Genomic DNA, 57,671 nt, shown 5'->3' with positions numbered 1-57,671 from the left:
CAAAAAGGTTAGATGATATAGAAGTAGATGTCTTAAATTACAATTGGTACCCTACACTAGAAAGTGATATGCCAATTATTGATAATCCATTACTTGTTGATAATCAAATTTATTATATAGCGACTGTGGATGCAGATAATTGTGAATCCGAAAGGGTGACTGTTGCTATCAATATACTCAATATGGGTGAGCGATTCTCTAATGGAGATTTATGTTCGTTAGATTTTCAAGATGGAGTTTCTCCAGATGGAAATAACCAAAATGATACTTTTGAGCTATTTATAGAAGACGAGTTTAATATTCCAGTCGCTTTTCCGGATTTTGATTTGAAAATTTATAATAGATATGGAGCCACTGTCTTTGAGGGTAATCGAAATACAGAGGAATTTAGAGGAGAAAGTAATGTTTCAATACGATTAGGAGATGATCTTCCATCTGGTACCTATTTCTATATTTTCACTCCCAATTTTGAAAATAATTTTCCAATTCAAGGAAGCTTTTACCTAAGCAGATAAACAATGAAATCACGATTAATTTTTAGTATAGCTATAGTTTTCTGCTCAGTATTATATGGACAGCAGGATCCACAGTATTCTCAATACATGTATAACATGAGCACAGTTAATCCTGCTTATGTTACGAACCAAAGTGGATTGATTTCCACAGGTTTATTATATAGAAAACAATGGACTGGAATCGATGGTTCGCCAGAAACAGCAAATGTTTTTGGGAATATTCCATTAAGTGAAAAGATTGAGTTAAGTGTTAATTATGTAAATGATAGAATCGGTGAGGCAATTAGTACAAATAACAATTTTTTCAATGTTGATTTTGCGTATATCACTCGTGTCTCTGATCGTTTTAAGTTGTCCTATGGATTAAAAGCCGGAATCAATAGTTTTAAACTGGATGCTTCTGGCTCTGATGTAGCAGATGATCCTGCATTTGCTAGCAATAACTCTAAACTGCAACTTAATATTGGAGCAGGACTATTCTTATTTTCTAATAATTTTTATGCAGGAATATCATCTCCAAATTTATTGCCTAATGATGTAGATATTAGTGGAATTGGAGTTTCACAATCAAAAACACATTTATATGGAGTAACAGGTTTCGTATTTGATCTGGTAGATGAGGTTAAACTGAAGCCATCAATGGTGATAAAACAAGTATTAGATTCGCCGCTAACATTCGATATTTCATTGAATTCTTTGATTTATAATAAATTCGAATTAGGGATTTCTTATCGCTATGAAGATGCTTTTATTGCATTGGCAGGTTTTAATATAACAAAAAACCTAAAAGTTGGATATTCATATGATTTTAGTACAAGCGAACTAAGTGGATATAACAACGGAAGTCACGAAATTATTTTACTATATAATTTCGATTTACTCAACTTTAGTAATAAATATACATCTCCAAGATTTTACTAGGCTATGAAAACTAAAATAATACTCGTATTAATCTTATTGATTACACAGATCACTTTTTCTCAAAAAAAGAGTAGAGCTGATCGTTTTTTCGAAAAAGGAGACTATATAAATGCAGCGTTGGGATATGAAGAAGAATTAAACCAAGAAGGATATGAGAAACATATTCTTAAGAATATTTCTACCTCATATTACAATACATTTCAGTTTAAAGAAGCGTATAGATATCTTAAAATTTTGACTTCCGGAAAGTTTTATGGAAAGGATAAGACTTTTGATAATTCATACAATTTCATGATGTATCAGGTGCTTTCTGCATTGGGTAAATATGAAAAAGCCATTGATTTTCTAGCGTTATATAAAAAGAACGAAGAAACAGTCGAGTTAAATAAATCAAACGCAATAGCTATCATAGAAGCTTTTAAGCTTAAAGATGATGATTATACTATAAAACCTCTTGAGTTTAATTCTAAAGCATCAGAGTTTGGTGCTGTCAAACTTGATAGCACTTTGTATTTTACCTCAGATAGAAGTTCTAGTGGTTTTATGAGTAAGAATTATAAATGGACACACCGGCCTTTTTTGGATATATATGCTGTAAAAGTGAATAAACAAAATGTGGCTGTTTCAGAGATTGAAGCTATTTCTGGAGAAATTAATTCTAAGCTACACGAAGGTAATTTTTGTTTTACTTCTGATGGTAATACTATTTATTTTTCAAAAAGTAATTCAGAGAAAGGAAAAAAGAAGTTTGACAGCTTAAGAAACAATTCAATTCATTTGTATAAAGCTCTAAAAGTTGATGGTTCTTGGCAGACTCCAGAAAAGTTAGCGTTTAATAATACTACCTATTCTATTGAGCATCCTTCTATTTCTGAGGATGATACAATGTTGTATTTTTCTTCTAATATGCCTGGAGGATACGGAGATTTCGATATTTATGTTACAGAAATTAATATAGACGGAACTTATGGAGCACCAGTTAATCTTGGACCTATGGTAAATACCATAAATAGAGAACAATTTCCTTTTATTTCTAAAGAAGGACATCTGTTCTTTTCTTCTAATGGTCATTTGGGATTAGGAATGATGGATGTTTTTGTTTCAGAAGCAAAAGAAGGAACGTTTACCAAACCTATAAATCTGGGAGCACCGATCAATTCTAGTTACGATGATTTTTCTTTGACCTATTATGATGAAAATGATGGTTTTTTTGCTTCTAATAGAAAAAATAAAATAGAAGATGATATCTATTCTTTTTCGCAGATTGGAGAGATATTTTTAAAGGAGTACCCAGCGAGATTTGAGGTAAGAGAATTTGCTACAGATAATTATATTCCTAATGCAAGTGTGACCCTATATGACGCGGATAAGAAGACGGTTTATGAAAAAGAACTAGATTCTATAGCGTCTTTCAATCTAAGTGTTTTTCCAGGAAAGTATGATTTTAAAGCTTCTTCTAGTGGATATGAAACTAAAATCAAGCCTATTTTGATTAAGGAAAAAGATGAGGAGACTTATATTATTTATTTAGAAAAGAAGAAAGAACCTGTTATTGTCGAAAATCCTGAAGAAACTAAAACAGAAGCTGTTAATACTTCTAAAGATAATAAAAGAACAAAGAGAGAAGAGCTTACGGCCGAGGAACTAAGACTGAAGTTACTTTCTGATAAAGAAGGCCCTCAGGTTATCGAAAAGAACGGAAAGCTCTATTTTGATTTACCACCTATCTATTTTGACTATGATAAATGGAATATTAGAGCAGATTCTAAAAAGGTACTAGATGAGTTTGCGCTAAAACTGGATAAATATAAAACTGTTTATATTAAGATTGATTCTCATACAGATAGTAGAGGGACTGATTCGTATAATAAGGTTTTATCAGAAAAAAGAGCAGAATCTACTCGTAATTATCTGGCATTGGTTGGTTATGTGAATGCCAGAAGAATGCAGTTTGAAGGGCTTGGAGAATCGCAACCCTTAATAAGTTGTGAAGATAAAATATGTACAGAAGAAGAACATCAAATCAATAGAAGAAGTGAGTTTGAGATTGTTAAGTATTAAGATGTCTAAAGTTTTATTGTACGGATATCATAAAATAAAAGCTTAGAGAATTATAAATAAATAATTAAAATGAATATGTATAAAAATTTTAGTGTTTTTAAAAGAAATGCATTTCTTTTCTTTTCAATAATAATTTTGTTAATAAGTTGTTCCGATGGAGAGGATGGAATTAATGGAGGAAATGGTTTAAATAGTTTAATTGAGACAACAGGCGAGCCAACAGGTGTTAATTGTGAAAATGGAGGAGTGAAAATAGATTCAGGTTTGGATGCCAATTTAAATGGAACCTTAGAATCAAATGAGATAACTTCTACGGAATATGTTTGTAATGACGAAAAACTATATAGAACATATGCCGCACTTCTAACTCAAAACGATGAAAATAATCCAATAGAGACAATTTTGTTGAATGAATTAAATATATCTATAGATTGGGTGCGATTAGATCAAGGAGAATATCAAGGTACTCTATCTGAACCAATCGATGAGAAAACTACATTAATATTTCAGGTTAAAGATGAAAATATTTTATCTACGAGTGAGTTTTTTGATTCAATGACTATTCTTTTACATAATAGAGTTAGAACAAACCTTTATCAACCTGTAGATGGTTTTGAAAATGCTGTTTTGGAAATTAAAAAATATAATTAGAGTAAATAAAAGGGATTATACATTTTATATAACTTTCTTTGTTTTATAAATATGCAGTAGTTTGCTTTCTAATGAATTAAATTGTATTTTTGCACCCCTTTTTAGCGAGTAAGAGAATAAAAAAGGGGTTAAAACAATTTAATTTAACACTTCTGTATAAGTTTTCGCATTGATTCTCAAATAAGTACAGGATACAAATTTTATCTTCAATGTCTGAAGAAACAAAAAACACAGACGTTCAGGAAGTAGAGGCTCCAAAGGCAGCTCCAGCTGTATCTCCTCAACAAGAAAACCCTGAGCAATTTTTAAAAGATTTTAACTGGCACAACTACGAGGAAGGTATTGACCCAATCGAAGATTCAAAACTTGAAGAGTTTGAAAAGCTAGTTGCAGAAAATTTTGTTGACACCTTAAATGATGAAGTAGTTGATGGAACTGTAATTAATATTACTGATCGTGATGCTATTATTGACATTAATGCAAAGAGTGAAGGTGTTATTTCATTAAATGAATTTCGTTACAACCCAGACCTTAAAGTAGGTGATAAGGTTGAGGTATTAATTGATGTGCGTGAAGATGCTACAGGTCAATTAATTTTATCTCACCGTAAAGCACGTGTGATCAAGGCTTGGGATAGAGTAAATAATGCTCACGATACAGGCGAAATCGTAAACGGTTTTGTGAAGTGTAGAACAAAAGGTGGTATGATTGTGGACGTATTCGGTATCGAAGCGTTCTTGCCAGGTTCTCAGATCGATGTGAAGCCTATTCGTGATTATGATGCTTATGTTGGTAAAACAATGGAATTTAAAGTGGTTAAAATTAACCATGAATTTAAAAACGTTGTTGTGTCTCACAAAGCACTTATCGAAGCGGATATAGAAGAGCAGAAAAAAGAGATTATCGGTCAATTAGAAAAAGGTCAGGTATTAGAAGGTACTGTTAAGAATGTTACTTCTTATGGTGTATTCGTTGATCTTGGAGGAGTTGATGGACTTATCCATATTACAGATCTTTCTTGGTCTAGAATTAACCATCCAAATGAGATCGTTGAGCTTGATCAGAAATTAAACGTAGTAATCTTAGACTTTGATGAGGCTAAGACTCGTATCCAATTAGGTCTTAAGCAGTTGAAACCACATCCGTGGGAAGCTCTTAATAATGAACTTAAAGTAGGAGACAAAGTAAAAGGTAAAGTAGTTGTTATCGCTGATTACGGTGCATTTATCGAAGTTGAAGAAGGAGTAGAAGGATTGATCCACGTTTCAGAAATGTCTTGGTCAACACATTTACGTTCTGCACAAGATTTCGTAAAAGTTGGAGATGAAGTAGAAGCTGTAATCCTTACTCTGGATAGAGAAGAGCGTAAAATGTCTCTTGGTGTTAAACAATTAACTCCAGATCCTTGGACTGATATTACAACTAAATATCCTGTAGGTTCTAAGCACACAGGTATCGTTCGTAACTTCACTAACTTTGGAGTATTCGTAGAGTTAGAAGAAGGTATCGACGGATTGATTTATATCTCTGATCTTTCTTGGACTAAGAAAATTAAGCACCCATCGGACTTTACTAATGTTGGTGATAAGCTTGATGTTGTAGTTCTTGAGTTAGACGTAGAAGGACGTAAATTAAGCCTTGGACATAAACAAACTGAGGATAATCCTTGGGATAAGTATGAAAAAGAGTTTGCTGTTGGAACTAAGCACACGAACACCATTACTGAGATTGTAGACAAAGGTGCTACTATTGATTTTAATGAGGATATTGTTGCTTTTGTACCATCTCGTCATCTAGAAAAAGAAGACGGCAAGAAGCTTACTAAAGGTGATGAAGCAGAATTTCAAATCATTGAGTTCAACAAAGAATTCAAAAGAGTTGTAGCTTCTCATACAGCTTTATTTAAGGAAGAAGAAGCTAAGATCGTTAAACAAGCTGCTAAGAAAGCTGCTGCAAGTTCATCTGAAAAAACCACTCTTGGTGATATCGATGCATTAGCTGATCTTAAAGCTAAAATGGAAAAAGGAGGTAACTAAACTTCTTAATTTCAATATATAATGAAAGACCGTTCGAGAGAACGGTCTTTTTTGTTTGTAGATTTGCCACAGAATTCTTACCAATGTGTATTTAGAATTGTTAAAACTTATGATGATCAACTGATGTTATAACTCTAAAATTTATTAACTTTGTATACCAAATATCTATTTGGAGATTATGAGTCAAAAATTACTACTTAGTGCAAAAGAGATAGATATTATTCTGCACCGTTTGGCTTGTCAATTAATAGAAAACCATACACATTTTGAAGATACAGTTCTGGTAGGGGTTCAACCAAGAGGAATTTTTTTAGCAGATAGGATAAAGAATATTTTAGTTAAAGATTATCAATTAACTGAGCTTAAAATGGGGTATCTTGATATCACCTTTTATCGTGATGATTTCAGAAGAGGAGAAAAACCTTTGGAAGCGAATAAAACACATATTGATTTTACTGTAGAAGATAAGAGAGTTGTTTTTATAGATGATGTCTTATATACAGGGCGAAGTATAAGATCTGCTTTAACAGCGATACAATCTTTTGGAAGACCTAGAGAAATAGAGTTACTTACGTTAATTGACAGACGTTTTAGCAGGCATTTACCAATACAGCCTAATTATCGTGGAAGACAAGTGGATGCGATTAATCAGGAAAAAGTAAAAGTGCATTGGTTGGAAAATGGTGGAGAAGATGCTGTGTATTTAATAAGTAATTAAAGTTAAATAATTTCTGAAATGCTATCAAAAACATTTTGGGAGTATAATAAGAATATAAACGAATGAGCGAATTAAGTGTAAATCACTTACTAGGAATTAAATATCTTAAAAAAGAAGATATAAACCTCATTTTTGAAACTGCTGATCATTTTAAGGAAGTGATTAACAGACCGATAAAAAAAGTTCCTTCGCTTAGAGATATAACGATTGCTAATCTGTTTTTTGAAAATAGCACAAGAACCAGGTTGTCATTTGAACTTGCTGAAAAAAGATTATCTGCCGATGTTATTAATTTTTCTGCGGCGTCATCTTCAGTTAAAAAAGGAGAAACTCTGATTGATACGGTTAATAATATCCTTTCTATGAAAGTGGATATGGTCGTAATGAGACATCCAAATCCTGGAGCAGGTGTTTTTCTTTCTAAGCACGTAAATGCAAGTATTGTAAACGCAGGTGATGGAGCTCACGAGCATCCAACTCAAGCTTTATTAGATTCGTATTCTATACGAGAAAAATTAGGAGAAATACAGGGGAAAAAAGTAGTTATTGTTGGAGATATTTTGCACTCTAGAGTGGCACTATCAAATATCTTCGCACTTAAATTGCAAGGAGCAGAGGTAAAAGTATGTGGTCCGAAAACGTTAATACCGAAGTATATTGAAAAACTTGGGGTTACCGTAGAAACGGATCTTACTAAAGCTTTGCAATGGTGTGATGTTGCTAATATGTTACGGGTTCAAAATGAACGAATGGAAATAAGTTATTTTCCATCTACTCGAGAGTATACCCAGCAATTTGGAGTAAATAAAAGGTTATTAGATAGCCTTGATAAAGAAATTGTAATAATGCATCCGGGACCTATCAATCGTGGCGTAGAAATCACGAGTGATGTTGCTGATTCTAAGCAAGCCATAATATTAGATCAGGTGCAGAACGGAGTAGCAGTGAGGATGGCGGTTATTTATCTTTTAGCTTCAAAAATAAAACAATAGACTTATGATATTTAATAAAGAAGGTGCAACAACAATAATTACACAAGAAAAAGCTACCATAGTAGATTTTGTAAAAGGAATTGAGGATAAATATGAATCCCTGAAAAATGATAACATTGTGGTTAATCTTTTTTCGTTAAAAGAATTATCCGTAAGCGATATTAATGAATTTCTAAGAGTTTCGAAAAAACATAAGACCAATAAACGCTCGTTTGTTATTGTAACTGATAAAGTGTCATATGATGAAACTCCAAAAGAGATTACAATTGTGCCAACTTTAATAGAAGCATTAGATTTGATCGAAATGGAGGAAATAGAAAGAGATCTAGATTTTTAATTTTTTTTCGTTTGGTCTGTAATCTAAAGTGTTTTTTTACGTCTTAATGCCTATGAATAAATTAGCCCCATTTATTCTTGTGTTTGTATTTATATTTTCTGGTATTACTTATGCACAAGATTGGAAATACGACTTTGGTGAAGCAAAAACTTTAGCAAAAGAAAAAGATCAAAATATTGTTTTACTCTTTACAGGATCCGATTGGTGTCCTCCTTGTATAAAATTAGAAAGGAAGATATTCTCTGATCCTGAATTTAATAAATTTGCGAATCAAAATTTCGTTTGGGTAAAAGCAGATTTTCCTAAACGTAAAAAAAATAGGTTACCAGAAATTCAACAACAGAAGAATATAGAACTTGCGGAACGATACAATAGAAAAATGGTCTTTCCGGTTATTTTGGTAATTGATAAGGAAGGCAAAGTTCTTGGTGCAACTGGGTATAGAAAAATGTCTGCAAAACGTTATATAGAATTGCTTACTACTTTTGATTCTTTTGGACACTGAGATTGATTAATATATAAGATTAGAGTATCTTCACACTCTTTTAAATTAAGAAGTAAAGACAATTGAAAGTAACAATTTTAGGCTGCTATTCGGCAACACCCAGAACGTTTACGAACCCAACTTCTCAGGTATTAGAAATAAACAATCACATTTTTCTTATCGATTGTGGAGAAGGTACTCAGGTAGAACTTAGAAGAAATAAGGTAAAGTTCTCCAGGATCAATCATATTTTTATTTCTCATCTTCATGGAGATCATTTTTTTGGTTTAGTAGGATTAGTTTCTACATTTAGAATGCTAAATAGAGAAAACCCACTTCATATATATGGACCAAAAGGAATAAAAGAAGCGATTACATTACAATTAAAACTTTCTAATTCCTGGACGGATTATCCCTTGCATTTCCATGAACTAACTAGTTCAAGTTCTGAACTAGTATACGAGGATGATAGGGTGACTGTTCATACAATACCGCTTCAGCACCGTATCTATTGTAATGGATTTTTATTTCGGGAGAAACCAGGCGACAGAAAACTAGTAATGAATAAGGTGCTTAATTATGATATTGATAAGGCATATTATAAGTCTATTAAGAAAGGTAAGGATGCTGTATTAAATGATGGGAGCGTGATATCGAATGCAGAATTAACTGAGGACCCTATACCTGTTAAAAGTTATGCTTTTTGTAGTGATACTAGATATGATGAGGATAAGATCTCTTTAATTAATGAAGTTACTGCTTTATATCACGAATCTACCTTTTTGGAGAGTCATAAACATTTATGTTATAGAACTGGACATAGTACAGCTATCGAAGCAGCAACTATTGCGAAAAAGGCAAGTGTAAGAAACTTGATTTTAGGTCATTATTCTACAAGGTATGATAATATTGAACAATTTAAAGATGAGGCATTAACGGTTTTTGACCATGTAGAAATTGGAGATGACGGTAAAGTTTTTGAATTCTGAATGGAAGAATTTGATATTTTGGGTTAAACTAAATAAAAACTAATTAAATAACGATGAATAGAGATCTTACAGGTTATAGAAAATCTTATGATAAAAAAGCATTGGAAGAAAGCGAGTTGCCTGAATCCCCTTTTCAGTTGTTTTCCAATTGGTTTAAAGAGGTTGAAGAAGCTGGAGGAGTAGAAGAAGCTAATGCAATGACACTAACTACCTTTGGCTTAGACGGTTTTCCTAAGGCAAGAATCGTTTTATTGAAACATTTAGATAATGATGGATTTGTGTTTTATACCAATTACCAATCCGAAAAAGGAAAAGCTATTGCTAATAATAATAAAGTTTGTATTTCTTTTTTCTGGCCCAATTTAGAACGTCAGGTTATAATTAAAGGAGAGGTTAATAAGATACCTGAAGAAGGAAGTAATAAATATTTTCAATCTCGTCCACGAGGAAGTCAGTTAGGTGCTTGGGCATCTGATCAGAGTAGCATTGTTGAATCACGAGAAGTTTTAGAGGAAAAACTTACATCATTAGAAAAGAAGTACCAGGATAAGGAAATACCAAAACCTGATTTCTGGGGAGGTTTCTGTGTCAAGCCAATCGAATTTGAATTTTGGCAAGGCAGACCAAATAGACTACACGATAGAATTAGATATATTTCTGAAAAAAAGACTTGGAAAAGAGAAAGACTAGCCCCTTGAATAAATATCGTTAGTCCATTATAACAAAGTTAGACCTTCTGTTTTTTCGATATTCATCTTCTTCACAATCCTGGCCATCAAGACAGTTATTTACAGGTCTTGTTTCTCCAAAACCTCGATAAGAAAGTATTCTGTTTTCAGAGATATCTTGATTAACTAGGTATCTGAATATAGACTCCGCTCTTTTTTGCGATAATACTAAATTATAATCAGTATCTCCACGACTATCAGAGTGTGTTTCTATTTTGATAATCATATCAGGATATTCTTCTTTCATTAATGATACGACTTTATCAAGTTCTACGATCGCTCTTTCGGTAATATCCCATTTATCAAATTCAAAATAGATTTCATTTAATTTGATTAGATCATTTAGGGTTTTGCTTAATTCTATATCGGATGTTAAACCGGATTTTGGATCTCGTCCTGTTTTAACTACATCATCATTGTTGATTCCTGTACTTTCTGTATTTTCTGATTTGTTAGATGTGTTTAATTCAACAAGATTTTTATCGAGTTCTTTTGTTCTGTCTACAAAATTAGTATTAGCATTAGGGCAATTTAACCCACTCATGTCAACAGCTAACTTAAGCTGGTAATAATCTGGAAGATTACATTTATTCATATAATTGTAACCTTTAGAATATTTCTTTGTTTCATTAAAAGAGCCATTAAATTCTGCTGTAACTGGCTGATCTACAATAGTAATTTCTCCTGTTTCATTTAATAGATCACAACTAGTATTTACTTTGATTGAATACTTAATATCAAAAGGTTCGCTATCAATTTTCACCATTTTGTTTGGTACCGAAAAACTCAACGTTCTTGAAGGCTCATCGTATGATACTTTAATTCTTTTAGAAGGAAGGACAACCGATTCTTTGGTAAATATTACATGTTCCGGTAAAATATCTTTTATAATAGTATTCTTAGCATCGTCATTACCATCATTATTAATAGTTAGACTGTAAATTATATCCTGATCAGGTGCAACCATATCATTCGGAAAAACAAAACTATTGTCGGTATAACGTGATCTTTTTATAATTTGAATAGCCGGTTCATATATTTCTACACTAAAAGCTACAGCCATAACAGAATATCCATCATTATCTGTAAGCAATCTAAAGCTTGATTTTGTTTGATTGTTACCTATTATACTATTTCTTGGATTTTTGATTTCAAATAGATCCGCATCATACCCCAGTGTGTTCTGACTAGCAGGAACTCTGGACGTAATGTTCTTTCCATTTTCGGTTATATTAGCATTAAAGAAATTGTTCATAGGGTTGGTATTGTCTGTAATACCTTTGTACTTATTAGTTTCATTAGACAATACCTGAAAACGATCTCCTCGTATACCTTTATCACCTTCATAAGAAATAACCCCGATTTTTCCATGTACAGCGCCTTCCGGAATCGTTTGAAAGTTATCGAAAGAAAACTCTACAGGTTTGGCCTTGGAATCAATATTTACAAAACCGTCGTATACATAAAAACGTTTCCTAGGTTTAGAGTTATCTTCATAAATAACAACCATTGTCCAACCACCTGCTAAACCATTTCCAAGAGTAGCATCGTCATTAACCTCTGATGTTGTAGCCGGAATATTAGCTACAGTATATGTTCCTGTTGGATTATCAAGATTCATAACCTGATCAGTAATATCTTTATAACAAGAATATTGCTTAAACAAGGATTTAGAATCATTGTAGTAATCATGGATCACAGTGGCATCGGTAATGGATGTATAAGATTCATTACCTGGATATTTAATTTTTATTGAAGTAATATCGTTTTCCCGGTTTTCGTCTGCATAAGAAGCTGTCCAATATAAACCTACGTGCTTAATAGAGGCACAGCCCGAAGTAATGTCTAAATCTGCACTGCTAGAGTTAAAAGTAGATGGATCATTATCTATATCTATAAAGCCCATTCTAAATTGATTGTTCAACCCACCATTGTTATAGCTCTTATTTGGGTTAAAAACATCAGTTCCATCATCATTACTTACTTTTCCTAAAATAGTATTAGAAACGAACTTAAAATCTCCTTTAATAGTAAACTCAGTTCTTTTTTCAAGAGGAACTTCAACCTGACCATATATATTCAACGAAAAATATAGTATAGCAATGACAAGGCTAAAATTCACCTTTTTAAAATCTATTATTTGTCTACAATTTTTTTCCACTTTTCCTTTTTTAATCCCTATAGGTTAACTTAAATTTTGTTCTTAAATTGTGTTTAATTAATTAGGGTACTTGTCTTCATTTTAAGGGGAAACCGTAGGTAAATTTAAATTTTAACATCTGATTATGTAAGTAAAAATTGTTCTTTTCGATATAAAATACGGTTTTATCGATTAAATGCATTTAATTATTTAACTCATTTTCATTGAATTAGCGATTTTTTTCACAATAATTTATGATATGATAGGTATATCATTAACTTAATCTGAAATATTTTTTGATTAAACATTTTTTATTATCAAAGAACTTTTTTTATGATATTATACTTAGAATTGTAAATGCTTATTCTTAAACTTGCGTATATATAATCTATATTGGTTAAAATAATCCTGAGGTATGAAAACTTTATATATTATTAGACACGCTAAATCTTCTTGGGAATTTGATTTAGAAGATCACCAAAGACCTCTTAATAAAAGAGGATTAAGAGATGCAGATTTAGTTGGTAAAAGGCTGAAAACCCTTGTTAATACTGTGGATAAGGTATTAAGTAGTGATGCTGAAAGAGCGAAAACTACTGCAAAAATTATTTTAGACAATCTTGATATTAATGAAAATGTATTTAGTTTAGAATCAAAACTTTATGACTTTAGTGGTCATCAGGTTATAGAAGTGATTAAAAGTTGTAATGATACTATTGATACTTTAATGATTTTTGGACATAATCATGCATTTACATCTATTGCAAATCTTTATGGGAGTAAAGTAATAGATAACTTGCCTACTGCAGGAGTTGTAGGTATTCAGTTTAATGTCGATAATTGGAGCGATATAGAAGTAGGAAAAACCGTACTAACTCTGTTTCCTAAGGAATTAAGGTAAAGTTAAATGACAGAAAATCAAGTTAATAAGTATATAAATAGAGAGTTAAGCTGGCTGCAATTTAATGCTAGAGTATTACAAGAAGCATCTGATGACAGTGTGCCATTGTTAGAACGGTTACGGTTTATAGGTATATTTTCTAATAATTTAGATGAATTTTTTAAGGTACGATATGCGGCAATTAAACGAATAGATCTTGCCGGTCGTGATGGTAAAAATGTCCTTAAAGGAAAAACGGCAAGTGAATTGCTGGAACAAATCACCAAAATTGTAATTAAGCAACAGTCTGAAAGTTTAAAAACCATTAATACTATTGGAGAAAAACTAAAAGAACACGACATTTTTATTATTGATGAAAATCAAGTAACTACAGAGCAAGATAGTTTTATACGTAGATATTTTGTCGATAAAGTTAGTCCTGCATTAGTAACTTATATATTAAATGACCTTGATAAGTTTCCACACCTTAAAGATAGTGTTGCTTATCTTGCGGTGAAATTGGTACTAAAAGATAGTGTACCTAAAGAAGGAGCGATATCTAAGATCTTACATCAGAAAACTAAGGAAAAAATTTACGCCTTAATTGAGATACCTAAAAATACGGATCGTTTTGTAGTATTGCCAGAAAAAGATGGTAAGAAATACATTATTATACTAGATGACTTGATTAGGTACTGTATGCAAATTAACTTCAGTATTTTTGACTATATCAGTGCTTCTGCACATATGATTAAAATTACCAGAGATGCACAGCTAGATTTTGATAACGATTTTAGTAAAAGTTTTATACAAAAAATTTCGAGCAGTGTAAAATCCAGAAGAGATGGAGAACCTGTAAGATTTGTATACGATAAAACCATAGATAAGGATACGCTTAATTTTTTAATGGAAAAAATGGGGGTAGATAATGCGGATAGCATTATTCCAGGAGGTAGATATCATAATCGTAGGGATTATATGAATTTTCCGGATTTAGATAAAAAAGAATTGGTATATCAACCTTTATTGCCGTTAACCATTCCGGGTTTAAGTTTACAAGGTAGTTTATTAGATAAGATTGCAAAAAAAGATTATTTACAGTACACACCCTATCACACCTTTTCTTATACTGTAAAATTTTTGAGAGAGTCGGCAATTGATCCAAAAGTAAAAACGATTAAAATTACTATATATCGATTAGCCAGTATCTCGCACATTGCAAGTTCTTTAATTAATGCGGCAAAGAATGGAAAGAATGTGACTGTACAGATTGAGCTTCAAGCGCGATTTGATGAAGAGGCAAATATTGGTTATGCAGAACAAATGCAAAGAGAAGGTGTAAACCTTATCTTTGGAGTTTCTGGCTTAAAAGTGCATTGCAAAGCATGTGTAATTGAGAGAGAAGAAAAAGGAAAATTAAAACGATATGGGTTTATAAGCACTGGAAATTTTAACGAATCTACCGCAAAAATATATACTGATTATACATTGTTTACAACAAATGAAGCAATTCTGAAGGAGACAAATAAGGTATTTAAGTTTTTTGAGATTAATTATAAGGTAAGTAGATATAAACATTTGTTAGTTTCTCCGCATTATACTAGAAGTTCTTTGGTAAAATTAATAGATATCGAAATACAGAATAGTAAGGAAGGTAAGCCATCAGGTATTAAACTAAAGTTAAACAGCCTTAGCGATTATTCAATGATCGATAAATTATATGAGGCTAGTAGAGCTGGAGTAAAGATTGATCTAATTATTCGAGGAATATGCTGCTTGATTCCTGGAATTTCTGGAATGAGCGAAAATATTAGGGCGATAAGTGTAATCGATAAGTTTTTGGAACACCCAAGACTCTTGATTTTTAAGAATGGAGGAAATCCTAAAGTATACATATCATCCGCCGATTGGATGAGAAGAAACCTGGATAGACGAGTAGAAATAACGTGTCCTATATATGATGATGATATTAAAGAAGAGCTAATGGATACTTTCGAAATTTGTTGGAGTGATAATGTGAAGGCCCGAAAACTTTCAGAGAATCAAGATAATGGGTATATTCGAAACGATAATACGAAAGTAAGATCCCAGATTGCAACGTATGACTATTATTTAAGAAAACTAGGAAATTAAATATTTTGTTGACTATAGAAAAATATGGAGCCATTGATATAGGTTCTAATGCAGTTAGATTATTAATCAGTAGTGTCCACGAGGAAAATGGAAAAACTACTCGGTTTAAAAAAACCAGTTTAGTTCGTGTTCCAATTCGATTAGGTGCAGATGTATTTTTAACGAATAGAATTTCCGAAGAGAATGTTACTAGAATGATAGATGCCATGCAAGCATACCATCTATTAATGAAAACGCATAAAGTAGTTCGATATAAAGCATGCGCTACATCTGCAATGCGAGAAGCAGAAAATGGTAAAGAAGTAGCCGATCTGATTAAAGAAAAAACAGGAATAAAGATTGATATTATTGATGGTTCTGATGAAGCAGCAATTATCGCAATGACGGATCTTCATGATTTAATTAATTCTGATGCGACTTATCTATATGTAGATGTTGGAGGTGGTAGTACTGAGTTTACTTTATATCATAATGGTAAAACGATAACTTCCAGATCATTTAAATTGGGAACAGTTAGGTTGTTAAACAATGTTGTTTCCGAAAGTACTTGGAAAGAAGTAGAAGAATGGATTGAAAATGTAACTAAAGGATATTCTAGATTATCTTTGATCGGATCTGGTGGAAACATAAATAACATTTTTAAAAACAGTGGAAAAGGTAATGGAAAACCACTTTCATTCTTATATCTAAGTTCCTATTATGACTTATTGAAGTCGCTGTCATATGAAGAGAGGATATGGGAGTTAAACCTGAATCAAGATAGAGCAGATGTGATTTTACCAGCTACTAGGATATATTTGTCCGCTATGAAATGGAGTGGTGCTCAAGAAATTTTTGTTCCTAAAATTGGTCTCTCTGATGGAATTATAAAATCACTATATAGTGAAAAATTAAATGAAATTTAAGAGAAAATTCCCTTAATCGCCTGAAAAGATTGAAAAAACTCATTTTTTTGTTTTAACTTGGACTTCTTAACCAAATGTATAATAAATACTTACGCTATGAATAAAACTTTACTTTTTGTTTTTGCTTTATTAATTGGAACTATTACTATTAATGCGCAAGAATCCAGATACGGAATTAGAATAGGAGCTAATTTAAGTTCGATAAGTTCTGATGACATAACTGGAGATTTAGATAAAAGTAGGATAGGAGTTGTTGTAGGTTTTTTAGCAGACTTTGCTTTAACCGAGAAATTAAGATTACAACCTGAATTTCAATATTCTGGACAAGGGAATAAAGATAAAGATCTACGCGTTAATTATCTTCAAGTGCCAATTTTATTAAAATATAATATTACAGATCTTTTTAATGTTCAATTAGGACCTCAGGCGGGAATTAAGATATGGGAATGGGAAGATAATCAAGCTAATATTGTTGACTTTGGCACGTTCGATTTTGCAGCTGTTGCAGGAATAGGAGTTAATGTTACAGACAATTTCTTTGTCGATTTGCGATATGCTTTTGGGTTATCTAATGTTTTTGATGAAGATGGCTCTTCTATAGATATAGATGGTAATAGTAGAAATATTCAATTATCTGTTGGGTATAGACTATAATTAAACAACTATATATAAATATAATAAAAATGCTCACTAGATGGAGGGCATTTTTATTATCCGTGGATAGATTCTTTTTTACTTAAGGATTTCATAATCTCAGCTTCATAAATGAGTAGATCCTGCCATTTTTTATCAACTTCTTCACGGTCACCATATTGACGAGCAAAGCCAAGAAACATAGTATAATGGTTAGCTTCGCTCACCATTAGATCTTTATAAAATTTTGCAAGTTCTTGATCTTCTAATTCTTCAGAAAGTAGTTTGAAACGCTCACAACTTCTGGCTTCAATCAAAGCTGCATATAATAATCGATGTACTAATTGAGTAGTTCTGCTACCACCTTTAGGGAAAAATGTAACTAATTGTATTACATAATCATCCTTACGATCTCTGCCCAATGTCCATCCTCTTGCAATAATTTTATCGTGTACCATTTTAAAATGGCTAATTTCTTCTTTTACTAATTTTGTCATTTCCTGAACTAACTCAGTATACTCAGGAAAACTAACGATTAAAGATATAGCTGTTGATGTAGCTTTTTGCTCACAATAGGCATGATCCGTTAGGATTTCTTCAATATTCTTTTCTACAATATTTACCCATCTTGGATCCGTTGGAAGTTTTAGGCCTAACATCATCTATTTTTTATCGGTTATAGAGAGCAAAATTAATGTTTTGAAATATCTAATGCTAATGGAGCTATGAAAAATAGATTAGCAATACTTCGTCATTTTTTTAAAACTTAAAGCTCAATGTTGGAGCGATATAAAATATAGATTCTGAATCTCCGGATGCTTTGATAAATTTCCCTGGAATAAAGTAGGTGCTTCTAAGATCAAAAGATATATTCCTATTAAACTCATACATTATCTGTAAACCTATGGCATCGCCAATATGTTTTTCTGTAATCCCATTTGCCTCTCGAATCTGAAAACGTGGAGGAGTATAAAGGCCATCATCGCTAGATGTTCTATAAAATAGAGCGTAATCCATATACACTGAAAACCCTTCTGCCGGATAAACGGTTACGTTAGGATGAAAACTAGTAAGATTAGCAGGAGTATTTACACTTGCCAAACTGTATATTGCAGGATTGACAAATAACGGATTAAACGTCTGTATTTTTCCATCTCCTGCTTCATTGTCACCTTTAGACCAATCGAGTTTTAAACCAATTGTAGTTCTCCATGTAGTGTTAATGAAAACATACTTCCAATCTGTTTCAATATTAAAAGCGCTAATAGTGCTACCATCCAGGTCACCAAATTGATATATAACTTCGGTATTATAGCTCACTTTTTTTCCTATCATTCCAAATCTTCTTAGTCCAACACTATGCCTTACTTCTTCTCCAAAAACATCATTGAATCCTGCTGCTTTTGATCTAAATCCCAGATAATATAATTCATTGGTACCATTTAGATTTTTGATAGGAAACTGTGCTCCAACCGCCCATATTTCGGGATTAGTTGAATTTCCATTAAAAAGCTCAAAATCATTATCAAAGGCTTCAAATTCCGGAGAAACTTCTTTACCATAAAAAGCCTTTGCAGTAGTATTACCATGTTTGTATTTTATGGCACCAAGGTCAAAAGTTCTCCTGATATTTGGTCCTTCTCGATTGCCTACTAATCTACTGGCTCCTAATGTCATTTCCTGACGTCCAAATAAAAATGATAGGTTATTATTTTCTTTAGCTATAAATTTGATTTCTATAAATCCTTGATGCCAATCAATAGCATCAGTTTCAGGGGATTGTTCTTCATTACTGGTATACCCATGATATAACTCGCCAAAAAATCTGACATATTTTCCTAAATTTAGACTAGTGTGTACATTTAATCGCTGTGAGTAAAAAGTCTCGTCTTCAGTGCTCCAATTCTTATTCGTAAAATGTTCCACACGGGGTCTATACTGACCACCTAATGTGAGATAAATCGATTTGCTGTTATTTAGATTTATATGCTTTAAGGCATCCCCAAAGCCTTTTTTATAGGGATTACTATCCTCATCTTTTAGGTATTCGTAGTTTTCGTCGGCTCTATTTGTTTTAAGGGCTGGAGGATCTTCCTTTTCTTGTGCAACTACCTTTGTATGAATACCAATTATAGCTATACAAGCAATGAAAAATTTGACGATTGTGGATATTGACATAAAGTGAATTTTACAGTAAGACTTGCTATTTTCGATGAGAAAAAATTATAAAGTTTTATCCCCTTTGAAGTAAGCATAAAAACTTAAAATAATAGCCGCAGAGGAAACAAATGTCATGATTGTTCCTGGAACAAAATTGACATAACCTCCTAAATCCATAAACAAGAAATACCCTAAATCTGCTAAACCACCTGTTATCGCTGCAAGAAAAATGGCATTTTTATTTCCTTTCCAAATAAATAAGGCAGATATAATTGTTACTAATCCAATCCAAAATAGATTAAACCCATGTTGTCCTATAACAGCACCAGCTGCGTCTGGATATTCCATTTGTAGTATAGCTGGGTCTACTGCGTCAGCAATACCACTAATGGCAGAAGCAATATCTCCAGATAGTATAAAATTCATGGTTAATACTCCGGCAAGCACATGCACAAGACCCCAGATAATCCATAAAATGGTTGAAATTTTGAATAGAATGTTTAAATTTTTCATAATACATTGAAGTTATAATTAGTTGTTTTTTAATTCAAAGACTGCTGAAAAAGTTCAATTTTTTCAGATAACTCTTTATAGAGCTGCTCATTGATTAAACGCCCTTCCTGAAAATTTTTGGGGAATGAGGGAAGAGAAAAGGATGTAATTACTTTACCTCCAAAAAAAGGCATGAGATCATTAATAATTTTAAGAACATTGGCACCACCTCTTCCTCCAGGAGAAACCGCCATTAGGAGTATAGGTTTGTTCTGCCAAACGTTTTGATCAATTCTGGATAGCCAATCAAATAGGTTTACAAAAGCTGCAGTTGGTAAGCCATTGTATTCTGCCATAGAAAGAACGATACCGTCGGTCGAGCTTATTAATTGATTAAAATCCACCGCATTTTTGGGTATACCGATATCGACTTCCAAATCAGGACTGTACAGCGGTAAGGTATAATCGTTTAAATCTAGTGTAGTGGTGATTGTATTTTCCAGATGATTGGCGACATAGGTGGCAAATAATTTGTTAATAGAATTTTTACTATTACTTGCGCCGAGAGCAATTATTTTTTTCATAACGTAAAAATGATATAATTGGAAGTAATATGCATTAATCTACATTAAGAAATAACAATTGATATTTATTTACTTCTTATTTTATCTCCTTTGACTTTACTTAAAGCTTCTGGAGTGATACCGAGATATGAGGCGATCATTCTTTGCGGCACTCTTTTGGCTATTTCGGGATACACTTCCATAAAATGTTCATATCGCTCTATGGCAGAAGCACTCATTAACATAATAACTCTTTTTTGTAGTACTGATAAGCGTTTAAGAATCGGTGCAGCTTTTATTACAGCGTTATTTATATTTTCTTGCTTTAGCGCTACAGTCACTGTAGAATCTTCTATTGCATCGATATATAGATCGGAAGGCGTATCCGGAGGTAAATTATCTGCTATGGCCCAACCTTCTGGACCGAATAGAAAAATATGTTCTTTTCCTTTTTTATCAATGGCATAACTACGCAGTAATCCACTTTTTACGTAATATATTTTAGTATTTAAGTCACCCTTTCTTTGTAGAATATCACCTTTTTTTACTTTTAGTTGATTCATTAACTATTTTTAGATATTAATTAATTTACTGCCTCGTTATAATATACACCAATATTTGCAGGATTCTGGAATGTTATGGATTATTAATTATGGGTGATACTTTTGTACCGATTAATTCGATGGATTTAGATAATTTTTCATGAGATAATCCTACGTCCATTTGAAAAGTTACTCTCGAAATTCCTCCTAGCGCTTCATTGTGTCGAAGTATTTTTGCTGCTACTTCTTCAGGGTTTCCAACCAGTAATGCCCCTTTAGATCCGTTTTGAGCATCAAAACTAGCTTTGGTAACAGGAGGAAATCCTCGTTCTTTTCCAACTTTAGTAAAGACTTCTGCATATCCGGGATAATAATCTTTAACAGCTTCTTCTGTAGTATTTGCCACATATCCTAAGGAATGTAACCCCACTTTTAACTGTTTTGGAGAATGACCGGCTTTTGCTCCGGCTTCTCTGTATAAATCAACTAATGGTCTGAACCGATGTGTTTCTCCACCAATAACGGCAATCATAAGTGGTAATCCTAATGTGCCTGCACGTATAACAGAAGCTGGAGTTCCGCCAACTCCAAGCCAGATAGGCAATGTTTCCTGAAAAGGTCTAGGATATACCGCTTGTTCACGTAGTGTCGGTCGAAATCTACCGGACCAATTCACAAATTCGTTATCACGTATTTTTAATAGAAGATCGAGTTTTTCAGAAAAAATAGCATCATACTCATTAAGATTGTACCCAAATAACGGAAAGGACTCGGTAAAGGACCCTCGACCTACTACGATTTCTATTCTTCCTTTAGAAATTAGGTCTAGTGTAGAAAAGTTTTGAAATACTCTTACAGGATCAGCAACACTAAGCACGGTAACTGCACTAGTTAAACGTATTTTTTTTGTACGAGCTGCTGCAGCTGCCAGAATAATGGCCGGTGCAGAATCCAAAAACTCTTTTCTGTAATGTTCTCCGATACCAAAAACATCCAAGCCTACTTGATCAGCAAGCTCTATTCTTGCGATCAGTTCATTTAGTGCTTGCGAATCACTGATTTGTGTATTTGGTGAGGTGGCAAAACTATCAATTCCTATTTCCATTATTTTAATATACGATTAATGAATAGTGAATTTCAATATTGAAATTTCTTTACTATTTTGTTTAAAACCTTCAATTTGGTGATCAAATATTTGATTCAATGAGTTAGCACAAATATCTTCTAACGCTGGGTGGATAAGAATTTGATAATCTCCTTTTTTCCATTCCTTTTTTGGATAGAAGTACCATTCTTGCTCCCCGTTTCTTAATTCAATATCACCTGTAACCTCATTATTTTTATGTAGAACCTTTATGAACGTTTTTGCCGATATGTGATCAATTTTGTCATCAAAACTTATGTGCAACGCTTGTTTTGACATTGGTTTTGGGGCAGAAACACTCCATGTTTTTTGATTTGGTGCAATTATATCTTCGCCGACAGCTACAAACGTTTTAGTATGACTTCGAGCTAAATTACGATCATTAAAATCCAATAATAAACTATCAACATTAAGCGTGTAATATTGACCGTTATCAAAAGCTCGTCCCATTGTGTTATTAGCTAGTAAACCTGTTTTTACTCTGCCTGGATCGATAACTAGCGTAACTTTAGTTCTGTTTTGATTCCATAATTCATATTGATTTTCATAAAATACACCGGTAATATTTTTTCCATCTTGATTTGTCAACCTCACATGTTTCAAAATATTCATTTCCTGCATGGGTTGAGAAAATTGAATATAAAAGCGTAAAATGTTAACAGGGATAGAATCTGTTGTTGGATAAATTTCAATAACATTAGGAGGCATATCCTTTTGCGCAAAAATGTTTGTATCAAAGAATAGACACAAAAACAAAAAAAAGTATTTCATAAGATACTAATCAATATGCTCATATTATGGTTGCTATTTTTTAAGCGGTAAACCTAAATCTTTCAACATCATATTATGCGCGTCTTTCATTTGCGCCTGTTCTCCTTCGTATTTATAAGACGGCTGATCGTATTCTGATATATATTCATCTAATCTTAGGTTAACGTTTTTTAGAAAAGAAATTAGCTCTAACTCACCTGTTAATTGGTCTCTTCTAACTGCTGTAAAGTGAGAGTCATCTTGATCATCTATTTGCATTAATCCAGTTAATGGTAAATTCGTAGCAGGGGTTCCCGATTGACCTGCTGCACCAACATATCCGATACTTTCTGTTTTGCTACTAGTAGTAATATCTGTTAGATTTATAGATTGAGCGGATTGATTTCGATTAGATAAAATAATGGTTTCATAAGGATTTTTATCAGCATCTTTAGACGTAAACTTAATGATGTCAACAGGAGTATTACCATACCCCATTTCTGCAATGGTTTTTCCAACAATATGTGCTTCATTCTTTAAGTCTTTTACAGGAATCAAAACTAAAGGAGTACATGTATAAGCTGCCAAGATGTAATCTTCATTATTCAGCGTAACAAACTGTAATGTTTGGATTGGTGCACGAGTTTCCATCTGACCGTGAACGGCATGAAATATTTCAACAGAAGATGTAGCCACCTTAGATTTGTTAAAAGGATAATCTACAATTCGTAAAGCAGATGAAAACTCGGCATTAGACATTCCGCTGATATATACTTTTCCGTTATAAAAATCGATATCTGTAAAGGTTAATGTTCTCATTGGAGTCTTATCCCAAAATTTGAAGTCACTGGTGGGAGCATCGTTCAATTGTATTTCTGTATGTTTCGTTTTTTCTAAATCAAATTTTTTGATACTTCCGGCTTGATTTACAATGACTATTTGCGGAGCATACCCTGTTCTAGTTTTCGTGTCAAAAGCGATGTAAGCTTCTTTGGATGTAGGACGAATTGCCATGTCACGAATCAGGATATCAAATGGATTAATTTTTGAAAATTGTGCAATCTTACTACTTAGATCATGGATGTTATATCCTTGCTGTGCAGTAGGATTATCATTGCTTTTTATGTTGTATGCGTATAAGGTAGCAGATTTACTATCACCAATGAATAATGTATTGGCATCACCAAATTTTATAACGTTTGCAGATTGAGGTGTACTGGCAAATGATATCGAATAAATTGACATCATTATGACGAATAGTGTTGACTTAAAATTCATTGTGTGATTTTTGATGTTAATAATTTGTGAGTTTATTACACAAAAATCTACTATTAAATAAACCTATGCATTAATGTAGATTAAGAAATGAATCCTAGAAATTTCAATTTTTATGAAACGGTTTCATGTTATATAATAAATCGTTGTTTTTAATTAAACGTTTTTTTCAATCCTTTTATCAGGAATGAACCAGATAATCGCCACGATAATATAACACAAAACAGCAAACCATGTATTAAAAAAAGAGGTAATAATTCCGATAACATAGATCAGAATTGTGAGTTTTCCTTTTAGGTCGTTTCCAATTGCATCTCGAAGCATAAAATCATGATCATGATGTTTTAAAATTGCTTGTTGTAATATAATGGAAGCAATTGCAATCATTAATAGTATGATTCCATATAGCGCGGCAGGAACGGAAGCTTCATGGTTTTCTCCTAACCAAGATGTGCTGAATGGTATTAGAGATACCCAGAAAAGAACGTGCATATTCGCCCAAAGAATTTTACCATTAACTTTTTCTGTTACCTGAAATAAATGATGATGATTATTCCAATAAATAGCGATGTAAACAAAACTAACTAGGTAACTTAAAAATATAGGTATTTTCGGAATAAGTGAACTAAAATCAGTTTCTTCAGGTGCTTTTAGTTCCAATACCATAATGGTGATAATGATAGCCATAACGGCATCACTAAAAGCTTCTAATCTGGTTGTTTTCATATGCTCAAAATCTATGTGTTAATTTTCACCAATGTCTGTATCAAAACTCGTTAATACGCGATCCATATAAAGCAGGAGCATAGAGGTTAGTGGCAATGCAATTAAAAGTCCGATAACACCAAATATATACGTCCATAAAGAAAAAGAAATCATCATTATCGCAGGATTCATACTAGAAACTCCTTTCATTATAAATGGAAAAAAAACAAGTTCTTCCAGGATAGATACGATGATAAAAATCAATAGTACCAAACCAAAATAGATAAAGAAACTTTGTTCCTGTTCAATCGATAATGCCCAGCAACTTATAGACAATGGGATTAATGCCAGATAATGAAAATGAGAGATATAACATAATAATCCAGCGATAAGACCAAGTATGATAGCTCCTGGAATTCCAATGATTAGAAACGATAGAATGAAAATTATTGAGGAAATTATAACAACAGTACTGCGCTGTCTGAAATACTTTAAAAATGTTTGATTAAAATCTGTGATAAGCTCATTCCAAAGTTGATTTTGTTTTTTGTTTCCTCTAAAATATTTAGCAAACCGAGTTTCAAAATATGGATAGGTGTAGAGTATACATACAAAATAACCTATTGAATATAGCATAATAAGAAACCAATTAAAGTTGTGGTCTTTATCATCATCCGAAGCACCAGATTTAAAAAAGGAAGTGATTTGAGATAAGGTCTCCGCTATAGTTTCCGTATCTATATTTTGAGAAGTTGTTTTGGCTTCTGTTTCTTCATTTTGTTTTAGTAATTCTACTTCTGAGTATATTTTTTGGATATATGACTTTACCTTGTTTGCGGTAGTATTAATTTCTTGACTATTATTCTCTGCAAAAATTGAAAATGCGTTGTTTAGTCTTTTAAAATCATGCATAGCCTGACTCCCGAATAGCGTAATAAAGCCTAAGGAAATTCCGATAGATGCTGCCAGAAGTACTGTAACTGCAACATTACGATTAGGTATATTTTTCTGAATTTTTTTTACTAGAGGATTTAAAAGATAAGCAAGAAACAACCCGATAATGAATGGCAAAATAATTTCTCCAAGATAATAGAATGCTAGAGTAAAGAATACTAGTAAGCAAATAAAAACAAAGTGCGACTTATAGTTTTTCATATGGTATTAAACACTGTTAGTGTTAAAACACCTTCTAATTTTTGCTAATGTTTTAATACTATTGACGAGATAATTAATTTTTTAATAAGAAGTAAAGATGAGAAACTATAAACCTTTTTGCATTAACATAGATTAAGAAATTGGCAAAATTGTTATGAAGTTTTTAGAATAATATCTGCTTAAATATCCAAATCAAAATCAGAACGTAGCTTATCTATAAGAGGATTTTTCTCGCGTAGTTTTTCGTATTTATCCTGCGGTGTAAATGCATATTTTTTTGAAGCTTCTTCATTTACTGTTATGTCAAGCGCAACACTGTAATTGTTCAACTTTTTATACAAAAACTGAAATAAGCCAGGAAGTGCACTTTCCATATCAACTTTCATAGATTGATTAGGTAATTCTAAATGAATTTTACCATCTGTAAGCGTCGGAATATTCATCGCGAACATAGACCCGATAATCCGTTCTCCTTTTTTGTCCTGCATTTTACCATATTCTTCCCAACCAGCCTGCATTTCAGCTTCTGTAAACGTATCACTTGGAAGATTTTTTGGGTCAACAATCGTATCTACTTTTTTCTCTTCATGTTCCTTCTTCTTTCGAATACTGTTAAGTGATAAACCAGAAGTTCGACCCTGTCTGTTACGTATTGCAGGTTTGCTTTCTGTAGCTGTAGGGGGTATAGTAACTGTTTGTTGAGAATTGCTAAGTTGTGATGGCGATTCTTCTTTTTTGTGGTCAACTACTGGATTAGATGTAACAGATTTTTCAGGGTTTTCTGCAGAAGTTACATCTTCAGGAATGTTTTGAGTTGCTTTTTCTTGAGCTTTTTCTTTAAGCTCTGCAGAAATTTTTATCGGTTTTATTCCTTTCTCCTTAAAATAATTAGGTGGAATTATGTAGGGTTGGTCATTTTTTTTTTCTCCGTCTTTAGTAAGAACAGAGGCAAGTTGCATTAGGCATAATTCGACCAGTAGTCGTTGGTTACGACTGGTTTTGTATTTTAGATCACAATCATTAGCCAGTTCAATACCTTTAATCAGAAAAGGATGAGGAGATTTTTGTGATTGTTCCAGATATTTTGCTTTTGTTTGTTCTCCAACTTCAAGAAGGTTAATAGTTGCCTGATTTTTGCAAACTAATAAATCTCTAAAATGTGATGCTAATCCAGCAATAAAGTGATGACCATCAAATCCTTGCGCTAGAATTTCATTAAATTCCAATAATAGCTGAGGAATGTTATTTTGAAGTATTAAATCAGTAGTTTTAAAATACGTTTCGTAATCTAAAACATTAAGATTTTCGGTAACAGCTTGTCTGGTAAGGTTTTTTCCACTGAAACTAACAACTCTATCAAAAATAGATAAAGCATCACGCATAGCACCATCAGCTTTTTGAGCAATAATCTGTAGTGCATCTTCATCAGCAGTGATCCCTTCTTGCTCAGCTACTTGCATTAGATGATTCTTGGCATCGGTAACAGTTATTCTTTTAAAATCAAAAATCTGACAACGTGATAATATCGTTGGTATGATTTTATGTTTCTCTGTGGTTGCTAGAATAAAAATAGCGTGTTTAGGCGGTTCTTCTAATGTTTTTAGAAATGCATTAAAGGCCGCTTGAGAGAGCATATGCACCTCATCAATAATATATACTTTATAAGTACCTACTTGAGGAGGAATACGAACCTGATCAATGAGGCTTCTGATATCATCTACAGAATTATTAGAAGCAGCATCTAGTTCAAATATATTAAAAGCAAAATCTTCGTCTGGATTTTCGTGACCTTCTTGGTTGATGGTTTTTGCCAAAATTCTCGCACAAGACGTTTTACCTACTCCACGAGGCCCTGTAAATAATAAGGCTTGAGCGAGATGGTTATTTTCTATAGCATTAAGCAGCGTATTGGTAATAGCCTGTTGACCCACAACATCCTTAAATGTTTGGGGTCTGTATTTACGTGCAGATACTATAAAATGTTCCATCGATACAAAGTTAAAAATTGATTGGAAATAAAGAATTGTTGCTTTTGGTTTTTATACCGAGTTATTAACAGATAAAAATATTGTTGAATTCTGAATGCAGGTATATGAATTATTCTATTTTTGCAGCAAGCAGATCACCTTATCGCCGTGTGCCGAACTTGTTTCGGCATCTTATAAGGATATCGAGAGGTAGAATGAAAAGATCCCAAATCAAGTTTGGGACAAGGAGGAAAGTCCGGACACCGTAGTGCAGCATAGCGGGTAACGCCCGTCCGTCGTGAGATGAGGACAAGTGCAGCAGAAAGTATGTACAGGTAAGGCTGTAGTGAAACCAGGTAAACTCTATGCGGTGCAACGCCACGTAAACCAGCTTTTGAGGGTTGCACGCCCAATGTTGGAGGGTAGGCGGTTTGATGTTGATAGTAATGTCAATACTAGATAAATGATAAGGAGTCCGCCATAGGCGGATTACAGAATCCGGCTTATGATCTGCTTTTTTATTATAGATAAGTTTTAGGCATATAATTTGATGGTATTGTTTAAACCAAACATATTCAGACATGCCAACCAAAATTACATTTATTTTCTTATTAGTAACTATTCTATCAGTGTCTGCTCAAGATCAAATTCCTAATAAGGAAGAATTATTTGGAGAATGGAGTTTAGCCCTTAGCGATTTTCGTTCTGGAAATACAAAATATATTCTTTATTCCGGCAGAAAAAATCTTACAAGGAATGATCTTACAAGGAATGATCTTACAAGGAATGATCTACCTATGGGGGCAAAAATTATTATATCAGAAGAAGGAATAACCAAAAAATATATTCTTGGAGGACCAATATGTGGTAATGATCATAGATATATACATAATAGAATATATGGTAAACATAAGACGCCAATGGTTTACAATAAAAGTGAGGGGATTTTAGAAATATCCTCCAATAATGTTTTTGGACATACGAGACTTTCGGTTAGAAAATTAGATTCTGGAAATATTCTTTTGACAAAAGTGGAATAATTTTTTTACAAATCCTTTAACAAGGAGCAATACTAATTTTCTCGTACATTGTGCGATGAAAAGAAAATTGTATTTATGAAATGAGCCATAATAACAGAGTTGTTATTAATTTCTAGGATTATTGGCGAATTCCATCTAACCTATTTGAAAAATAAAGTAAATAGATGAATATTGCTATTGTTTGTTATCCAACTTTTGGAGGTAGTGGAGTAGTGGCCACTGAATTAGGGATTGCACTTGCTAAACTAAATCATCAAGTACATTTTGTTACCTATAAACAACCTGTAAGACTTGGACTGTTAAACCCAAACATACATTTTCATGAAGTTACAGTGCCAGAGTATCCACTCTTTCAGTATCAGCCGTATGAATTAGCTTTATCTAGTAAACTAGTGAATACTATAAAGAAGTATGATATCGAGTTATTACATGTACATTATGCGATACCACATGCGTATGCAGGTTATATGGCTAAAAAAATGTTAGAAGAAGAAGGAATACATATTCCAATGGTGACTACCTTGCATGGTACAGATATTACTTTAGTTGGTAACCATCCGTTTTACAAACCGGCGGTTACTTTTAGTATAAATAATAGTGATATTGTAACATCTGTTTCACAAAGTTTAAAGGATGATACGTTGCGACTTTTTGATATTAAGAAAAGTATAGAAGTGGTTCCTAATTTTATTGATGCCAGTCTTCGTAAAACTGACTTTACGGATTGTCAGAGAGAGTTAATGGCAACTCCAGAAGAAAGAATAGTTACTCATATTAGTAATTTTAGACCAGTAAAGAGAATTATGGATATTGTAGATATATTTTATAATATTCAGAAAGAGATTCCTGCTAAATTGTTGATGGTAGGTGATGGACCGGAACGCGAACCTGCAGAAAAAAAATGTAAAGAATTAGGAATTAAGGATAAAGTCATCTTTTTGGGTAATAGTAATGAGATTGACAAAATATTATGTTTCTCAGATTTATTCTTGTTGCCATCAGAACGCGAAAGTTTTGGGCTGGCTGCGTTAGAAGCTATGGTCAATAAAGTACCGGTAATATCTAGTAATGCAGGTGGTATTCCAGAGGTTAATGTAGAAGGAGTTTCAGGTTATTTAAGTGATGTTGGTAATGTAAAAGAAATGTCTGAAAATGCTATTCAAATTCTAAAGGATGATAATACTTTGAATACCTTTAAAGAAGGAGCATTTGACCAAGCATTAAGGTTTGATATAGATAATATTGTCCCTATGTATGTTGAGTTGTATGAAAATGCATTGGAAACGGTATAATAATAAAGCACTATCAGTAAATACGATAGTGCTTTACAACTAAACATAAATCAAATCAATTAATCTATAGGGGTAACTAAAAGATATATCTTGCTGCTATACCGATATTTACTCCAAAATTATCAACATCGTTAAACCCTGAGGTATTTTCTATATTATGAATGTCATAAGTAGGGCGAATGCTAAAAGCTACTTGTAATGGGAAATCAAAACGATAATCTACTCCAAAATCCGCTCCTACATAAGGAAAGAATTCACTATCCCTATTGTTAGTTATTCCTATACCAAAGAAACTAGTTTTAAAATCGATATATCCAGCACCAATCCCAGGACCTGCAAACCAATTAAGGTTATCCCAAATATTATAACTCCAATGAAAATATCCACCTCCTCGATAGGTATTAATAAAAGAGTTAGTTTTCCAGCTTAAATTAACATCAATTCGATTATGTTCTCCAAACATTTGTCGTTGATATGTGATTTCTGGACCAAATCCTTCATCACCTACAACACCTTCTGATATTCTGATACCAATGGCGCTTTTAGGGATATCCTGAGCTAGTAGGTTAATACTTGTTACGATTAAGAGTACTCCAAAAAATAATTTCTTCATGATTATAAGGTTTTTTTTAATTTACCTTTTGTATGTTAAAGAATTCATAGGTTAACATTTGCATAGAAAAAAATGAAAAAGAAAACCCTGAACGTTTATGTTCAGGGTTTGTAAGTAAAGTACTATTTAGGATATACTAAAACTTATACCTAGCACTAAGACCAAGATTAAATATGATATCGTCATTACTGTAGTCGTCAAAATAAATTTCCGGTCTGAAATCTAACGAAATCATTAATGGGAAATCAAAATTATATTCGATACCTACATCTCCAGTTACAAAACCAAAAGTTTCCAAATCGTCTCTATTATCAAGGTCATTATCAAAATCTACCAGACCACCACCGATTCCTGGACCTACATACCAATTAAGACCACCATCAATATTAAAAACCCATTGATACATTCCTGTAATCTTTACTGCATTAAATCGATTTCTTCCCTGTACTCCTAGATCTAATTCAATTCTTGTATCAGAACTTAATTTAGCTTGGTAGGTGGCTTCCGCCCAGAAACCATCACTTTCACTTAGTCGCAAACCAATCGCATGTTCGGAAATATCCTGTCCTTGGATAGTAAAGATAGAAGCTAATAATAATGTGGTAATAATAAAAATACGCTTCGTCATTGTGCTTTTGTTTTTATTGTTATCCCAGTATAACGTTAGATACTATATTTTAATGTAATACAATTGCTTAAGATTTTGTTAATTTAGTTAACATTTTCCTAATATAAGGAAGGCATCATTTATACTTCTTGAAGTCTCATATCCGTACTTTCGAAAATTTTATCTGCCGAGTTTGCAATAAACCCAGTAAAAAGTTTTCCATTTTCCTGCTTGTACCGATAAGCAAACTCATAATAACAAGAAGTGATTTCTTTAATCCCTTCTATAAATGTTACTTCAACTTTGTCAGCAAGAATACTAGATTGTTCTAGTAATTGTGAAGGAGTACCCTTGATTTCTCCTCCTGATGAATTCATCGAGAAACCATTGTTTTTCAGAAACTCGTTTAAACTACTTAAATTTTCAAATCCTTTTAGTTTGTTAACATCTACTGTAAAATGATTAGAACAAAATCCATTAACATACATCCAAGCAGCATATTCTGATTCTTCTTGTAACACTTTGTAGATTTCATAAGAAGGTGTTTCCCAAACTCTACCTTTTAAAACAAGGTCATCTTCATGGAAAATATTGTTATCACAATTATCTAATATTTCCTTTACTGTTGTTTGCAATTCATCAGAGAAATGGTGAGTTAATAGTTGACTTATAAAGATTTTTGGAGCATTTGGGTTATCAATATGCTCATAGTGTTTTGCATATAATTTCTTAGCTTCAAAATGATATTCACCCATTTCTTTATATCCCATTGCTATAAATGGTTTAGCAATAACTTCGATATTGGTTCTAGGATCATCAAATGTTCTAATAGCAATATGATCATTAAAAACTGTTTCGTTTTCTCCTTCTAAAAGAGATTTTACCTTATATGCAGATGGGGTTTTTCTGGCATATTGTTTCCAAAGTGCTGATAAAAAAAGTGTAGAATTCATTTGTTATTTGTTTGTTTTTAGCGCAAAAATACTAATTTTGACTACTTTTGTTTTGAAATACAAATGATTTAGCTATTTATAGTTTTATTTTATGTCAAATTGATTTTACTTAAAAACAAGATTTCTTGTTTGGGTATAGATCTTTCAAAATTTCATTAATTATGAATCATTTTGATTATATAGACCAGCAGATATTATTACAGATCCGTAAAGACGCCAGAAAACCTTTTTCTCAGATCGCAGAAGAGTTAAAGATTTCTAATTCGTTAGTACATCAAAGAATTAGAAAGTTAAAGGAAAATGGTGTTATAAATAAAGCAGAGTTTGTCATTGATGAAAAACAGATAGGATATAAGACCAAGTCTTATGTTGGCATTAGGTTAAAGGAAGCAAGGTATGCAAAATCTGTAGTCAATGATCTGGCTAAAATACCTGAGATATTAGAATGTAATTATGTTTCGGGTAATTATGCACTTTTTATTCTGATATTTGCATACGACAATCATCATCTACGCAATATATTGTATGAACAGGTACACCAAATAGAAGGTGTAGGGGGAACAGATAGTTTTATTTGTTTTGATACTAATTTCAAAAGACAAATTACCTTAGATTCATTGGTAAAAGGAAAACAGTTATGATTAAAGAAGCTGACTTAGTAGTTTTAAAAGATCAGTTAAGAGGAGCACTAGAATTTGATTCACTTACGAAATCATTATATGCGACAGATGCGTCTGTATATCGTAGAATTCCTATTGCAGTGGCTTTTCCAGAGAGTATATCAGATATAAAGAAAATTATTGATTTTGCTAATAATCATAATTGTGGTTTGATCCCAAGAACTGCAGGAACCTCATTAGCAGGACAATGTGTAGGAGAAGGTATTGTGGTGGATGTTTCCAAACATTTTACCAAGATAATTGCTATTGATGAAACTAATAAAACAGTAACCGTTCAACCGGGAGTTATTAGGGATGACCTTAATCGTTTTTTAAGACCATATGGTTTGTTTTTTGGCCCTAATACATCTACTTCTAATCGATGTATGATTGGCGGTATGGTTGGTAATAATAGTAGTGGTACCACATCTATACAGTATGGTGTTACAAGAGACAAAGTAATTGAATTACAGGCGGTGCTTTCTGATGGTAGCGAAGCAGTTTTTTCTAATATTTCTAAGGAAGATTTTGAATATAAAACGAATCAAAATACTTTAGAAGGAAAAATATACAAAACCATTTACCAAGAACTTTCACCTAAAAATATACAGCAAAGAATAATTGAAAATTTTCCAAAACCAGACATACATAGACGTAATACTGGATATGCCATAGATGAACTCATAAGCTCTGCTGTTTTTTCTGATGAGAAGGAAAGCTTTAATATGTGTAAGTTATTATCCGGTAGTGAAGGAACGTTAGCTTTTACCACTCGCATTACTTTACAATTAGATGAATTACCTCCACAAGAATCAATGATGATTGCTTCGCATTTTCGTTCTATTGAAGATTGTCTTAATGCTGTAGCGCCTGTAATGCAACATAAATTGTTTACCTGTGAGATGATGGATAAAACGATTTTGGATTGTACTAAGAATAATATAGAACAGCTTAAAAATCGTTTCTTTATAAAAGAGGATCCGCAAGCAATTTTGATGCTAGAGCTAAGAGCAAATAATAAGGAAAGTCTTGAAAAACAAAAGTTATCGCTTTTATCTACTTTAGAAACTTCAGAATTATCATATGCAAATCCTATTTTATTAGGCGAAGAAATACATCAAGCCTTAGAACTTCGAAAAGCAGGACTAGGACTATTGGGTAATATTGTTGGTGATAAGAAGGCAGTTGCATGTATAGAAGATACAGCAGTCGCTTTGCCTGATTTGGCAGATTATATTGCAGAATTTTCTGATCTTATGAAGAAACACGATCAGCAAGCAGTGTATTATGCACACGCCGGAGCCGGAGAGCTTCACCTAAGACCTATTTTAGATCTTAAAAAGAAAGAAGATGTGGTGCTTTTTAAAAAAATAACCGATGATGTAGCTGCTTTAGTAAAGAAGTATAAAGGATCCATGAGTGGAGAACATGGAGACGGAATTGTGCGTGCAGGATATATTCCTTTTATGATTGGTGATGAGAATTATGAATTGCTAAAGCGAATTAAAAATGCTTTTGATCCTAAAAGTATTTTCAATCCTGGTAAAATCGTAGATGCCTATGCTATGGATGAGCATCTACGATATGAAATTGATCGTGAAGAACCTGAAATAAAAACATTGTTTGATTTTACGGATTCGCAAGGAATATTAAGGGCTACAGAAAAATGTAATGGTAGTGGTGATTGCAGAAAATCTGTAGAAGCAGGTGGAACGATGTGTCCAAGTTATAGAGCAACTAAAAATGAAAAAGATACCACCAGAGGTAGAGCAAATGCTCTAAGAGAAGTGTTAACTAATAATACAAGTAAAAATAAATTTAATCAAAAGGAGTTAAAAGAAGTTTTTGATTTATGCCTTAGTTGTAAAGGATGTTCTAGTGAATGTCCTTCTAATGTAGATGTGGCTACTTTAAAAGCTGAGTTTGAATATCAATACCAAAAAGAGAATGGAGTTTCGTTAAGAACGAAGCTATTTGCAAATAATAATAAATTAAATAATCTAGGAAGAATTGCTCCTGGAGTAACAAATTTTGTTTTTAAAAATACAATTACTTCTGGAATTTTAAAATCTACATTAGGTATTGCTAAAGAAAGAGATTTACCTCTGTTAAGTAAGCAATCTCTTAGAAATTGGTGCAGTAAAAATTTAGTATCCATTCAACCAAAAAATCCAATAAAAACTATTTACTTTTTCATAGATGAATTTACAGATCATTTAGACTCCAATATCGGAATTGATGCTATAGAACTACTAACTAAATTGAATTATGAAGTAAAAATAGCCAAGCATAAAGAAAGTGGTAGAACTTTTATTTCGAAAGGTTTGTTAAAGCAAGCCAAAGCTTTGGCAAATCACAATGTAGGTGTTTTTGGTAATTTGATTTCAGAGAGTATACCGTTAATAGGTTTAGAGCCTTCAGCTATATTAACATTTAGAGATGAATATCTCCGATTAGCAGACCATAAAGAAGATGCTAAAACACTTTCTAAAAATGTTTTTCTTATCGATGAATTTTTAAAATCAGAAATCGAACTAGGAAACATTTCTTCTGATCAATTTACAAATGAAGAAAAGGTGATAAAACTTCACGGACACTGTCATCAAAAAGCATTGTCTACTATTCATACAACGTTTGTATATCTTAACTTACCTAAAAACTTTAAAGTTACTATTATTCCATCCGGATGTTGTGGTATGGCGGGATCTTTTGGATATGAAAAAGAACACTATGATATCAGTATGCAAGTAGGCGAGCAGACGTTGTTTCCATCCGTAAGAAAGGCTTCTAAAGCTGCCATTATTGCTGCTGTAGGAACAAGTTGTAGACATCAGATAAAAGATGGGACACAACGTATTGCGTTGCATCCCATTAGTATATTAAGAAATACCTTGCTATAGTTTTTATTGGTTTAATTTGTTTAAAATCAAGTTATTAAAAAATTGTGAATATCTATTGGTATAATTCGCTGTGAGATTTTTTTTTAAGATTTATATTTGGCATCCTAAAAAAGTAAATATATGAGCGCTACTTGGTATGAATGTAAAGTAAAGTATAGAAAAATTAACGATTCCGGAGTACAGAAGGTTACTACAGAACCTTATTTGGTGGATGCTGTATCTTATACAGAAGCAGAAACTAGAATTAATGAAGAAATGGCTGCTTATGTTAGCGAAGAATTTAAAATCACTAATATAAAAGTTGCGAATTTTGCTGAGATACATCCGTTTGAGAATTCTGATCGTTGGTTCAAGTCAAAGGTATCTTTGATTGCTTATGATGAAGAAAGTGGTAAAGAACGAAAAACTAATATGTACTTACTTGTACAGGCAAATGATGTAAAAGAAGCTTTCGATAATACAAATAGTATGATGAAAGGTACCACAGGAGATTATACCATACCAGCTATTACAGAATCGCCAATCATGGATGTGTTTCCTTATTTTACAGGAGAAGAAGATCAATTAGAAAAGTTTAAAGCATTACGAGATTCTATTCAGGTTGTAGAAGAAGTAGAGATAGATGAAAATGTACCTGCAGCTCCTGGTTTTATTATAAAAGACGAAGAAGAATAATTTCTTTTTAAATACTATTATTAGAAATCTGGTATAATACTGTTTTCTATTTTATAAGTTTTTATATCTGTGATTTGTCATAGATATAAAAACTTTTTTTTTACAATAGAATTATATGTGGAACTATTAAATTGATTTTTACTAAGATACTAGTAACTTATTCTGCAATTTGTCGTCATACATATGGTACTTATTCTTAAGTAATTTTATATATCAATCAAAAATAAAGAATCACATGAAATCATTACAAAAAATTAGATTACTCTTTTTTGCAAGTCTTTGTACAATCTGTTTTACACACGTTCAAGGTCAAAATATGGAGAAAGATATTGATGCTATTATTTCTTCAATGTATACCGCGAATGAACCAGGAGTTTCTATTTTAGTTGCAAAAGATGGTAAATCTATTTATCGCAAGGCATTTGGTAAAGCAAGTCTAGAGTTAGATGTTCCTTTAAAACCAGAAAATGTATTCGAGATAGGGTCAATTACTAAACAGTTTACAGCAGTTGCTATTCTAATGTTAGAGGAACAAGGAAAGCTTAAAATTGATGATGAAATCACGAAATACATTCCAGATTATCCCACTAATGGTAAAAAGATCACGATTCATCATTTACTGAATCATACTTCGGGTATAAAAAGTTATACAGGGATGCAAAGCTTCATGAAATCCGCAAGAACGGATATGACGCCAAAAGAACTTATTGACGTTTTTAAAAATGAGCCAATGGATTTTGATCCTGGAGAAGAGTTCAAGTATAATAATTCTGGGTACATATTATTAGGATATATCATTGAGGTAATTTCGGGGGATACCTATGAGAATTTTATCGAGAAGAATATTTTTGAAAAGATTGACATGAATTCTTCTTATTATGGAAATATGAGTGAGCTTATTAAAAACAGAGCATTAGGTTATAAACAAGAAGGTGATACGTTTTTAAATGCAGATTATCTTAGTTTGACATTGCCATATGCCGCTGGTTCATTAATGTCTACAATAGATGATTTGTTAAAATGGCAAAATGCAATTAATGCAAATACCTTTATAAAAAGAACAAGCTTAGAAAAAGCAATTAACGGTTCTACATTGAATAGTGGTGAGGAAATTAATTATGGATATGGTTGGCGTAAGACTGATATACAGGGTTCTAAAGGATATTCTCATAGTGGAGGGATTTTTGGGTATACAACGAATGGAATTTTTCTTGAAAAAGAAAATGTGTATGTAATTGGGTTGACTAATTGTAATTGTAAAAACATACGTGAAATTACTATGAAAGTAGCCGCTACGGTAATAGGTAAACCAATTCCAGATAAGAAAGATGCTATACCATTATCCATTGATGAAGCAAAGAAATGGGTTGGTGCATATGAGTTCGAAGAAGGTGTGATAAGACATATTATCCTAAAAGAGGGTAAGTTATTTAGTCTTAAGGAAGGAAAGAACTCAAGAGAATTTGAGATATATCCAATGAAAGATGGTTCATTTATATTTGATGATGGAACCATATCATATACTTTTTCTTTGGCAGATGATGGCACACGACAAACCGTTTTTAAAACGGCTCAAGAAAGTCTTGTGGGAAAAGGAATTGATAAAGCACCTCCTGCAGAAAGAAAGTCAATAACTGTAGCACCAGATGTTTTAAAACATTATGTAGGTAAGTATGAACTACAACCAAATTTTATTATTGATATAACTTTAGAAGGAAATTCTATATATGCAATGGCTACAGGTCAACCTAAATTTGAGATTTTTGCAGAAAGTGAAACACAATTTTTCCTAAAAGTAGTTCCTGCAGAAATTACATTCAATAAAAGTGATAAAGGAACCATAGATAGTTTGACTTTAAACCAAGGAGGAAGACAAATGCCTGCTAAACGAATAGAATAATTTTAGCTTTTACCAAAAAGAAATATAGAAACGATATGTAGATAGATTATTAAAATTATCCGTGTATCGTTTCTTTTTTGCCGTATTTTTGAATAAGTTCTCCTTCGAATTTCAGTAGATCTTGCCATTGTTGATCCACATCAATATCTTTTCCGTATTTACGCGCAAAACCAATAAAGGTTGTATAGTGACCTGCTTCGCTAATCATAAGATCATGATAGAATTTTGATAATTCGGGATCCTTTATTTTTTCCGAAAGAAGTTTAAAACGTTCACAACTTCGAGCTTCGATCATAGCAGAAAAAAGCAATCTACTTACTAAACCTTGCTGACGACTTCCTCCTTGTTTTACTTTATGCTTAAATAATTCATTTACATAACTATCTTTTCGTTCGCGCCCGAGTTTATAACCACGCTTTTTTATAAGTTCATGAACCATTTGAAAATGCTCTAATTCTTCTTGAGCTAAGATCAGTAAATCGGTTACCAGATCTTCGTGTTCAGAGTTTAGTGTGATAATAGTAATAGCATTGGTTGCTGCTTTTTGTTCACACCAAGCATGATCCGTAAGAATTTCTTCGATATTTGATTCTACTAATGCGGCCCAACGAGGATCCGTTGCTAATTTTAAACCAAGCATAAATGTTTTGTTTTAGATGATTTGGAATGTTTGACCAAAGATACGTATTACAGCTTTTGTTTTTTAACAATTATAATTATTGATTATAAAAGTGGTTTGATGGTTCACTGTGGATATGGGTTTCTTATTAAACAATTGTAAACAATTCTATTTGTTCATTTTTCCCTCTTAATGAAGCTTTATCAACTGTCTTGTATGTAAAACCAGAGTTCTTTTCCAATTTTTTCACTAAGCAATCAGAAATAAGAATGACTTGACCATAGGTGTTACAGAGTCCTTCAATTCTAGCTGTAGTATTAAGTACATCTCCTGTAAAAACGATTACCTTTTTAATTGTTCCAATTTCACCGGCTGTAATCATTCCGCAATGAAACCCTGCTTTAAAAGTTGGTAAAACTCCAAATTGTTCCAGATATTTTGTAGATTGATTTTTGAGAGCTTTTTGCATAGAATAAAAACAATGAATACAGTTATTATTTTTAAGTCCCTTATCTAAACTCCAAGAAACCACAATTTCATCTCCTACATACTGATATATAATACCCGCGTGTTCTACAATAGCGTTGGATAGATCAGCATAATATTGGGCTAACATCTCAAAATATTTCACGTGACCTAATTTTTCAGCAATAGAAGTAGAGGACTTCATGTCCAAAAACATAAAAATGCGCTCTTCTTCAATGGGTTTATGGTATTTTCCAGTAAAAAAATTAAATAATACTTCTTGACCAATATTGTCACTTACTTCTAGATAAAACAAAGAAAACCCAATAGTTGTTATGATATATAATATAACACTAAGAAAAGCAATATTAGTTACAAAATTGCGCAAATTTATCCATACGTTCTTGTCAAATAAATCAGTATCAAATTCAACAATGAATGATATAGTAGCTGTACTAACTAAGAAAATAATTACTATAGCTATATAAAAAGCTATTTTGTAGATTATTTTTTTAAGGAAGCTTTTCGAATAAAAGAATTTATTAAAATATAATACTTCAAAAGAACCAATAATTAACCCAAAAATACAAGCAGAAATTATGGAAATAATAATACTGTTATTAAAGTTATAAGGATTGTTAGTAGAAGGGTAATGGGTTGCATCACCGAGAATTCCTTTTTCTAAAAATAAATAAATTAAAGATGAAATAATAAAAAGTATAATGAAAGGAGTAACCCTATATATTAATCTTTTTTTTAAAGGAGAAAGTATACTCATCAAAAGTATGAATGTTAACTGGTGGTTAAAGAGGAGCACGCTCACTCAAAGTTAAGAATAAATATTTTGGGTATTAAAAGTTGTTACAGAAAAGGACGGATCACATTGCTTAAAGTTGCAAAGAAGTTATAGCGATACGTTATTAGAAGTATATTGATTATTATTTTTTTATCAATTTATTGATTGCAAAAGAAGCTTGAATACTTTCTAAACTAATATCTAGATTTTCTATTTCATCATCTACTAATTTATCAGTTTTAATATCTTCATTTTGGTATGTTATAAGTTCCCACTCCTTATTTTTATACTCTAGAGCCGTTAGGTTTTCAATCCAATCACCAGAGTTTAAATACATACAGGATCCATTTTTATTAGATTTTTTGGTTATTTGAGGTTGATGAATATGTCCACAAATTACATAATGATAATCATTATCGATAGCTAAATCTGCTGCCACTTGTTCGAAATCATTAATATATTTGACAGCCTTCTTTACACTATTTTTGATCTTTTTGGATAAAGAGAATTTTTCTTTACCAAACTTTACCAGACACCAATTTATAAGTTGATTTATTAATATCAAAAGATCATATCCCCAACCACCAAGTTTGGCAAGCCATTTCGCATTTTGTATAGAAGCATCAAAAATGTCGCCGTGAAATATCCAGGTTTTCTTATTATCCAACTCCAGAACAACTTTATCCACTAATTGGAAATTACCCATTTTGGTATCACTAAACTTTCTTAGCATCTCATCATGATTCCCTGTTATGTAAATAACTTCTGTTCCTTTTGAAGCAAAATTGATAATCTTTTTGATGATTTTAAGGTGTGATTTTGGAAAATAATGTTTTCTGAATTGCCAAATATCAATAATATCCCCGTTAAGAATAAGTGTTTTTGGTTTTATACTATTTAGATAATTTAACAATTCTTCTGCCTGACAGCCAAATGTCCCTAGATGGACATCAGAAATCACAACAACTTCAACAATACGTTTTTTCATAGACTATAGTAAGTCCCAAATTAACTACACATAGATTAAAAAACAATTAACTGATTATAAGTAGATTGTTATGATTTATGCCCAGTATATTTCTTATGTTATCATAATGTTATTAAGTGGACTCGATTCCATAAAGATTTCCCTGTATTTCGATAAAAAGGTTCTATATACTTTCTTAACAACTAAAGAATTGGTTTGTTTCGCTTTTTTCTTATCCTGAAGTATATCTAAATTCGTCTTGCAAATCTTAACAGTATTCTTACTGAAAAGTTTAAAATATCTTTCTCTAACTAAAATTATTTTATGACGTTTTTACAAATGAAAATTTATAATAGGTTGTCATTATTGTTAATCATATTTAGTGTATTTCTATCCTGTGAATCTAAAAATCTAGATACTTCAAAAAAGGATGTAATAAAAGATCCAATTGAGAATAAAATTGATAGCATTCTTTCTAAAATGTCTTTAGAAGAGAAAATTGGTCAAACTGCTCAAAGAGGTAAATCCAGTAGAGTAAAAGAATTACCTGCAGATCTTAAAGAAGCCGTGAGAAAAGGACAGATTGGTTCTTTTCTTAATATTATGAATAAAAACGATGCTAAAGAATTACAAAGAATAGCCGTAGAAGAAAGCCCTAGTAAGATTCCATTAATTTTTGCACGAGATGTGATCCATGGATTCAAAACAATTTTCCCTATTCCACTAGGGCAGGCGGCTTCATTTAATCCTCTATTGGTAAAGGAAGGTTCTAGAGTAGCGGCGATAGAAGCAAGTACAAGTGGAATTAGATGGACTTTTGCTCCGATGTTAGATATATCAAGAGATCCTAGATGGGGTAGAATTGCTGAATCAGCAGGTGAAGATCCCTATTTGACAAGTGTAATGGCGGAAGCATATATAAAAGGTTTCCAAGGAGAAGATTTATCATCACCAACAAGTATGGCAGCCTGTGCAAAACATTTTATTGGATATGGAGCAGCAGAAGGAGGAAGAGATTACAATACGGCGAATATAAATGAAAATTTATTGCATAATACGTATTTGAAGCCATTTAAGAAAGCTGTAGAAGCGGGTTCGGCAACATTTATGACCAGTTTTAATGAGCTTAACGGGGTTCCGGCGTCTGCCAATAAATATATTCTTAAAGATATTTTAAGAGATGAATGGGGATTCGATGGTTTTGTGGTGAGTGATTGGAATTCTATTATAGAGATGGTAAATCATGGATTTGCAAAAGATCAAAAAGAAGCAGCAGAGAAATCAATAAATGCAATGTTGGATATGGAAATGACTAGTACTTCATATCACGATCATCTAAAACAATTAATCAATGAAGGTAAATTTTCTGAAAAACAATTGGATACAATTGTTAAGAATATACTTCGTATAAAACTGCGATTAGGATTATTTGAGAATCCATATTTTGATCCTAATGATGCAATTCTTTATGATAAAAAACATTTAGCTTCGGCTCAAGAAACCGCTACAGAAAGTACGGTATTACTAAAAAATACGAATAATTTATTACCGTTAAATTCCAAAAAGAAATTAGCAATTATAGGTCCTTTGGCAAATGCTCCTCACGAACAATTAGGTACTTGGACTTTTGATGGCGAAAAAGAACATACCATTACTCCATTAAAATCATTTCAACAGGATGATCAGTATACAATTCAATACAGTGAAGGATTATCATACAGTAGAGATAAATCAACCGATGGTTTTGGTAATGCAATAAAAGCAGCAAAGTCTTCTGACGTGATTCTATTTTTTGCTGGAGAAGAAGCTATTTTATCTGGAGAAGCGCATAGTAGAGCTAGTATAAACCTTCCTGGAGGTCAAGAAGATTTAATCACAGAATTACATAAGACAGGAAAGCCTATTGTTTTAATTGTTATGGCAGGTAGACCAATTACATTAGGAAACATTATAGATAAGGTTGATGCCGTTTTAATGGCTTGGCATCCTGGAACTATGGGCGGGCCTGCTTTGAAAAATATTATAACCGGAAAAGTTTCTCCTTCAGGAAAACTGCCGGTTACCTGGCCAAAAGAAGTAGGGCAAATACCAATTCATTACAATCATAAAAATACGGGTAGACCTGTGATTCCAGAAGAATTTGTACATATGGATTCAATACCAATTGCGGCTTGGCAAAGTTCTCTGGGTAATACATCACATTATCTGGATGCAGGTTTTTTACCACAATATCCTTTTGGGTATGGGTTAAGTTATAGTAATTTTAGATATGCAGATGTTAGTATTTCATCAACTAACCATAAGATTGGAGATACAATTACGGTAAAAGCTATGATTACCAATACAGGAAAAATTAAAGCCAAAGAAACCGTACAATTGTATTTTAGAGATATGGTGGGTAGTTTAACCAGACCTGTTAAAGAACTTTTACGATTTAAAAAAGTAACTTTAGAAGCAGGTGCTTCTAAAGAAGTTATATTTAGTTTTTCTACGGATGATTTAGCTTTTTACGGACCTGATAAGGTATGGGTGACAGAACCAGGTGATTTTAAACTATGGGTAAGTGAACATTCGATGGATGAAACGAATGAATTAGAATTTACATTAGAATAAAATAAGAATGATATCGTGGGCAAAGGTGTTATATATATACTATTTGGAGTTTCTGGAAGTGGGAAAACCACTATAGGAAAAAAGTTAGCTAAAGATTTCAATATTCCATTTTTTGATGCAGATGATTTTCATCCAGAAAGTAATATCAAAAAAATGTCTGATGGATTTCCACTGAATGATTCCGATAGAGAACCTTGGTTACAAAAATTGGCGAATAAAATAATTGATTGGAACACTAAAAATGGAGCCGTATTAGCCTGTTCAGCCTTAAAGATAAAATATAGAGATACTCTTCAATCTATTGATCCGGAATATATAGAATGGATATTTCTGGATGGAAGTTTTGATTTGATTGCCAATCGCATGGAAACAAGGAAAAACCATTTCTTTAAAAAAGAAATGCTGATTTCTCAATTTGAAACCTTAGAAAGACCAGAAAAAGGGATTGTTATAACAGTTGATAAAAGTAGTGATGAAATTGTGAATGAAATTAAATCTAAATTGGATACAAATAGATCGCAGTTAGGATTGATAGGATTAGGAGTGATGGGTAAGAGCTTAGCTAAAAACCTTTTATCCAAAAACTTTACACTTTCTGTGTATAATAGGCAAGTGGATGATTATGAGGTTGATATCGCAAAAAAGTTTGTAAAGGAACAGCCTGATAACCATATGGTACTAGGGTTTGATAATTTAAAATCATTTGTAGACTCTATAGAACAACCTCGTACCATTATACTTATGGTCAATGCTGGGAAACCGGTGGATTTAGTGATTGATGCATTAGTACTATTTTTGTCAAAAGGTGATTGTATTATTGATGGAGGAAATTCTCATTATAAATCAACATTAGAAAGAAGTAATAGACTATCCGATAAAGGAGTTCATTTTTTAGGAGCAGGTATTTCTGGAGGAGAGGAAGGTGCGTTAAAAGGTCCTTCGATTATGCCTGGCGGATCAAAGGAAGCCTATGATAGATCAGGCTTTTTTTTGGAAGCTATTGCGGCGAGAGATAATGCAAATAACCCATGTTGTGACTATATTGGGCCAGAAGGATCAGGACATTATGTAAAAATGGTTCATAATGGAATTGAATATGCAGAAATGCAATTGTTAGCAGAAGCCTATCACATTTTACGCTTTTATGCAAAAAAAAACCCGGATCAAATAGCAGCTATTTTTAATATTTGGAGAAACAATGGATTAGATAGTTATCTACTCGAGATTACAATAGGTATTCTGATTAAAAAAGAAGGAAATAATTTTCTAATTGATAAAATACTTGATAAAGCAGGGCAGAAGGGAACTGGTGGTTGGTCTACTAATGCTGCTTTAGAAGTTGGAATGCCTTTATCTACGATTTCTGAGTCCGTAATGGCCCGTAACATTTCTGGAATAAAATCCCAACGTGTTGAAGCTTCAGAAAGATATCAGCTAAAAACATCTAGTATTTCTTCAGATGATACTGTATTTATTGAAAATTTAGAAAAGGCTTTCAGAACGGCAAGTGTTATTAATCATCATATCGGTTTCGAATTACTAAAAGAAGCTTCTAAGGAATATAACTGGGAGCTAAATCTTTCCAAAATAGCCAGAATATGGACCAATGGTTGTATCATACGAAGTGATTTAATGGAGCAAATTTGGGATTTGTTTTTAAATAATAATGATACCTCTTTGTTACTATTTCCTGATATAATCACAACCGTAAAATCTAATATCGATTCACTTACAGAAACCGTTGCTGTTGGACTTAAATCAAGGTATTCTTTACCAGTGTTTTCTGCCGCAGCCAATTATTTTTTAACATATGCATCTGCTCAATCATCTGCAAATATGATACAAGCGCAGCGAGATTATTTTGGAGCACATACGTATCAACGAATCGATAAACCAATCAACGAATATTTTCACACAAACTGGAAAAGCTAATATGGAGTATCAATTATTAATTGCAGTAGGAGTAGGGATTATTGCTTTACTTTTTATGATCCTGAAATTAAGAATGCAGGCATTTATTGCATTGCTTATTGTTTGCATATTAGTAGGAATTGTTGCCGGGTTGCCGGCAGAAGACATTCTTAATAGTATTAAAAACGGAATGGGTGGGACACTTGGTTTTGTGGCAACTGTTGTGGGGCTTGGAGCATTATTTGGTGGATTGTTAGAAAACTCAGGAGGAGCGCAAGGATTAGCAAATTACATACTAAAACTAGCTGAAGAAAAAAATGCGTCCTGGGCATTGATGATCACAGGGTTCATCATTGCAATACCCGTATTTTTTGACGTAGCTTTTATTATTTTAGTTCCAATAGTATATGCAATTGCCAGAAAAACTAAGAAATCTTTATTGCTTTATGCAATTCCTTTATTAGCTGGATTAGCAATTACACATAGCTTTATACCACCTACTCCTGGTCCAGTTGCTGTAGCGGATATATTAGGAGCAAATCTTGGTTGGGTTATAGTATTTGGTTTTTTGGCTGGAATTCCTGCTGCGATTATTAGTGGACCTTTATTGGGAAAATACCTTGCAAAGAAAATAGATTTAGTGATTCCTGAAACTGATGAATCCAATATAACAATAGATAATCCACCAAATCCAGTTGGTATCATTGTAATTATAGCGTTACCCATTTTATTAATCGTTCTAAAAACGGTTTTGTTGGGAGATTGGTTTGATGAAGATGCATTGCCAAAATCGTTGGTGTATATGATTACACTTTTAGGACATCCTTTTACCGCATTAATCATTGCAAATTTAATTGCCTGGTATTTTTTGGGAATAAAAAGAGGAGTAACTAGAGACGATTTATTAAAATTATCCATGAAATCTTTCAGGCCCGCTGGAGCGATTATTTTGTTAACTGGTGCTGGAGGAGCTTTTAAACAAATATTAGTAGACACCAAAGCGGGAGAATTATTAGCTTCTTCATTACAGAGTTCCTATATACATCCGTTGCTGTTTGCATTTATAGTAGCTGCTTTAATAAGAGTTTTACAGGGTTCGGCTACGACTGCTATGATTGCGGCAGCAGGAATCACATCACCAATTATTTTGGCTGGGGATTTTAGTGCTGCTCAGATTGCTCTCTTTGTAATCTCGATTGCTTCCGGAGCAACGATCTTATCCCATGTAAACGATAGTGGCTTTTGGTTAGTAGGCCAATACTTAGGAATGACAGAGAAACAAACCTTCCGTTCGTGGACAGTAATGACTACATTAATTGCAATTACAGGGGTTTTAATGTCCTTACTACTGTGGTATATTTTTTAGTAAATCGTTAGGTGCAATTCCGAAGAGAATAAATTAAAATAATTTATTCAGTTAAAAACTACATAACTACCCGTTTAGGGTGGGAATATTATCATTAATAAAATGTATTTTTCAGATAATTAATAATTTAAGCGTCGTATTATGAAAACATTACATGATCTTAAAAAACTGTATAAAGAATTAGATAGAGACGAAAAGTATAAACTTAATGGAGGTACTCAACAAAAATCCGTTGTTATATGGTGTAGAATGGCAATTACTTATGAGCCATGTTAATGACTGTTTGGATTACTAAAGAATGATTATTTAAATTTTCTGATTCATTTTGAAATATATAATTATGTTATTCTTTATAGAATCATTAGGATAAACAAAGATTAAAAATTACTTACTTTGTTTGACGATGAATCCAGAAGTTTTTAAACATATAGAATTATTATTAGGCAGTATTGGTTTTATAATCGCGTTATTCTTTGGACTATTCTTGATAATAACAAAAAAGGAGCGAGCTAGTGCCAATGTATTTCTAGCGATGTACCTTTTGGCTTTTAGCCTTAGGATTGGTAAATCTTTGTTTTATAATTATTTTCCAATTGATCCTATAATTCGGAATGTTTTTCTTGGAATGTTATTAGCTATTGGTCCTTCGTTATGGTTTTATGCAACGAGATTATTTTCAATAAAGGAAATAAGTAATAAGAGATTAATTTTCATTCAATATCTTCCGTTGCTTTTGTTCGTAACATTTTGTTGGATTATTCCCAATGATGATTCTACATTTTCCAAAATTATATTTCTAGGACTATTATTCCATATTTTGCTATACGGATTATATACGTTGTACTGGTTGTTTACTAATAAAAACAAATCCAATCATAAATCATATAAGTTGTATCATTGGTTGTTGTTTTTTACGGCGCTGACTATTGGAATGTCACTAATTCAGATTGGAGTGTTTTTGCGCATAGTCCCGTATTTAAGCACAGCTTTTTTATTCTCAGCGATAATTCTTGTTTTATTAATCTATGCTTTAAGGAATTCTTTTTTGTTTAAGATAGAAAACAAAAAGTATGCTAATTCTTCATTAAATGATGAAAATGCAAAAACGTATTTAGATCAGTTGACGTATCTAATGGAGGAAGAAAAATTGTTTCTGGATCCGAAAATTACCTTAACGAAACTCAGTTACAGAATAGGAATAACCTCTAAACAATTATCTCAGGTTATTAATCAGAATAAAAAAGAAAATTACTCGCAGTTTATTGCGAGATATCGAATAACAGAAGCTAAGCGATTATTACAGCTGCCGGAATATCAAAATTATAAAATATCCAGTATTGCGTATGATTGTGGGTTTAACAGTATATCTTCTTTTAACACGGCTTTTAAAAAGTTAAGTAATACCACAGCAGTACAATTCAGAGAGGCTCAATTAAATTCTTTATAGGGTTTTATAAATTGATTCGTTTGTGGGTTTTTTATTAACTAAAGTAATTACTTTTACTTCACTATTATTCATAACTTTTTTATTAAACTCAATGGTGTTTTTTTTAATTATTTCATTGTAATTCAGGTGTATAGTTAGTAATTTGTCCGTTACTATAAAAGTGAATTTAATTGGAGCTTGTAAGCTGTTTTTAATTTTCAAGTCTTTATATCCGTAAGCAACAGTGGCATCAGAACCTAAGGGTGTAAACCTGGTTTCATCGGTATATATGTCTTTAGAGTGATTATGTCTTTCTATAATTTCAAGGTTAGCATATAGACTACTATAATATATAAGACCTGCTAGCTGACAGAGTCCTCCTCCGATCGAAGGTTCTATTTTTCCGTTAACCAAAGAGCGACTTTCCATATATCCTTTTTTTAGCGTAGGATTGCCTACAGTTTTCCAAAATGAGAATATTTCACCTGGATTAATAATAAAAGATTGAATAGACTTTATAGCGATTAGCAAGTTTTGTTTTTTGGCTTCATTAGGTTTTAACTCTTGCGATATCTTATTGGAGAATTGAAAATCAACGTTCATTTGTTGTTTTTTAGCATATAAAAACCAATAGCCATTAAAAATATCACGAATAAAGTTTCTTACTAAGTGAATTTTAATTTTAGTATGTGCCGGAATAATTTTTCTTATCATTTTTTAGTAAGTACAAAGATTAAATGAGAGCTATATTCCTTTAAAAAAGATTTACATAAAAAGTTATCAATCAAAATAAAGAACTTTCTGATCTTTTTAGGAATTCTATGGATAGGAAAAAAGGCAATTCCATAAAAACATTCCATATTCCAGTCTTTAGCAATAATTTCTTTTAGGTTTTCGACTTCTATTTGATTTCCACCATGCCAAGACTTGCTTTTATACCCTGATATTTTTCTTCTTTTTAAAGAGGGAATATCAAAAATAAAAAAACCTTCTTTTTTTGTGACACGACCAACTTCAGAAAGTATTTTTTTAGTTGCAGTTAGGTCTAAATGCATAAATAAATGAAAAGAAATTACGTTTTCGAAGTGTTCATTTTTATACGGAAGCTCTTCCGCATCTCCTACGATGATTTCTTTAGAAGGGAATCTATTTTTAGATATTTTAATCATTTCAGAACTTATATCTACTCCGTGATCAGCATATTTTAGAAAACGACCTGTACCACAAGCTACATCTAAATTTAAGCTGACATCCTCTTGATTTAAGTATTTTCTAAGGATTCTATTTTCTTGATTGTTGATGTATTTTCCATATGAATTAGAAAACCTACTAGAATCATAATTTTCAGCTATTTCATTATAGTATTGATTAATTTCCTCTTTCACTTTTTATTGTTATGCTAATTTGTATGCGATTAGTTACGTGATAAGCACGAGAGTGTTTTTCCGTCGCAACCGAAAGATAACTAATAAGATTGAGTTTTTGAGAGAAAATTTAACTCAGCTCATGTGATTAAAACAAGTGTTGTTAATTTGAATCATTTCTTTTTTTAATGCACTACTGAGATTTCGTTTCCTTTAATCCAACTTTTCAAAAGTTCCTCGTTTGTACTAATCTCTGCAAGATAAAACTTATTGTAAGAGGCAAAAACAATGGAATCTTCAATTTTTTCGATTTCTACTCCTTTATAATCTATATAGTTTGAATGAATCAAATATAAGTGTCCACTTTCCTTAAGAATATATCCAACGTGGCTAGCATCAAATCCGATGAAATGAATTCCATCTTTTAAACTTTTATTAATCATCAATATATTTTGTTCAATAGAACTTTCTGCAATTTCAATTACTGGAGTGTTTAGCGCTAAACTTTTTGCTTCGTTCACTGGAGATTGTTGAGCAAGTTTATATCGATTTAAGTTTATTCCAGTATCTTTTAATGTTGTTGAAACAAAATATCCACAGGCAATTTTTCCTTTCCTTGGGATTGATGTATGCCCTTCAAACGACCATTCGGTTCCTTCCCAAAAAAGGATTATTCTATTGATCAAAGAATGCTTAAAGACATTTGATATTGAATCAATTGATAGTTCTTTGTTATTTAGTTTGAGTTTTGCTTTTTTAATTTGACTTTTTACCAAACCATAACTTTTAAGCGAATCACTTTTCGATTTTAATTCTTTAAGAGTCTTTATAAAATCCTTTTTGGCTAAATTAATAACTTGGGTTGTATCGTTTTCAGAAGTGTTTAATGCTTTCTTGCCATTCTGTCCAATACATCCAAAGTTCATTAATACGAATATTGTTAAAATAAGCTTATTCATTCTTTTTTATTTGTATCTGTTATTAATCGAACACACGCTTAAATTTAATTAATTCTGCCATAATTAATTTATACATTATGCAGGCAACAGATTTTATTACTTTTCATCAGTTTTGAATCCGTAAATAGTAGTTTGCATTCCAGCAATTTTCCATTCTCCATTTACTTTTTCCATAAGCCTTGTTTCGCGTTTCAGTCCTCGTAGCGAGTCCTGTTGTTCATAAGTTACCCAAGCTCCATTTCCATAGAGTCTTACATCAATTTTGTCCAACAACTTAGGTAAGGGCTCTGGTTCGGGATGTTCTTCGATAAAGGTTTTAACGAATTGACTTATTTCACTCCAACCAACAGACTCAGAAAAAGTACTGTCCGCAAAGTCAATGTAGGTTTTCGTAATATCAGGGTCGTGTATCCATTTGTCTTTCCAGTCCTCGTAGTTTCTTTGAAAAGCAGCTTTGGTCTCGTTGTTAAAGGTTTCTAAAATAGCTTTTTTTTCATTTTCAATATGGATTTCTAGATTTGCTACGTGATCCGTTTTGGTTGTCCTGTGCTCTTTACAACTTATTATATTTAGCAAGAAGACAACAGAGAATATTGATACTAATTTATTAGTCATATTTTTTGTTTTCTTAGCTGTTCATTAAGGTACAGGGTTTATACAAGTTAAAGATTAAATTGTAAGTTAAATTAGTTTTTAACCTTTTGGATCCCTTTTATCAATATTTAAATACTAAAACATATCCGTCTAATTCAACAGCATATTCCATAAACTTTTTAACATCATTAAATATCTGTTCAATCTTTTCGGGATGATTATTTATTTGCTCAATTTTATATACAACTTCATTAACCATTTTTCGAAAATTATAATTTTCGAAAAATTCCTTGAAATTAAGAGAATCTATAAGTGTTTTTTTCTTTTGTAAGATTTCAATATCCCAATATTTTAAAGGATATCCTTGTCCTGATATAGAGTAATCACATTTTATTCCATCATAAAAGAACGGTTCACTTTCTTTAAAGTTCCTTTCATCATTTTCTATTTTAGCGAATATATAGTCAAAAACTTCGTATGTTCTAATCGTATCAATATAGAATTTTTTTAAGAATTTTTTTTCAGGATAATATGTAGCCAAATTTCGAGCGTCATTCTTGAATTCAATCCAGTCGGGATGACCAAAATCTGTAAAATTATCATCAAAAGCTCGAGGAAGAGAAAATAGGATATCACTATATTCTGAACCTTTTTTAAGTTCAGCTTTTTTTAAAATAATTTCACCTTCTTTTGGAATGGCTAATAAAGATAAATCCAACCCCATTTTTTATTCAAGTATGTCTTTAATTTCATTTATGAATTTTAATGATTCTTTTTCAATTAGTTCCGTTAAAGTTCTTTTATTACTAAAATCAGGTTCTTCTACAATGGTTTGGTCTATAATTGACAGACTATCATTAATTGATTCTGCCAAATGATATGTACTCCAATCACTATCTTTGAACATTTCCCAATACTTTTTTCGGATACTTTTATTTTGACCAGATAAGCAAATTGAAAAAAACATCATTTTGTGATTTAGGATGATAACAAATTTAAGTTTTTGTTTTTTCAATTCGTCTGTTGTTAAAGAGAAATAAGAAAAATCAGGATTTCCTTGATAAACGTTTCCAAGTTTAAAATAAGTATCATATTCTTTATGAAAAAAAGCTTTCAATTCTTTCATATAATTTATCAGTTGATGATAATCTAATCTTTTTTCGCATTTCCCGTTTTGTGCCTTGGTACCTGAAAAATCTAGATTGCTTGTTTCCTCGAGTTTAATATTGTCTGTTTTTTCAAGTGGAATACAAATGTCTAATATGAATTTTTGCTCAGGATGAGTTTTATGATCATTATGATACATTTCAAAATAGTCCCCATCTCTAAATTCATAACCATTTTCAATAACCCAAGTGCACATACTTTTCCATGCTTTTGAAATTTCTTCTGCTTTAATTTCAAAATGCCCAACAGCATAAATGCCTTTCTTTAAGCCTATTTGTCTAATTTCTCCATCCGTATTGACACTTTCACTAATGGTTACACAAGTGCTGAATCTCAATTTTGAGGTTTGAGTAATATTTGGGTTGTCGTGATAAATAGTAATAGCTTTGAAATTCGAAATATCCAATACTTTTTTTTGATGTCCCCATTCCATCAATCTTTGAAACATATTAGCAGCTTTATCAAATTCTCCAGTATGCGATATACAGGCAAGCTTTAGCTCTGGTAGTTCTTTTACTCTTATTTGCGTATTCATTTTAATCCACTGTTTAATGTTATCAATGGAACAAATGTATTTTTCGGATGAAAAAGGTTCTATACCAATCTTGCTAAGTAATTCTTTTCCTTCAGTTTTAAACTTGGTTGGGCTAACACCGTAGTACTTTTTAAATGCTCGTGAAAAAGAATTATCACTATTGAAGCCGTACTTATAAGCTAAATCTTTTAAAGGAATGTTTGGTTCAATAAGTATAATTGAAGCAATACGCTCAATCCGTTTTCTATTGATATATTCGTTTAATCTTTCGTTAACTACAGTTAAAAATACTCTATGAAAGTGGTAAGGTGAATAGTGGGCTTTCTCAGATAGCCTTTTCAGTGATAGGTCAGTATCAAGATTCTTTTCAATAAAATCCAAGACGAGATTTATTCGTTTGAGATATTCTCGCCTTGTTTCGTTCATTTCATTTCGATTTTTTAAATGCAAGATAACGCCAAATATATGAATCGGAGCAAGGCAAGTACACCTGAACCAATCGAATTATCTGCGTATTTTTATTTCTCGTTTAATTGACTACAACGTTTCTTATACATAGTTGTAGTACGTAATCTTATCGTTTTATTTTTTCGAATTTTGAAGTCTGCTCTCAACTTCTTTTTTAAGTTCTCTGTTGAAAATTAAATATGACGGAAGAACATATCTTGCTAAATTAACTGTATTAATATTCTTATTTTGACCTTTAAATTCATCTGATTGGATAAATTTTGTGTGAATACTGTCTATAGACTCAATACGAAATAAATGCCTGTCAATAATTCCTGGTAATACTTGTATTGTGTCCGACCATCCGTAATGCTCATTTTCGGAATAAATAAAATTATGTGGGATGATTCTAACTTTCTCATCAATACTATAAGTCACATCAACTCTTCCTTCATTCGTCAAATTTCCAGAGATTTTTTTTAGGGTACTACTCCAATTTGGCATGGTATTAAAATCAGTCATAACCTGCCAGACTTCGTTTGATGGAGCATTAATTACAATTGAGGTATATATTGAATGATTGTTTGTTTCTAATTCTAGAATTTTAATGTTTTCAATAACCTTTTCAGTCTTGTCCACGACTTTTTCTTTATCAAAACCCTTTGTACAAGCAATAACTAATAGAGTAAATGCTACAATAATTATTAATGTTAATTTTTTATCCATGTGTGATTACTTATTATGTGCTACAACGTTGTGGGCAAGAGCTGCGGTCAGCAGCGTCTTGGCCCTCAACTAACTAGTTAGTTGGCAAGGGGCAAGGCGTTGTTGGCCGTTGCTTCTTGCCTGTTGTTATCTGCTGTCTTTGCTGAGCCACCATAAGTAAGCCTAACATTTCAACGATAACATCGGTATCCAGAACCTCTTCGCAGTAGCCTAGAAGGTGTAAATATGCGAGAAGAGCCGATCACAGCTCTTGCCCACAACGTTAAATCTGCAAGTGAGCGAAGCGAAGATTGCAGATTTAACGTGTTCGTGTATGATTTCGTTGCGTGTTTCAGCAACTAAATTAGCAAATACAAACCGAATAGAAAATCCGTGAGGATTTTCGTAAGTATGCCAGAACTAGCAATGAATTATACACGTCTTTGTTAGCAAACGTATTTTTATTCAGTTCTTAGATTTAGTTTCTATTAAATTTAAGACAAATTCCAATTGTACGTCTTTCAGGTCTAAAAGGTCTTGCATTGTTGGTCGTATTTCATAATCAGGAATTGTTCCTCTACCTATATATTCTGATTCTGTGCTGTTCATTACATAATCCACTAAAGGAATATTTACCTCAATTTTCGAATTCGGTAATTTTAAAGTAGCAAAGTCTCCACCATTCCCGCCGTGATAATCACCTCCAGATTCTTCTCCAATAAATATAGCCAAATCATTAATATGCATTGCAGATGTGAATTCTGCCGTCGTAGATGCACTTCTTCCATTCATTAAAATATATGTTTCTCCTTTGAAGTTTGGTCTGTTGGGTTGTTGAACCAATAAACCCTCGTTTACTTCTGGTTTTGTGGCAAACCTCCCATTAGGCATTTTATTTACTAGTTTTTGATTGTATTTATACCATTCTATATTCTTGTTAGTATGCTTAAATAAAAAAGTTGTGTCTGAAATTCCAGTCGACGTATATAATGAATCAAAATAAATGGTTGGTTTATCTATGAAATAATTGAACAAATATCGCCCCAGAATGTCTGAGCCACCTCCATTATCTCTTACATCAACGATTAGGTGCTCAATTTTTTCTTTATCAAATTCCTTGAAAGCATCAGAAACGATTTCTGTGAATTTATGAGAGTCAAAATTTCGAACTTTAAGAAGGGCTACTTTTTTAGATATTATCTCATGGCGTATTGGATTTTTGTTGTTCTTTTTGTCATAGTCTATATAATAACGCATATATGCGCTTATTTTAGAATTCTTCGACTTTCTATATTTTTTATGATTTTTAGTCCATTCCTTAAATGTTACAGCCTTGAGGTTTTTTTCAAAGATTTTCCCATCCGAACTCTCTAGTTTAACAATAAAGTTTTCTGGTCTGTTAATTAAGAGGTAATACCAAAATTGGAATTCTACTCCAGTTTCCAATCGACTATGTTTATTGGTCAGTATATTGCCATCGGTGGAAAAGCAAGAGATTAAAGAATTATAAATCTCTTCTATGGTTTGACCATTAATACTAATTATCCTTGTTCCAGGAAGTAGATTAGCGTCAAAAGATAAATCTGCACCTACAAAAGCATTTAAAGGTTCAAATTCCCACCTTATCCATAAGGGAAAGAACTTACCTTTATTATTAATACTATTTAAAACTTCTGATTCAGGAACTGCCAAAGTGTGCTGACATTTTATTTTGGAAATGACGGAACTTATTTTTTTATAAAATTCGCCATAACTTGTTACGTTACTACTTTCATTTTTTATCTCATTAATTGATTTATTAAACTCTTCTTTATCAATATATTGAAATAAACTAGGATGTAATTTCTCTAAACCCGTTCTTAGAACTTCGATATCCTCTGATAATTCTTGCGAAGTAAATGTTTTATCAAAAATTAAATTAGTATCTGATTGTCCTTGTAATTGAATATTTACAAGAAAAAGAATAATTAGAATATTTAGTTTTGTTTTCATAATTCAATTCCCGATTCGTTCGCTATATGTTTGCTAACGTTGTGGGCAAGAGCTGCGGTCAGCAGCGTCTTGGCCCTCAACTAACTAGTTAGTTGGCAAGGGACAAGGCGTTGTTGGCCGTTGCTTCTTGCCTAGTGTTATCTGTTGTCTTTGCTGAGCCACCATAAGTAAGCCTAACATTTCAACGATAACATCGGTATCCAGAACCTCTTCGCAGTAGCCTAGAAGGTGTAAATATGCGAGAAGAGCCGATCACAGCTCTTGCCCACAATGTTAAATCTGCAAGCGAGCGAAGCGAAGATTGCAGATTTAACGCTAAATATATGAATCGGAGCAAGGCTAGCACACCTTAATCAATTGATCTATCTGCGCATTTTTATTTCTTATTTAATTTATAAAAATCTAGCGCCATTGCAAAAAGAAATTGACTTTTCGAGCCAGCACTAAACTTTGCTCTGATTTCATATATGATGTTACCATACGTTATTTTTTAATTAGTTTTTTCAATTCATTAATCTCCTTTTCAGCGTATTTAATATGACCAGATCTATCTCCACAATAAATGTAAGGGTCGGAATGTCCCAAAAATCGTTTCTCTTGTTCAATTACTTTTTTCGCATAAACTAAGTATTCTTTATCTAAGATTAATAATGGAGAAGTACTGCTATAAATTCTTGCAAAAACTTTAATTTGTTTTTTATTCTTTCCTTTAAACAGTTCTGAAACCTCAAATACATACCAATAATTTTGGATTGGTTGAAAATCAGTTGGACCATTTTCATCAATATCAGATGATTCAAGAGTCTCTTTTCTTATAATTTCAACAACTTTTCCAGTAAATACATATTCAGATCTTTCAAATTCATTTAAAATCTCAGGTATATCCACTATTCCTGGATATTCAATACATAATCTTTTAGAGTGAATACTGTCAATTACTTCCCTTTTTCTTTGACCGTAACCAAGAAAAGAAATCAGTAACATGAGTAATAGAATTTTTTTCATCTAATTCTGACTAACGTCAATTTATTATATTGATATTCAGTTATTTAAAATTTAGTCAAATTCCTTAAAAAATCACTCAATTTCCATTCTTTTTTGTCGACGTTAGCAAAAGAAATTAATAGAGTTTCTTTATGTAGGAAATGTATGGTAACGTTGTGGGCAAGAGCTGCGGTCAGCAGCGTCTTGGCCCTCAACTAACTAGTTAGTTGGCAAGGGGCAAGGCGT

The 57,671-nt window shown here is 32.2% G+C and carries 53 protein-coding genes and 1 other RNA gene (1 of these 54 running past the window's edge); 27 read left to right on the top strand and 27 right to left on the bottom strand.

Annotated features, from left to right (window positions below; genetic code table 11):
* From Q0910_RS24815 to pdxH, 11 genes are all read left to right on the top strand, one after another.
* On the top strand, nt 1-515 hold the 3' end of the coding sequence (locus Q0910_RS24815) for a gliding motility-associated C-terminal domain-containing protein (RefSeq protein ID WP_299222688.1). It extends 2,266 nt beyond the left edge of the window; only the last 515 of its 2,781 coding nucleotides appear in the window; the start codon falls outside the window, past its left edge; its stop codon occupies nt 513-515.
* Between the two features lie 3 nt (nt 516-518).
* Nucleotides 519-1,436, top strand: a complete 918-nt coding sequence (locus tag Q0910_RS24810) for a type IX secretion system membrane protein PorP/SprF (RefSeq protein ID WP_299222687.1) — start codon at nt 519-521, stop codon at nt 1,434-1,436.
* A 3-nt stretch (nt 1,437-1,439) separates the two neighbouring features.
* The gene (locus Q0910_RS24805; RefSeq protein WP_299222685.1) at nt 1,440-3,497 is read left to right on the top strand and encodes an OmpA family protein; all 2,058 of its coding nucleotides are present in this window, start codon (nt 1,440-1,442) and stop codon (nt 3,495-3,497) included.
* A 69-nt stretch (nt 3,498-3,566) separates the two neighbouring features.
* Nucleotides 3,567-4,148: a hypothetical protein gene (locus Q0910_RS24800; protein WP_299222684.1), complete on the top strand. Its 582-nt coding sequence runs from the start codon at nt 3,567-3,569 to the stop codon at nt 4,146-4,148.
* 209 nt (nt 4,149-4,357) lie between these two features.
* The gene (gene rpsA / locus Q0910_RS24795) at nt 4,358-6,184 is read left to right on the top strand and encodes a 30S ribosomal protein S1 (RefSeq protein ID WP_299222683.1); all 1,827 of its coding nucleotides are present in this window, start codon (nt 4,358-4,360) and stop codon (nt 6,182-6,184) included.
* 178 nt (nt 6,185-6,362) lie between these two features.
* Entirely contained in the window at nt 6,363-6,902 is a 540-nt protein-coding gene (gene pyrR, locus Q0910_RS24790) for a bifunctional pyr operon transcriptional regulator/uracil phosphoribosyltransferase PyrR (RefSeq protein ID WP_299222681.1), read from the top strand.
* 62 nt (nt 6,903-6,964) lie between these two features.
* On the top strand, nt 6,965-7,894 hold the full coding sequence (locus Q0910_RS24785) for an aspartate carbamoyltransferase catalytic subunit (protein ID WP_118455370.1): 930 nt from the start codon (nt 6,965-6,967) through the stop codon (nt 7,892-7,894).
* Nucleotides 7,895-7,898: 4 nt separating this feature from the next.
* The gene (locus tag Q0910_RS24780; protein ID WP_299222679.1) at nt 7,899-8,231 is read left to right on the top strand and encodes a ribonuclease Z; all 333 of its coding nucleotides are present in this window, start codon (nt 7,899-7,901) and stop codon (nt 8,229-8,231) included.
* A gap of 52 nt (nt 8,232-8,283) precedes the next feature.
* On the top strand, nt 8,284-8,736 hold the full coding sequence (locus Q0910_RS24775) for a thioredoxin family protein (RefSeq protein WP_299222677.1): 453 nt from the start codon (nt 8,284-8,286) through the stop codon (nt 8,734-8,736).
* Between the two features lie 62 nt (nt 8,737-8,798).
* Nucleotides 8,799-9,704 (top strand): ribonuclease Z, encoded by a 906-nt coding sequence (locus Q0910_RS24770; protein WP_299222675.1) that lies wholly within the window; start codon nt 8,799-8,801, stop codon nt 9,702-9,704.
* Between the two features lie 53 nt (nt 9,705-9,757).
* Entirely contained in the window at nt 9,758-10,402 is a 645-nt protein-coding gene (gene pdxH / locus Q0910_RS24765) for a pyridoxamine 5'-phosphate oxidase (RefSeq protein WP_299222673.1), read from the top strand.
* A 10-nt stretch (nt 10,403-10,412) separates the two neighbouring features.
* Here pdxH and Q0910_RS24760 read toward each other — a convergent pair whose 3' ends face one another.
* Complete coding sequence (locus tag Q0910_RS24760) at nt 10,413-12,593, bottom strand: OmpA family protein (RefSeq protein ID WP_299222671.1); 2,181 nt, start codon at nt 12,591-12,593, stop codon at nt 10,413-10,415.
* 394 nt (nt 12,594-12,987) lie between these two features.
* On the opposite strand from Q0910_RS24760, the gene Q0910_RS24755 reads away from it, so the two are divergent.
* The 4 genes from Q0910_RS24755 (at nt 12,988) to Q0910_RS24740 (ending at nt 17,144) form a co-directional block, all read left to right on the top strand.
* Nucleotides 12,988-13,473 carry a histidine phosphatase family protein gene (locus Q0910_RS24755; RefSeq protein WP_299222669.1) on the top strand — a complete coding sequence of 162 codons (486 nt, stop codon included), beginning with the start codon at nt 12,988-12,990 and terminating at the stop codon, nt 13,471-13,473.
* Between the two features lie 6 nt (nt 13,474-13,479).
* Nucleotides 13,480-15,585 carry a polyphosphate kinase 1 gene (gene ppk1, locus Q0910_RS24750; protein ID WP_299222667.1) on the top strand — a complete coding sequence of 702 codons (2,106 nt, stop codon included), beginning with the start codon at nt 13,480-13,482 and terminating at the stop codon, nt 15,583-15,585.
* A 5-nt stretch (nt 15,586-15,590) separates the two neighbouring features.
* A complete protein-coding gene (locus Q0910_RS24745; RefSeq protein ID WP_299222665.1) occupies nt 15,591-16,490 on the top strand; it encodes an exopolyphosphatase in 900 nt (299 codons plus the stop codon).
* A gap of 96 nt (nt 16,491-16,586) precedes the next feature.
* The gene (locus tag Q0910_RS24740) at nt 16,587-17,144 is read left to right on the top strand and encodes a porin family protein (protein ID WP_299222664.1); all 558 of its coding nucleotides are present in this window, start codon (nt 16,587-16,589) and stop codon (nt 17,142-17,144) included.
* A 56-nt stretch (nt 17,145-17,200) separates the two neighbouring features.
* Here Q0910_RS24740 and Q0910_RS24735 read toward each other — a convergent pair whose 3' ends face one another.
* The 11 genes from Q0910_RS24735 to Q0910_RS24685 all read right to left on the bottom strand — a co-directional run bounded on the left by Q0910_RS24735 (nt 17,201) and on the right by Q0910_RS24685 (nt 27,897).
* Nucleotides 17,201-17,782 carry a tRNA-(ms[2]io[6]A)-hydroxylase gene (locus Q0910_RS24735; protein WP_118455408.1) on the bottom strand — a complete coding sequence of 194 codons (582 nt, stop codon included), beginning with the start codon at nt 17,780-17,782 and terminating at the stop codon, nt 17,201-17,203.
* Between the two features lie 100 nt (nt 17,783-17,882).
* Nucleotides 17,883-19,301, bottom strand: a complete 1,419-nt coding sequence (locus Q0910_RS24730) for an alginate export family protein (protein WP_299222663.1) — start codon at nt 19,299-19,301, stop codon at nt 17,883-17,885.
* Between the two features lie 45 nt (nt 19,302-19,346).
* Entirely contained in the window at nt 19,347-19,796 is a 450-nt protein-coding gene (locus Q0910_RS24725; RefSeq protein ID WP_299222661.1) for a hypothetical protein, read from the bottom strand.
* A 29-nt stretch (nt 19,797-19,825) separates the two neighbouring features.
* Entirely contained in the window at nt 19,826-20,359 is a 534-nt protein-coding gene (locus Q0910_RS24720) for an NADPH-dependent FMN reductase (RefSeq protein WP_299222659.1), read from the bottom strand.
* Nucleotides 20,360-20,424: 65 nt separating this feature from the next.
* Nucleotides 20,425-20,901, bottom strand: a complete 477-nt coding sequence (locus Q0910_RS24715; RefSeq protein ID WP_299222658.1) for a Crp/Fnr family transcriptional regulator — start codon at nt 20,899-20,901, stop codon at nt 20,425-20,427.
* Between the two features lie 73 nt (nt 20,902-20,974).
* Nucleotides 20,975-21,985 carry an LLM class flavin-dependent oxidoreductase gene (locus Q0910_RS24710; protein WP_299222656.1) on the bottom strand — a complete coding sequence of 337 codons (1,011 nt, stop codon included), beginning with the start codon at nt 21,983-21,985 and terminating at the stop codon, nt 20,975-20,977.
* Nucleotides 21,986-22,000: 15 nt separating this feature from the next.
* Nucleotides 22,001-22,795 carry a hypothetical protein gene (locus Q0910_RS24705; protein WP_299222654.1) on the bottom strand — a complete coding sequence of 265 codons (795 nt, stop codon included), beginning with the start codon at nt 22,793-22,795 and terminating at the stop codon, nt 22,001-22,003.
* Nucleotides 22,796-22,828: 33 nt separating this feature from the next.
* The gene (locus Q0910_RS24700) at nt 22,829-24,052 is read right to left on the bottom strand and encodes a hypothetical protein (protein ID WP_299222653.1); all 1,224 of its coding nucleotides are present in this window, start codon (nt 24,050-24,052) and stop codon (nt 22,829-22,831) included.
* Between the two features lie 153 nt (nt 24,053-24,205).
* Nucleotides 24,206-24,775 carry a TMEM175 family protein gene (locus tag Q0910_RS24695; RefSeq protein WP_299222651.1) on the bottom strand — a complete coding sequence of 190 codons (570 nt, stop codon included), beginning with the start codon at nt 24,773-24,775 and terminating at the stop codon, nt 24,206-24,208.
* An 18-nt stretch (nt 24,776-24,793) separates the two neighbouring features.
* Nucleotides 24,794-25,909 carry an AI-2E family transporter gene (locus Q0910_RS24690; RefSeq protein ID WP_299222649.1) on the bottom strand — a complete coding sequence of 372 codons (1,116 nt, stop codon included), beginning with the start codon at nt 25,907-25,909 and terminating at the stop codon, nt 24,794-24,796.
* 179 nt (nt 25,910-26,088) lie between these two features.
* The gene (locus tag Q0910_RS24685; protein ID WP_299222647.1) at nt 26,089-27,897 is read right to left on the bottom strand and encodes a DNA polymerase III subunit gamma/tau; all 1,809 of its coding nucleotides are present in this window, start codon (nt 27,895-27,897) and stop codon (nt 26,089-26,091) included.
* Nucleotides 27,898-28,026: 129 nt separating this feature from the next.
* On the opposite strand from Q0910_RS24685, the gene rnpB reads away from it, so the two are divergent.
* The 3 genes from rnpB to bshA all read left to right on the top strand — a co-directional run bounded on the left by rnpB (nt 28,027) and on the right by bshA (nt 30,208).
* Nucleotides 28,027-28,394: RNase P RNA component class A (gene rnpB, locus Q0910_RS24680), an RNA gene on the top strand.
* A gap of 63 nt (nt 28,395-28,457) precedes the next feature.
* Complete coding sequence (locus Q0910_RS24675) at nt 28,458-28,916, top strand: hypothetical protein (protein WP_299222645.1); 459 nt, start codon at nt 28,458-28,460, stop codon at nt 28,914-28,916.
* A 164-nt stretch (nt 28,917-29,080) separates the two neighbouring features.
* Nucleotides 29,081-30,208 carry an N-acetyl-alpha-D-glucosaminyl L-malate synthase BshA gene (bshA, locus tag Q0910_RS24670; RefSeq protein WP_299222643.1) on the top strand — a complete coding sequence of 376 codons (1,128 nt, stop codon included), beginning with the start codon at nt 29,081-29,083 and terminating at the stop codon, nt 30,206-30,208.
* Between the two features lie 76 nt (nt 30,209-30,284).
* Here bshA and Q0910_RS24665 read toward each other — a convergent pair whose 3' ends face one another.
* The 3 genes from Q0910_RS24665 to Q0910_RS24655 all read right to left on the bottom strand — a co-directional run bounded on the left by Q0910_RS24665 (nt 30,285) and on the right by Q0910_RS24655 (nt 32,381).
* Nucleotides 30,285-30,821, bottom strand: coding sequence for a hypothetical protein (locus tag Q0910_RS24665; RefSeq protein WP_299222641.1), 537 nt, complete (start codon nt 30,819-30,821; stop codon nt 30,285-30,287).
* Nucleotides 30,822-30,957: 136 nt separating this feature from the next.
* Complete coding sequence (locus Q0910_RS24660; RefSeq protein WP_299222639.1) at nt 30,958-31,449, bottom strand: outer membrane beta-barrel protein; 492 nt, start codon at nt 31,447-31,449, stop codon at nt 30,958-30,960.
* A 119-nt stretch (nt 31,450-31,568) separates the two neighbouring features.
* Nucleotides 31,569-32,381, bottom strand: coding sequence for a DUF1338 domain-containing protein (locus Q0910_RS24655; RefSeq protein WP_299222637.1), 813 nt, complete (start codon nt 32,379-32,381; stop codon nt 31,569-31,571).
* Between the two features lie 161 nt (nt 32,382-32,542).
* Here Q0910_RS24655 and Q0910_RS24650 point away from each other — a divergent pair, with 161 nt between their 5' ends.
* The 4 genes from Q0910_RS24650 (at nt 32,543) to Q0910_RS24635 (ending at nt 38,515) form a co-directional block, all read left to right on the top strand.
* On the top strand, nt 32,543-33,022 hold the full coding sequence (locus Q0910_RS24650; protein ID WP_299222635.1) for an Lrp/AsnC family transcriptional regulator: 480 nt from the start codon (nt 32,543-32,545) through the stop codon (nt 33,020-33,022).
* A complete protein-coding gene (locus Q0910_RS24645; RefSeq protein WP_299222633.1) occupies nt 33,019-35,940 on the top strand; it encodes an FAD-binding and (Fe-S)-binding domain-containing protein in 2,922 nt (973 codons plus the stop codon). Before Q0910_RS24650 ends, Q0910_RS24645 begins: the two co-directional genes overlap by 4 nt.
* Before the next feature lie 120 nt (nt 35,941-36,060).
* Entirely contained in the window at nt 36,061-36,615 is a 555-nt protein-coding gene (locus Q0910_RS24640) for a DUF4494 domain-containing protein (RefSeq protein ID WP_118455425.1), read from the top strand.
* A gap of 235 nt (nt 36,616-36,850) precedes the next feature.
* A complete protein-coding gene (locus tag Q0910_RS24635; RefSeq protein WP_299222631.1) occupies nt 36,851-38,515 on the top strand; it encodes a serine hydrolase in 1,665 nt (554 codons plus the stop codon).
* A gap of 55 nt (nt 38,516-38,570) precedes the next feature.
* On the opposite strand, the gene Q0910_RS24630 is transcribed toward Q0910_RS24635, so the two are convergent.
* The 3 genes from Q0910_RS24630 to Q0910_RS24620 all read right to left on the bottom strand — a co-directional run bounded on the left by Q0910_RS24630 (nt 38,571) and on the right by Q0910_RS24620 (nt 41,383).
* Complete coding sequence (locus Q0910_RS24630) at nt 38,571-39,155, bottom strand: tRNA-(ms[2]io[6]A)-hydroxylase (protein WP_298319099.1); 585 nt, start codon at nt 39,153-39,155, stop codon at nt 38,571-38,573.
* A 127-nt stretch (nt 39,156-39,282) separates the two neighbouring features.
* Nucleotides 39,283-40,377 carry an adenylate/guanylate cyclase domain-containing protein gene (locus tag Q0910_RS24625; RefSeq protein ID WP_299222825.1) on the bottom strand — a complete coding sequence of 365 codons (1,095 nt, stop codon included), beginning with the start codon at nt 40,375-40,377 and terminating at the stop codon, nt 39,283-39,285.
* A 160-nt stretch (nt 40,378-40,537) separates the two neighbouring features.
* Nucleotides 40,538-41,383: a UDP-2,3-diacylglucosamine diphosphatase gene (locus tag Q0910_RS24620; protein ID WP_299222628.1), complete on the bottom strand. Its 846-nt coding sequence runs from the start codon at nt 41,381-41,383 to the stop codon at nt 40,538-40,540.
* A 303-nt stretch (nt 41,384-41,686) separates the two neighbouring features.
* Between Q0910_RS24620 and bglX the strand changes: the two genes are divergently transcribed.
* The 5 genes from bglX (at nt 41,687) to Q0910_RS24595 (ending at nt 48,699) form a co-directional block, all read left to right on the top strand.
* On the top strand, nt 41,687-43,975 hold the full coding sequence (bglX, locus tag Q0910_RS24615) for a beta-glucosidase BglX (RefSeq protein WP_299222626.1): 2,289 nt from the start codon (nt 41,687-41,689) through the stop codon (nt 43,973-43,975).
* A 15-nt stretch (nt 43,976-43,990) separates the two neighbouring features.
* The gene (gndA, locus tag Q0910_RS24610; RefSeq protein WP_299222624.1) at nt 43,991-45,907 is read left to right on the top strand and encodes an NADP-dependent phosphogluconate dehydrogenase; all 1,917 of its coding nucleotides are present in this window, start codon (nt 43,991-43,993) and stop codon (nt 45,905-45,907) included.
* A gap of 1 nt (nt 45,908) precedes the next feature.
* Nucleotides 45,909-47,252, top strand: a complete 1,344-nt coding sequence (locus Q0910_RS24605; RefSeq protein ID WP_299222622.1) for a gluconate:H+ symporter — start codon at nt 45,909-45,911, stop codon at nt 47,250-47,252.
* 141 nt (nt 47,253-47,393) lie between these two features.
* Nucleotides 47,394-47,528: a hypothetical protein gene (locus tag Q0910_RS24600; RefSeq protein ID WP_299222620.1), complete on the top strand. Its 135-nt coding sequence runs from the start codon at nt 47,394-47,396 to the stop codon at nt 47,526-47,528.
* 127 nt (nt 47,529-47,655) lie between these two features.
* Nucleotides 47,656-48,699, top strand: coding sequence for a response regulator transcription factor (locus tag Q0910_RS24595; protein ID WP_299222619.1), 1,044 nt, complete (start codon nt 47,656-47,658; stop codon nt 48,697-48,699).
* On the opposite strand, the gene Q0910_RS24590 is transcribed toward Q0910_RS24595, so the two are convergent.
* The 9 genes from Q0910_RS24590 to Q0910_RS24550 form a co-directional block, all read right to left on the bottom strand.
* Nucleotides 48,694-49,392, bottom strand: a complete 699-nt coding sequence (locus tag Q0910_RS24590; protein ID WP_299222617.1) for a VanW family protein — start codon at nt 49,390-49,392, stop codon at nt 48,694-48,696. The two genes, Q0910_RS24595 and Q0910_RS24590, sit on opposite strands and share 6 nt — an antisense overlap.
* The gene (locus Q0910_RS24585; protein WP_299222615.1) at nt 49,389-50,063 is read right to left on the bottom strand and encodes a class I SAM-dependent methyltransferase; all 675 of its coding nucleotides are present in this window, start codon (nt 50,061-50,063) and stop codon (nt 49,389-49,391) included. The genes Q0910_RS24590 and Q0910_RS24585 overlap by 4 nt, the downstream gene beginning before the upstream one ends.
* A gap of 164 nt (nt 50,064-50,227) precedes the next feature.
* Nucleotides 50,228-51,001: a hypothetical protein gene (locus Q0910_RS24580; RefSeq protein ID WP_299222613.1), complete on the bottom strand. Its 774-nt coding sequence runs from the start codon at nt 50,999-51,001 to the stop codon at nt 50,228-50,230.
* Nucleotides 51,002-51,097: 96 nt separating this feature from the next.
* Nucleotides 51,098-51,616, bottom strand: coding sequence for a hypothetical protein (locus Q0910_RS24575; RefSeq protein WP_299222611.1), 519 nt, complete (start codon nt 51,614-51,616; stop codon nt 51,098-51,100).
* 100 nt (nt 51,617-51,716) lie between these two features.
* Complete coding sequence (locus Q0910_RS24570; RefSeq protein WP_299222609.1) at nt 51,717-52,319, bottom strand: hypothetical protein; 603 nt, start codon at nt 52,317-52,319, stop codon at nt 51,717-51,719.
* Nucleotides 52,320-52,322: 3 nt separating this feature from the next.
* Nucleotides 52,323-53,723, bottom strand: a complete 1,401-nt coding sequence (locus tag Q0910_RS24565; RefSeq protein ID WP_299222607.1) for an AraC family transcriptional regulator — start codon at nt 53,721-53,723, stop codon at nt 52,323-52,325.
* A gap of 156 nt (nt 53,724-53,879) precedes the next feature.
* Nucleotides 53,880-54,470: an SRPBCC family protein gene (locus tag Q0910_RS24560; RefSeq protein ID WP_299222605.1), complete on the bottom strand. Its 591-nt coding sequence runs from the start codon at nt 54,468-54,470 to the stop codon at nt 53,880-53,882.
* Between the two features lie 444 nt (nt 54,471-54,914).
* Complete coding sequence (locus Q0910_RS24555) at nt 54,915-56,441, bottom strand: S41 family peptidase (RefSeq protein WP_299222603.1); 1,527 nt, start codon at nt 56,439-56,441, stop codon at nt 54,915-54,917.
* Nucleotides 56,442-56,924: 483 nt separating this feature from the next.
* A complete protein-coding gene (locus Q0910_RS24550) occupies nt 56,925-57,446 on the bottom strand; it encodes a hypothetical protein (RefSeq protein WP_299222601.1) in 522 nt (173 codons plus the stop codon).
* Nucleotides 57,447-57,671 lie beyond the last annotated feature (225 nt).

The sequence above is a fragment of the uncultured Aquimarina sp. genome (assembly GCF_947495315.1).
GTDB lineage: Bacteria > Bacteroidota > Bacteroidia > Flavobacteriales > Flavobacteriaceae > Aquimarina.
This window is presented reverse-complemented; position numbering and strand designations above follow the sequence as displayed.

What these genes read in the sequence shown, in the direction of transcription:
- Q0910_RS24810 (WP_299222687.1), top strand. Translation starts at nt 519, where the DNA reads ATGAAATCACGATTAATTTTTAGTATAGCTATAGTTTTCTGCTCAGTA.
- Q0910_RS24805 (WP_299222685.1), top strand. Translation starts at nt 1,440, where the DNA reads ATGAAAACTAAAATAATACTCGTATTAATCTTATTGATTACACAGATC.
- Q0910_RS24800 (WP_299222684.1), top strand. Translation starts at nt 3,567, where the DNA reads ATGAATATGTATAAAAATTTTAGTGTTTTTAAAAGAAATGCATTTCTT.
- rpsA (WP_299222683.1), top strand. Translation starts at nt 4,358, where the DNA reads ATGTCTGAAGAAACAAAAAACACAGACGTTCAGGAAGTAGAGGCTCCA.
- pyrR (WP_299222681.1), top strand. Translation starts at nt 6,363, where the DNA reads ATGAGTCAAAAATTACTACTTAGTGCAAAAGAGATAGATATTATTCTG.
- Q0910_RS24785 (WP_118455370.1), top strand. Translation starts at nt 6,965, where the DNA reads ATGAGCGAATTAAGTGTAAATCACTTACTAGGAATTAAATATCTTAAA.
- Q0910_RS24780 (WP_299222679.1), top strand. Translation starts at nt 7,899, where the DNA reads ATGATATTTAATAAAGAAGGTGCAACAACAATAATTACACAAGAAAAA.
- Q0910_RS24775 (WP_299222677.1), top strand. Translation starts at nt 8,284, where the DNA reads ATGAATAAATTAGCCCCATTTATTCTTGTGTTTGTATTTATATTTTCT.
- pdxH (WP_299222673.1), top strand. Translation starts at nt 9,758, where the DNA reads ATGAATAGAGATCTTACAGGTTATAGAAAATCTTATGATAAAAAAGCA.
- Q0910_RS24755 (WP_299222669.1), top strand. Translation starts at nt 12,988, where the DNA reads ATGAAAACTTTATATATTATTAGACACGCTAAATCTTCTTGGGAATTT.
- ppk1 (WP_299222667.1), top strand. Translation starts at nt 13,480, where the DNA reads ATGACAGAAAATCAAGTTAATAAGTATATAAATAGAGAGTTAAGCTGG.
- Q0910_RS24740 (WP_299222664.1), top strand. Translation starts at nt 16,587, where the DNA reads ATGAATAAAACTTTACTTTTTGTTTTTGCTTTATTAATTGGAACTATT.
- Q0910_RS24735 (WP_118455408.1), bottom strand. Translation starts at nt 17,782, where the DNA reads ATGTTAGGCCTAAAACTTCCAACGGATCCAAGATGGGTAAATATTGTA.
- Q0910_RS24730 (WP_299222663.1), bottom strand. Translation starts at nt 19,301, where the DNA reads ATGTCAATATCCACAATCGTCAAATTTTTCATTGCTTGTATAGCTATA.
- Q0910_RS24725 (WP_299222661.1), bottom strand. Translation starts at nt 19,796, where the DNA reads ATGAAAAATTTAAACATTCTATTCAAAATTTCAACCATTTTATGGATT.
- Q0910_RS24720 (WP_299222659.1), bottom strand. Translation starts at nt 20,359, where the DNA reads ATGAAAAAAATAATTGCTCTCGGCGCAAGTAATAGTAAAAATTCTATT.
- Q0910_RS24715 (WP_299222658.1), bottom strand. Translation starts at nt 20,901, where the DNA reads ATGAATCAACTAAAAGTAAAAAAAGGTGATATTCTACAAAGAAAGGGT.
- Q0910_RS24710 (WP_299222656.1), bottom strand. Translation starts at nt 21,985, where the DNA reads ATGGAAATAGGAATTGATAGTTTTGCCACCTCACCAAATACACAAATC.
- Q0910_RS24705 (WP_299222654.1), bottom strand. Translation starts at nt 22,795, where the DNA reads ATGAAATACTTTTTTTTGTTTTTGTGTCTATTCTTTGATACAAACATT.
- Q0910_RS24700 (WP_299222653.1), bottom strand. Translation starts at nt 24,052, where the DNA reads ATGAATTTTAAGTCAACACTATTCGTCATAATGATGTCAATTTATTCG.
- Q0910_RS24695 (WP_299222651.1), bottom strand. Translation starts at nt 24,775, where the DNA reads ATGAAAACAACCAGATTAGAAGCTTTTAGTGATGCCGTTATGGCTATC.
- Q0910_RS24690 (WP_299222649.1), bottom strand. Translation starts at nt 25,909, where the DNA reads ATGAAAAACTATAAGTCGCACTTTGTTTTTATTTGCTTACTAGTATTC.
- Q0910_RS24685 (WP_299222647.1), bottom strand. Translation starts at nt 27,897, where the DNA reads ATGGAACATTTTATAGTATCTGCACGTAAATACAGACCCCAAACATTT.
- Q0910_RS24675 (WP_299222645.1), top strand. Translation starts at nt 28,458, where the DNA reads ATGCCAACCAAAATTACATTTATTTTCTTATTAGTAACTATTCTATCA.
- bshA (WP_299222643.1), top strand. Translation starts at nt 29,081, where the DNA reads ATGAATATTGCTATTGTTTGTTATCCAACTTTTGGAGGTAGTGGAGTA.
- Q0910_RS24665 (WP_299222641.1), bottom strand. Translation starts at nt 30,821, where the DNA reads ATGAAGAAATTATTTTTTGGAGTACTCTTAATCGTAACAAGTATTAAC.
- Q0910_RS24660 (WP_299222639.1), bottom strand. Translation starts at nt 31,449, where the DNA reads ATGACGAAGCGTATTTTTATTATTACCACATTATTATTAGCTTCTATC.
- Q0910_RS24655 (WP_299222637.1), bottom strand. Translation starts at nt 32,381, where the DNA reads ATGAATTCTACACTTTTTTTATCAGCACTTTGGAAACAATATGCCAGA.
- Q0910_RS24650 (WP_299222635.1), top strand. Translation starts at nt 32,543, where the DNA reads ATGAATCATTTTGATTATATAGACCAGCAGATATTATTACAGATCCGT.
- Q0910_RS24645 (WP_299222633.1), top strand. Translation starts at nt 33,019, where the DNA reads ATGATTAAAGAAGCTGACTTAGTAGTTTTAAAAGATCAGTTAAGAGGA.
- Q0910_RS24640 (WP_118455425.1), top strand. Translation starts at nt 36,061, where the DNA reads ATGAGCGCTACTTGGTATGAATGTAAAGTAAAGTATAGAAAAATTAAC.
- Q0910_RS24635 (WP_299222631.1), top strand. Translation starts at nt 36,851, where the DNA reads ATGAAATCATTACAAAAAATTAGATTACTCTTTTTTGCAAGTCTTTGT.
- Q0910_RS24630 (WP_298319099.1), bottom strand. Translation starts at nt 39,155, where the DNA reads ATGCTTGGTTTAAAATTAGCAACGGATCCTCGTTGGGCCGCATTAGTA.
- Q0910_RS24625 (WP_299222825.1), bottom strand. Translation starts at nt 40,377, where the DNA reads ATGAGTATACTTTCTCCTTTAAAAAAAAGATTAATATATAGGGTTACT.
- Q0910_RS24620 (WP_299222628.1), bottom strand. Translation starts at nt 41,383, where the DNA reads ATGAAAAAACGTATTGTTGAAGTTGTTGTGATTTCTGATGTCCATCTA.
- bglX (WP_299222626.1), top strand. Translation starts at nt 41,687, where the DNA reads ATGACGTTTTTACAAATGAAAATTTATAATAGGTTGTCATTATTGTTA.
- Q0910_RS24605 (WP_299222622.1), top strand. Translation starts at nt 45,909, where the DNA reads ATGGAGTATCAATTATTAATTGCAGTAGGAGTAGGGATTATTGCTTTA.
- Q0910_RS24600 (WP_299222620.1), top strand. Translation starts at nt 47,394, where the DNA reads ATGAAAACATTACATGATCTTAAAAAACTGTATAAAGAATTAGATAGA.
- Q0910_RS24595 (WP_299222619.1), top strand. Translation starts at nt 47,656, where the DNA reads ATGAATCCAGAAGTTTTTAAACATATAGAATTATTATTAGGCAGTATT.
- Q0910_RS24590 (WP_299222617.1), bottom strand. Translation starts at nt 49,392, where the DNA reads ATGATAAGAAAAATTATTCCGGCACATACTAAAATTAAAATTCACTTA.
- Q0910_RS24580 (WP_299222613.1), bottom strand. Translation starts at nt 51,001, where the DNA reads ATGAATAAGCTTATTTTAACAATATTCGTATTAATGAACTTTGGATGT.
- Q0910_RS24575 (WP_299222611.1), bottom strand. Translation starts at nt 51,616, where the DNA reads ATGACTAATAAATTAGTATCAATATTCTCTGTTGTCTTCTTGCTAAAT.
- Q0910_RS24570 (WP_299222609.1), bottom strand. Translation starts at nt 52,319, where the DNA reads ATGGGGTTGGATTTATCTTTATTAGCCATTCCAAAAGAAGGTGAAATT.
- Q0910_RS24565 (WP_299222607.1), bottom strand. Translation starts at nt 53,723, where the DNA reads ATGAACGAAACAAGGCGAGAATATCTCAAACGAATAAATCTCGTCTTG.
- Q0910_RS24560 (WP_299222605.1), bottom strand. Translation starts at nt 54,470, where the DNA reads ATGGATAAAAAATTAACATTAATAATTATTGTAGCATTTACTCTATTA.
- Q0910_RS24555 (WP_299222603.1), bottom strand. Translation starts at nt 56,441, where the DNA reads ATGAAAACAAAACTAAATATTCTAATTATTCTTTTTCTTGTAAATATT.
- Q0910_RS24550 (WP_299222601.1), bottom strand. Translation starts at nt 57,446, where the DNA reads ATGAAAAAAATTCTATTACTCATGTTACTGATTTCTTTTCTTGGTTAC.